At 55.4% G+C, this 56,994-nt stretch carries 55 protein-coding genes and 1 pseudogene (1 of these 56 only partly in view); 25 read left to right on the top strand and 31 right to left on the bottom strand.

Annotation, left to right across the window (positions count from 1 at the left end; genetic code table 11):
* Both nrdD and nrdG read left to right on the top strand, forming a co-directional pair.
* On the top strand, positions 1–346 hold the 3' end of the coding sequence (nrdD, locus tag GV764_RS05500; protein ID WP_161659254.1) for an anaerobic ribonucleoside-triphosphate reductase. 1,793 nt of this gene lie to the left of the window's left edge; 346 of the gene's 2,139 nt are visible here — the last part of the coding sequence; its start codon lies off the left edge, out of view; the stop codon is at positions 344–346.
* A gap of 160 nt (positions 347–506) precedes the next feature.
* Positions 507–971 carry an anaerobic ribonucleoside-triphosphate reductase-activating protein gene (gene nrdG, locus GV764_RS05495; protein ID WP_161659253.1) on the top strand — a complete coding sequence of 155 codons (465 nt, stop codon included), beginning with the start codon at positions 507–509 and terminating at the stop codon, positions 969–971.
* A gap of 33 nt (positions 972–1,004) precedes the next feature.
* On the opposite strand, the gene GV764_RS05490 is transcribed toward nrdG, so the two are convergent.
* From GV764_RS05490 to pmbA, 11 genes are all read right to left on the bottom strand, one after another.
* Positions 1,005–2,915 carry a BglG family transcription antiterminator gene (locus GV764_RS05490; RefSeq protein ID WP_161659252.1) on the bottom strand — a complete coding sequence of 637 codons (1,911 nt, stop codon included), beginning with the start codon at positions 2,913–2,915 and terminating at the stop codon, positions 1,005–1,007.
* A gap of 16 nt (positions 2,916–2,931) precedes the next feature.
* On the bottom strand, positions 2,932–3,672 hold the full coding sequence (gene dagF, locus GV764_RS05485; protein ID WP_161659251.1) for a 2-dehydro-3-deoxy-phosphogluconate aldolase: 741 nt from the start codon (positions 3,670–3,672) through the stop codon (positions 2,932–2,934).
* Positions 3,669–4,787, bottom strand: a complete 1,119-nt coding sequence (locus tag GV764_RS05480; protein WP_161659250.1) for a DgaE family pyridoxal phosphate-dependent ammonia lyase — start codon at positions 4,785–4,787, stop codon at positions 3,669–3,671. Before GV764_RS05480 ends, dagF begins: the two co-directional genes overlap by 4 nt.
* Positions 4,771–5,904 (bottom strand): amidohydrolase/deacetylase family metallohydrolase, encoded by a 1,134-nt coding sequence (locus GV764_RS05475; RefSeq protein ID WP_161659249.1) that lies wholly within the window; start codon positions 5,902–5,904, stop codon positions 4,771–4,773. Before GV764_RS05475 ends, GV764_RS05480 begins: the two co-directional genes overlap by 17 nt.
* 43 nt (positions 5,905–5,947) lie before the next feature.
* Positions 5,948–6,592, bottom strand: a complete 645-nt coding sequence (locus tag GV764_RS05470; RefSeq protein ID WP_125293016.1) for a DUF4310 family protein — start codon at positions 6,590–6,592, stop codon at positions 5,948–5,950.
* Positions 6,593–6,603: 11 nt separating this feature from the next.
* Positions 6,604–7,380, bottom strand: coding sequence for a DUF4311 domain-containing protein (locus GV764_RS05465; protein ID WP_161659248.1), 777 nt, complete (start codon positions 7,378–7,380; stop codon positions 6,604–6,606).
* Between the two features lie 23 nt (positions 7,381–7,403).
* A complete protein-coding gene (locus GV764_RS05460; protein ID WP_161659247.1) occupies positions 7,404–7,703 on the bottom strand; it encodes a DUF4312 family protein in 300 nt (99 codons plus the stop codon).
* Positions 7,704–7,705: 2 nt separating this feature from the next.
* Complete coding sequence (locus tag GV764_RS05455) at positions 7,706–8,068, bottom strand: SFCGS family glycine-rich protein (RefSeq protein WP_003830384.1); 363 nt, start codon at positions 8,066–8,068, stop codon at positions 7,706–7,708.
* A 10-nt stretch (positions 8,069–8,078) separates the two neighbouring features.
* Positions 8,079–8,417, bottom strand: a complete 339-nt coding sequence (locus GV764_RS22070; RefSeq protein WP_161659246.1) for a glycine dehydrogenase — start codon at positions 8,415–8,417, stop codon at positions 8,079–8,081.
* Between the two features lie 308 nt (positions 8,418–8,725).
* Entirely contained in the window at positions 8,726–9,112 is a 387-nt protein-coding gene (gene cybC, locus GV764_RS05445) for a cytochrome b562 (protein ID WP_161659245.1), read from the bottom strand.
* Between the two features lie 55 nt (positions 9,113–9,167).
* Positions 9,168–10,520: a metalloprotease PmbA gene (gene pmbA / locus GV764_RS05440; RefSeq protein ID WP_161659244.1), complete on the bottom strand. Its 1,353-nt coding sequence runs from the start codon at positions 10,518–10,520 to the stop codon at positions 9,168–9,170.
* A 106-nt stretch (positions 10,521–10,626) separates the two neighbouring features.
* On the opposite strand from pmbA, the gene yjgA reads away from it, so the two are divergent.
* Complete coding sequence (gene yjgA / locus GV764_RS05435) at positions 10,627–11,178, top strand: ribosome biogenesis factor YjgA (protein WP_161659243.1); 552 nt, start codon at positions 10,627–10,629, stop codon at positions 11,176–11,178.
* 53 nt (positions 11,179–11,231) lie between these two features.
* Here the strand turns inward: yjgA and sspB are convergent, their stop codons facing one another.
* The 5 genes from sspB to zapE form a co-directional block, all read right to left on the bottom strand.
* Positions 11,232–11,723, bottom strand: a complete 492-nt coding sequence (gene sspB, locus GV764_RS05430) for a ClpXP protease specificity-enhancing factor (RefSeq protein ID WP_161659242.1) — start codon at positions 11,721–11,723, stop codon at positions 11,232–11,234.
* Between the two features lie 5 nt (positions 11,724–11,728).
* Complete coding sequence (gene sspA, locus GV764_RS05425; RefSeq protein WP_125293005.1) at positions 11,729–12,370, bottom strand: stringent starvation protein SspA; 642 nt, start codon at positions 12,368–12,370, stop codon at positions 11,729–11,731.
* Positions 12,371–12,684: 314 nt separating this feature from the next.
* A complete protein-coding gene (gene rpsI, locus GV764_RS05420) occupies positions 12,685–13,077 on the bottom strand; it encodes a 30S ribosomal protein S9 (RefSeq protein ID WP_002437466.1) in 393 nt (130 codons plus the stop codon).
* A 15-nt stretch (positions 13,078–13,092) separates the two neighbouring features.
* A complete protein-coding gene (rplM, locus tag GV764_RS05415) occupies positions 13,093–13,521 on the bottom strand; it encodes a 50S ribosomal protein L13 (protein WP_043956368.1) in 429 nt (142 codons plus the stop codon).
* 243 nt (positions 13,522–13,764) lie between these two features.
* On the bottom strand, positions 13,765–14,889 hold the full coding sequence (gene zapE / locus GV764_RS05410) for a cell division protein ZapE (protein WP_161659241.1): 1,125 nt from the start codon (positions 14,887–14,889) through the stop codon (positions 13,765–13,767).
* Between the two features lie 195 nt (positions 14,890–15,084).
* Here zapE and zapG point away from each other — a divergent pair, with 195 nt between their 5' ends.
* The 3 genes from zapG to degS all read left to right on the top strand — a co-directional run bounded on the left by zapG (position 15,085) and on the right by degS (position 18,185).
* Positions 15,085–15,483: a Z-ring associated protein ZapG gene (zapG, locus tag GV764_RS05405; protein WP_161659240.1), complete on the top strand. Its 399-nt coding sequence runs from the start codon at positions 15,085–15,087 to the stop codon at positions 15,481–15,483.
* Between the two features lie 177 nt (positions 15,484–15,660).
* Positions 15,661–17,028 (top strand): serine endoprotease DegQ, encoded by a 1,368-nt coding sequence (gene degQ, locus GV764_RS05400; protein WP_161659239.1) that lies wholly within the window; start codon positions 15,661–15,663, stop codon positions 17,026–17,028.
* Positions 17,029–17,120: 92 nt separating this feature from the next.
* On the top strand, positions 17,121–18,185 hold the full coding sequence (gene degS / locus GV764_RS05395; protein ID WP_161659238.1) for an outer membrane-stress sensor serine endopeptidase DegS: 1,065 nt from the start codon (positions 17,121–17,123) through the stop codon (positions 18,183–18,185).
* A 60-nt stretch (positions 18,186–18,245) separates the two neighbouring features.
* Here degS and mdh read toward each other — a convergent pair whose 3' ends face one another.
* The gene (mdh, locus tag GV764_RS05390; RefSeq protein ID WP_125293001.1) at positions 18,246–19,184 is read right to left on the bottom strand and encodes a malate dehydrogenase; all 939 of its coding nucleotides are present in this window, start codon (positions 19,182–19,184) and stop codon (positions 18,246–18,248) included.
* 422 nt (positions 19,185–19,606) lie between these two features.
* Between mdh and argR the strand changes: the two genes are divergently transcribed.
* The 3 genes from argR to yhcN (GV764_RS05375) all read left to right on the top strand — a co-directional run bounded on the left by argR (position 19,607) and on the right by yhcN (GV764_RS05375) (position 21,048).
* The gene (gene argR, locus GV764_RS05385; RefSeq protein WP_125293000.1) at positions 19,607–20,077 is read left to right on the top strand and encodes a transcriptional regulator ArgR; all 471 of its coding nucleotides are present in this window, start codon (positions 19,607–19,609) and stop codon (positions 20,075–20,077) included.
* Between the two features lie 346 nt (positions 20,078–20,423).
* Positions 20,424–20,687, top strand: a complete 264-nt coding sequence (gene yhcN / locus GV764_RS05380) for a peroxide/acid stress response protein YhcN (protein WP_161659237.1) — start codon at positions 20,424–20,426, stop codon at positions 20,685–20,687.
* 94 nt (positions 20,688–20,781) lie between these two features.
* A complete protein-coding gene (gene yhcN / locus GV764_RS05375) occupies positions 20,782–21,048 on the top strand; it encodes a peroxide/acid stress response protein YhcN (protein WP_161659236.1) in 267 nt (88 codons plus the stop codon).
* Positions 21,049–21,102: 54 nt separating this feature from the next.
* On the opposite strand, the gene GV764_RS05370 is transcribed toward yhcN (GV764_RS05375), so the two are convergent.
* The 5 genes from GV764_RS05370 to aaeX all read right to left on the bottom strand — a co-directional run bounded on the left by GV764_RS05370 (position 21,103) and on the right by aaeX (position 26,082).
* Entirely contained in the window at positions 21,103–21,381 is a 279-nt protein-coding gene (locus GV764_RS05370) for a barstar family protein (protein WP_125292997.1), read from the bottom strand.
* Positions 21,382–21,410: 29 nt separating this feature from the next.
* Positions 21,411–22,865 carry an NAD-dependent succinate-semialdehyde dehydrogenase gene (locus GV764_RS05365; RefSeq protein WP_161659235.1) on the bottom strand — a complete coding sequence of 485 codons (1,455 nt, stop codon included), beginning with the start codon at positions 22,863–22,865 and terminating at the stop codon, positions 21,411–21,413.
* Positions 22,866–22,966: 101 nt separating this feature from the next.
* Positions 22,967–24,934, bottom strand: coding sequence for a p-hydroxybenzoic acid efflux pump subunit AaeB (gene aaeB / locus GV764_RS05360; protein WP_161659234.1), 1,968 nt, complete (start codon positions 24,932–24,934; stop codon positions 22,967–22,969).
* Positions 24,935–24,938: 4 nt separating this feature from the next.
* Positions 24,939–25,871: a p-hydroxybenzoic acid efflux pump subunit AaeA gene (aaeA, locus tag GV764_RS05355; protein ID WP_161659233.1), complete on the bottom strand. Its 933-nt coding sequence runs from the start codon at positions 25,869–25,871 to the stop codon at positions 24,939–24,941.
* A gap of 7 nt (positions 25,872–25,878) precedes the next feature.
* Positions 25,879–26,082, bottom strand: coding sequence for a p-hydroxybenzoic acid efflux pump operon protein AaeX (aaeX, locus tag GV764_RS05350; RefSeq protein ID WP_161659232.1), 204 nt, complete (start codon positions 26,080–26,082; stop codon positions 25,879–25,881).
* Between the two features lie 171 nt (positions 26,083–26,253).
* Here aaeX and aaeR point away from each other — a divergent pair, with 171 nt between their 5' ends.
* Positions 26,254–27,186 (top strand): HTH-type transcriptional activator AaeR, encoded by a 933-nt coding sequence (gene aaeR / locus GV764_RS05345; protein ID WP_161659231.1) that lies wholly within the window; start codon positions 26,254–26,256, stop codon positions 27,184–27,186.
* A gap of 38 nt (positions 27,187–27,224) precedes the next feature.
* Here aaeR and tldD read toward each other — a convergent pair whose 3' ends face one another.
* The 8 genes and pseudogenes from tldD to csrD form a co-directional block, all read right to left on the bottom strand.
* Entirely contained in the window at positions 27,225–28,670 is a 1,446-nt protein-coding gene (gene tldD, locus GV764_RS05340) for a metalloprotease TldD (protein WP_161659230.1), read from the bottom strand.
* 64 nt (positions 28,671–28,734) lie between these two features.
* The gene (yhdP, locus tag GV764_RS05335) at positions 28,735–32,532 is read right to left on the bottom strand and encodes an AsmA2 domain-containing protein YhdP (protein ID WP_161659229.1); all 3,798 of its coding nucleotides are present in this window, start codon (positions 32,530–32,532) and stop codon (positions 28,735–28,737) included.
* Positions 32,533–32,583: 51 nt separating this feature from the next.
* Entirely contained in the window at positions 32,584–34,053 is a 1,470-nt protein-coding gene (rng, locus tag GV764_RS05330) for a ribonuclease G (RefSeq protein ID WP_161659228.1), read from the bottom strand.
* Positions 34,043–34,637 (bottom strand): annotated as a pseudogene (locus GV764_RS05325) (Maf family protein). The gene rng and the pseudogene GV764_RS05325 overlap by 11 nt, the downstream one beginning before the upstream one ends.
* A gap of 8 nt (positions 34,638–34,645) precedes the next feature.
* The gene (gene mreD, locus GV764_RS05320) at positions 34,646–35,134 is read right to left on the bottom strand and encodes a rod shape-determining protein MreD (protein ID WP_161659226.1); all 489 of its coding nucleotides are present in this window, start codon (positions 35,132–35,134) and stop codon (positions 34,646–34,648) included.
* Positions 35,134–36,138 carry a rod shape-determining protein MreC gene (gene mreC / locus GV764_RS05315; protein ID WP_125292987.1) on the bottom strand — a complete coding sequence of 335 codons (1,005 nt, stop codon included), beginning with the start codon at positions 36,136–36,138 and terminating at the stop codon, positions 35,134–35,136. The genes mreD and mreC overlap by 1 nt, the downstream gene beginning before the upstream one ends.
* 69 nt (positions 36,139–36,207) lie before the next feature.
* Positions 36,208–37,251: a rod shape-determining protein MreB gene (mreB, locus tag GV764_RS05310; protein WP_000913396.1), complete on the bottom strand. Its 1,044-nt coding sequence runs from the start codon at positions 37,249–37,251 to the stop codon at positions 36,208–36,210.
* Positions 37,252–37,559: 308 nt separating this feature from the next.
* A complete protein-coding gene (gene csrD / locus GV764_RS05305) occupies positions 37,560–39,500 on the bottom strand; it encodes an RNase E specificity factor CsrD (protein WP_161659225.1) in 1,941 nt (646 codons plus the stop codon).
* Positions 39,501–39,722: 222 nt separating this feature from the next.
* Here csrD and acuI point away from each other — a divergent pair, with 222 nt between their 5' ends.
* The 11 genes from acuI (at position 39,723) to fis (ending at position 49,530) form a co-directional block, all read left to right on the top strand.
* A complete protein-coding gene (gene acuI / locus GV764_RS05300; protein WP_125292985.1) occupies positions 39,723–40,697 on the top strand; it encodes an acrylyl-CoA reductase (NADPH) in 975 nt (324 codons plus the stop codon).
* Positions 40,698–40,800: 103 nt separating this feature from the next.
* Entirely contained in the window at positions 40,801–41,805 is a 1,005-nt protein-coding gene (gene msrP, locus GV764_RS05295; protein ID WP_161659224.1) for a protein-methionine-sulfoxide reductase catalytic subunit MsrP, read from the top strand.
* The gene (gene msrQ, locus GV764_RS05290; protein WP_161659223.1) at positions 41,806–42,405 is read left to right on the top strand and encodes a protein-methionine-sulfoxide reductase heme-binding subunit MsrQ; all 600 of its coding nucleotides are present in this window, start codon (positions 41,806–41,808) and stop codon (positions 42,403–42,405) included.
* A 234-nt stretch (positions 42,406–42,639) separates the two neighbouring features.
* On the top strand, positions 42,640–43,092 hold the full coding sequence (gene aroQ, locus GV764_RS05285) for a type II 3-dehydroquinate dehydratase (protein ID WP_125292982.1): 453 nt from the start codon (positions 42,640–42,642) through the stop codon (positions 43,090–43,092).
* Between the two features lie 21 nt (positions 43,093–43,113).
* Positions 43,114–43,590 (top strand): acetyl-CoA carboxylase biotin carboxyl carrier protein, encoded by a 477-nt coding sequence (accB, locus tag GV764_RS05280; protein ID WP_125292981.1) that lies wholly within the window; start codon positions 43,114–43,116, stop codon positions 43,588–43,590.
* 10 nt (positions 43,591–43,600) lie between these two features.
* Positions 43,601–44,950 (top strand): acetyl-CoA carboxylase biotin carboxylase subunit, encoded by a 1,350-nt coding sequence (accC, locus tag GV764_RS05275; protein WP_125292980.1) that lies wholly within the window; start codon positions 43,601–43,603, stop codon positions 44,948–44,950.
* A gap of 100 nt (positions 44,951–45,050) precedes the next feature.
* Entirely contained in the window at positions 45,051–45,293 is a 243-nt protein-coding gene (locus tag GV764_RS05270) for a YhdT family protein (protein ID WP_161659222.1), read from the top strand.
* On the top strand, positions 45,283–46,737 hold the full coding sequence (gene panF, locus GV764_RS05265) for a sodium/pantothenate symporter (protein WP_161659221.1): 1,455 nt from the start codon (positions 45,283–45,285) through the stop codon (positions 46,735–46,737). The genes GV764_RS05270 and panF overlap by 11 nt, the downstream gene beginning before the upstream one ends.
* 11 nt (positions 46,738–46,748) lie before the next feature.
* Complete coding sequence (prmA, locus tag GV764_RS05260; protein ID WP_161659220.1) at positions 46,749–47,630, top strand: 50S ribosomal protein L11 methyltransferase; 882 nt, start codon at positions 46,749–46,751, stop codon at positions 47,628–47,630.
* Between the two features lie 492 nt (positions 47,631–48,122).
* Positions 48,123–49,130: a tRNA dihydrouridine synthase DusB gene (dusB, locus tag GV764_RS05255; protein ID WP_161659219.1), complete on the top strand. Its 1,008-nt coding sequence runs from the start codon at positions 48,123–48,125 to the stop codon at positions 49,128–49,130.
* 103 nt (positions 49,131–49,233) lie between these two features.
* Positions 49,234–49,530 carry a DNA-binding transcriptional regulator Fis gene (gene fis / locus GV764_RS05250; protein WP_000462905.1) on the top strand — a complete coding sequence of 99 codons (297 nt, stop codon included), beginning with the start codon at positions 49,234–49,236 and terminating at the stop codon, positions 49,528–49,530.
* 69 nt (positions 49,531–49,599) lie between these two features.
* On the opposite strand, the gene GV764_RS05245 is transcribed toward fis, so the two are convergent.
* Positions 49,600–50,232: a TetR family transcriptional regulator gene (locus GV764_RS05245; protein WP_201743079.1), complete on the bottom strand. Its 633-nt coding sequence runs from the start codon at positions 50,230–50,232 to the stop codon at positions 49,600–49,602.
* 430 nt (positions 50,233–50,662) lie between these two features.
* On the opposite strand from GV764_RS05245, the gene GV764_RS05240 reads away from it, so the two are divergent.
* From GV764_RS05240 to GV764_RS05225, 4 genes are all read left to right on the top strand, one after another.
* Positions 50,663–51,835 carry an efflux RND transporter periplasmic adaptor subunit gene (locus GV764_RS05240; RefSeq protein WP_161659217.1) on the top strand — a complete coding sequence of 391 codons (1,173 nt, stop codon included), beginning with the start codon at positions 50,663–50,665 and terminating at the stop codon, positions 51,833–51,835.
* Complete coding sequence (locus tag GV764_RS05235; protein WP_161659216.1) at positions 51,828–54,935, top strand: efflux RND transporter permease subunit; 3,108 nt, start codon at positions 51,828–51,830, stop codon at positions 54,933–54,935. The genes GV764_RS05240 and GV764_RS05235 overlap by 8 nt, the downstream gene beginning before the upstream one ends.
* Before the next feature lie 283 nt (positions 54,936–55,218).
* Positions 55,219–55,440 carry a putative periplasmic lipoprotein gene (locus tag GV764_RS05230; protein ID WP_161659215.1) on the top strand — a complete coding sequence of 74 codons (222 nt, stop codon included), beginning with the start codon at positions 55,219–55,221 and terminating at the stop codon, positions 55,438–55,440.
* 485 nt (positions 55,441–55,925) lie between these two features.
* The gene (locus GV764_RS05225; protein ID WP_125292954.1) at positions 55,926–56,951 is read left to right on the top strand and encodes an amino acid ABC transporter substrate-binding protein; all 1,026 of its coding nucleotides are present in this window, start codon (positions 55,926–55,928) and stop codon (positions 56,949–56,951) included.
* Positions 56,952–56,994: the final 43 nt, after the last annotated feature.

Genomic DNA, 56,994 nt, shown 5'->3' with positions numbered 1-56,994 from the left:
TCCGTTAGCCAGCGGCGGGTTCATCTGCTACGGCGAATACCCGAATATTCAACACAACCTGAAAGCGCTGGAAGACGTCTGGGATTACAGCTATCAGCACGTGCCGTATTACGGCACCAACACCCCGATCGACGAGTGCTACGAGTGCGGCTACACCGGCGAGTTCGAATGCACCAGCAAAGGATTTACCTGCCCGAAATGCGGCAACCACGATGCAGCCCGCGTGTCGGTGACCCGTCGCGTTTGCGGCTACCTGGGCAGCCCGGATGCACGTCCGTTTAACGCCGGCAAGCAGGAAGAAGTGAAGCGTCGCGTGAAGCATTTAGGGAATGGCCAAATCGGGTAATGTCATCAGTATTATCGCCCGGCAGCGCAACGCTTTTCGCAAAGCAATTGGCGCCAGGACAAGGCGGCAAGCGAGCGATTCCCAGGGAGCTTACATAAGTAAGTGACCCGGGTGAGCGAGCGCGGCCAACGCAGTAATGTCGTCAAGTGAGAAGCGAAAAATGAGGTTTCATCATTATTATCCCGTCGACATCGTCAACGGACCCGGTACGCGCTGCACCCTGTTTGTCTCAGGGTGCGTCCATGAATGCCCCGGCTGCTACAACAAAAGCACCTGGCGGTTGAATTCAGGCCAGCCGTTCACCCGGGAAATGGAAGATCGGATCATCCGCGATCTCAACGACACGCGGATCCCCCGCCAGGGGATCTCGCTGTCCGGCGGCGATCCGCTGCATCCGCAAAACGTGCCGGATATTCTGGCTCTGGTGCAGCGCATCCGCGCCGCGTGTCCGGGCAAAGATATCTGGGTGTGGACCGGTTATAGACTGGATGAACTCAACGCCGACCAGATGCAGGTGGTCGATCTGATCAACGTGCTGGTGGACGGCAAATTTGTCCAGGATCTGAAAGACCCGGCGCTGATCTGGCGCGGCAGTAGCAATCAGGTAGTCCATCACCTGCGTTAAGGTGTGACAGCGGGCGGCAGGCGCTTCCCGCTGCTAAAAACGGCTGACGCACTCCATCGCCACCGCCTTAAATTCCGCAAAGTTCCGGCATCCGCACAGCCGCGTCATGGCGCGCTCCCGCAGGAAAGTGACAAAAATATCGTAGATCGCCATCGCTTCTTCGTACTCGCTTTTGCTGATGGCGAGTAAAAAAATCACGTGTGCCGTTTCGTCGCCCCAGGCGATCCCCTGGGGAGCCAGCACGGTATAGACCACGGTTTTTTTCGCTAACAGCCCCAGGGCGTGGGGCAGCGCGATACTGTCGCCCAGCAGGGTGCTGACGATGGCCTCACGTTCCACCACCGAATCGAGAAACTCACCGTCGACAAAGCCTTCCTCCTGCAACTGGTCGCACAGGGTTTTAAACAGCGTCTGCTGGTCCATCGCGCCCTCGATAATCCGGAAATGGGCGGCGTCGAAATATTTGTTCAGCATCCACGGACGGGTGCGATCCACCAGCACCAGTTTGCCGATTTGCTCCAGCTGATAATCGGTAGGAAATGGCGCTATCTGCACCACCGGTTTGTCTTTTTCACTGATACGCGCAGTGGCGATCACGAAGTCTTCACTGATGCTCTCCCGCTGCTCATAGTCGCGCAGCGTCAGGGTGCGGGTGATGTCGATCTGCGGATATTTGCGCGCCATCACCGCTTCGATCATCCGCACCATGGCGTTACCGGCATCGCACACCAGCAGCACGCGCGGCTGGCGCTGGTAATCAATGTTGTAGCTGCGCTCCAGCCCGACGCCGACGTGCAGCACCAGAAAGCCGATTTCGTTTTCGCTGATGGTGTACGGGGTGTATTTCATCCAACCCGACACCGCCGCCAGCGTCATATCCCACGCCATCGGATAGTGCTGCTTGATGTTATCCAGCAGCGGATTGGGGATCATGATTTGATAGCGCACCCGGGTGATCATGGTTTTGACGTGGGTGAGCATGTCGGCATGCAATTGCTGGTCATTCAGCAGGTTGTAGTTGTACTGGGTGTTAATAAAATTAAGGATGTAATTGACCAGCGCCTCTTCATCATCGGCGTTGATGGTGCTGGGCGCGATCTCCTGCACCTGGCGCGCGGCGATATGCACCTTCAACCAGTTCTCTTCAAAAGCCGACAGCGGTTTTTCCGCCAGCCGTTGCAGCACGCCTGCCAGCTCGCGCGCCGCATGGCATACCGGTTCCGCCACCTCTTCGCCCACGAATTCCGACAGCGGATAGCCTTCGCTGATGCGCCGCACCGCCACCGCGCAGTACAGGCGTAAAAACAGCTCGCCTTCATCGGTTAGACGGATATGAAAGCGGCTGAATATTTCCTGTAGGATCGACTGTAACCGTTCCGGCATCCCCGCGTTTAACGCCTCTTCGGTGACCAGCGGGTGAGCCGGATCCTGCTGGGCCAGGGTCCACAGCAGATCGGTGAGACAGGCGCGGATCGCCATTTCGCTGCCAAACAACTTCATGCCGTGACGGGGCCGCGTCTCCAGCGTGAGTTGGTAGCGCCGCAGCCACTCGCGCACTTCCGCCATGTCGTTTTGCAGCGTGGCGCGGCTGACGAACCATTCGTCAGCCAGATCTTCCAGCTTAATGGAGAACGCCGAGGTCAGGAAACGCACCATCAGGTAATGCACCCGCTCCTGGCTGGTACGCGGAATGCGCAGCGCGGTCGGCTGCTGGGTTTGCAGGATCTGATAGCTCGCTGAATCATCGATTCTCAGCTGATAGCCGTTACCCCGGCTCAGCACGAACTGCGCGCCATGCTGAGTCAGTAACGCATTCAGCGCAGTGATATCGGCGCGGACGGTACGCGTGGAAACCGACAACCGCTGCGCCAGTTCATCCTGCGGCAGCGTTTCGTTTTGCAACATATCAAACAGTTGCGCTAAACGTTGGTTGGGGAATCGCACGTCACTCTCCTCGCTGTTAGCCTACGCACGCCCGGGTGATGGCCAGCAGCTGGCGCACGTCGTCCGGGCGAGTGTTTCCGCTCACCTTATCAATAATCGAACTATAGATGTGAGGAATGATTCTTGAGACGCCCGCATCCAGAGCAATCTGCAAAATCTCGCCGAAGTTTTCTAAATCGATGCCGCCGGTGGGCTCCAGCCAGAAGTCGTTACGGGCGCAGGCTTCCGCCACCGCCTGGTACTCATCGCGGCACGCCAGGCCGCCCATCGGGAAATATTTAATCGAGCTGCCGCCCATGTCTTTCAACAGGGCAATGGCGGTGTCGATGGGCACGATGCCGTCCGCCGCTTGACTGCTGCGCGGGCCGGTGGAGATTTTCACCCGGCCCGGCGTACCGGTTGGCGATACCAGGCCGTTGACCACCGTGTCGTTCTGCCCCAGCAGCGCGCGGCTGGCGGCCACGCCGGTAAACACCTGGTTGACGTGCTGCGGCTGCACCTGGCGGGAGATTTCGCTGACCATCGCCGACTGGTTGGGATCGCCCGCACCCAGCCCAACCGACAGCGCGTTGTCGATAAGCGTCGCGTATTCACGCATATCCGCCACCGCGCTGGCGACGTCCGGGTAATTTTTGGAGAGCACGCCTACCAGCACATGGCCTTCCGCCGCGTCATAGATTTCGCGGGCGTTGTCCTTAGAGCCTGCCAGCACGTTCAGGCAGACGCGATCGCGATAAAAGTTGGGGGTCAGTTTCATGCGGTTTTCTCCTGGCTAATCACTTCGCTAATGCGGCGCGCCACAATCTCCAGCTGCGCGCGGTCCACACTGCGCACGTCGGCTTCGATAATCCCTTCGTTAGCTTTGTAGCCGCGAAAGTAAATCGCGTACTCGCCCTGCTTCAGGGCTTCCACCAGCTCGCCGGTAGCCACGCCGGTTACGGCTTCATCAAACTGGATTTCGGTACGGGCAATATCACGCCCGGCGCTGTCCCACACCACGCGGGCGCTCACGCCGTTAAGGGTATTCAGCGCATCGATAAACGGCGTCATTTTTTCCACCATCTCCGTCCCGCTCTCTTTCTGCGCGTGCAGGTAAAGCTCGATGGCGCAGGTCAGGCCAAGAATGCCCTCTTTGCCAACTTTCATCGCCCGGCCAATGCCCGCCGTCTGGCGCTTCACCCACTCAACGTACTGGGTTTTGCCGATCACTAACCCGCTGGTCGGCCCTTCAATGGCTTTCGCGCCGCTGTAGATCACCAGGTCCGCGCCCGCGCGGTAGTAGCATTGCAGATCTTCTTCCGCCGCCGCGTCGACGATCAGCGGCAGATTATGTTTGCGGGCCACGACCGCCGCCTGCTCCACGTTGAGCATGCTTTTTTGCACGCAGTGGTGGGATTTGATGTAGAGAATGGCGGCGGTGCGCGGGGTGATCGCCGCTGCCAGCTGCGCGGCGGAGCATTCATTGGCATAGCCCGCTTCCACAAGTTTGCCGCCGCCCAGCGCCACCATGGTGCCGACCGGCGCGCCGAAGTTGACGTTATGGCCCTTCGGCAGCACGATTTCGTTCTTCTCGATGGGCGTGACGTGCAGGTTTTCCAGCAGCCAGTCACTGTCCTGAACCAGCACCGCCGCCACCGACTGGGCGATCCCCGCCGAGGCGCAGGAGACCACGGTCGCGCCTTCCACCTCCAGCAGTTTCGCGATGTATTCGCCGGTCTTGTTCACCAGATCTTTCATTTCGAAGTACTGGTTCATTCCCGCCATCGCCACCTCCACCACTTCCGGGCGCGGCGTGGACACGCCCAGCGCGGTCATGCGGCCTGAGGTGTTAATCACCTGTTTTAGCTGATATTTTTCAAAAATCGAAGGCATATTCCGCGCTCCCTTGTTCGGTCATATAGCCCTTGCCCGCCCGTACGGCGGCAAGCGGCACCAGCAGTTTCTCAGCCTGTAAGCTGTCGTTTTCTGCATCCATCAGCAGCGTCGGCTGGCGCTTTAGCGTAAAGAGGGTGAGATCGGCATCCAGACCCGGCTGGAGCCGCCCTTTGGTTTTCAGATTCAGGCCATCGGCGGCGTTGGCCGTTACGCAGGCGATGACCTGCGGCAGCGACATCCCGATGGCGAGAAATTTCGACATCACGTTTGCCAGCGAATACACCGGCCCGTTGATGCGGTTGCGGCAATAGATATCCGAGCTGATGGTGTGCGGCAGAATGCCCAGGCTGATGGCGCGTTTCGCCACCGCAAAGCTGAGGCTGGCGGTGCCGTGGCCGACGTCGAGCCGCACGCCGCGCTGGATTGCCTGGGTCACGGACGCGCGCAGCTCACCGCCCGGGGTCAAAATACGGTTCGGTTTGCCGTTATAGCAGTGGGTAATAATGTCGCCCGCCGTCAGGCGCTCGGCGATCTCATCCAGATCCGGCGGGTTGTTGCCGATATGTACCATCAGCGGCAAATCGCCGTTTTCCTGCTGCATCGCTTTGGCGCGTTCCAGCGGGGTAATGCCGTTCTCGCCCACCACGCTGCTGCTCATGCGCGCTTTCAGGCCGACGATGAAATCAGGATGGCGTTTGACCGCCCGCTTCACCGCCTCGCTATCGATGTTTGCCATGTTCGCCAGTTCGTTCTGGGCAATCAGGCCGACGCGGGAGATGTTCAGCAGGGCGTAAACCTCGGTGGCGGTGTCGCGTGTCAGGGTATAAAAATCGTCGATATCATCCGCGCCGGTGCTGCCGGCATCAATCACGGTGGTGACGCCGGTGGCGATGCCGATGCTGTCCGGCTGGTCGTGATAAATCGGCGATTTCGGATAACAGTGAACGTGCGAATCAATCCAGCCGGCGCTGACGTAACATTCGCCCTGGAGATCAACGGTTTTCACCGCCGGGTCGTTTATCTCACCCAGGGCGGCGATTTTGCCGTCCTTCACGGCGATATCACAGACCGTATCGTCGACCAGACGGGCACGGCGCAGGAGTAAATCAAACATGTCTCTCTCCTGTGAACGCGGGCGCTTGCACGCCCGCTAACGTTTAACTGATAGCAATCGGGAAGATCGAACCCAGAATCATCGCGCCGAGGATCGCGCCGCCGGTGATCGGTTTCTGCCAGATGTAAAACAGCAGCGCGCCCACCAGCGAACCGATGCCGATAGGGATCGACGCCGTCATCGCGCTGAGGATGATAAGGGGACCGAGGAAGCGGCCCGAGGCGTTACCGGCGCCCATCATCACGTCCGCCCCGTAGGTGGAATCGCTCTGGTTGATGGTGAACTTACGCGCCAGGATGATGACGTAGCCAATCGCCAGGCCAATCGCCAGACCGGTTGCCAGGGAGGCGATAAAGTTCTCTACCGGGAAGACAATGCCCGCGCCCAGCAGCAGTGCCGGAACGCCGAGTCCCACGCCGGTCTGGATCGCCCCGCCGATATCGAGGATCCCGACCAGAGAACCTTCGATGATGCGGGCAAACAGGAAGCTCGCGCCAAACGCCGCTACCGCGCCATACGAACCGGTATCGATACCCGCTTTCAGCATCGCCACGAACGCCACTTCGTTGAACGCGCCAATGCCATACAGGTAGTACATGTGCGTCCCGGCAAACACGCCGGAGGAGAGCAGGCCAACGAAGATCGGGAACGACCAGTCGGCAAACCAAAAACCTTTATTCTGTTCCATTGTGGCCTCCGTTATTTGCCGCTCAGCGAGTTGTGGATCAGTTCGAGCCAGTTAGGCACGGTCATATGGAAGGATTCGATCATCTTCATGTCGAAGCCACGGAAGAATCCGCTCAGCACGAACAGCAGCACGATGGCGACCATCATCACTCTGGTGACGTGGTTCCAGCCGCTCTCTTCCACGCCTTTACCGATCAGGATGCCTAACACCAGGCCCGGAACAGCGTTGCCCATGATCAGCTGCGCCGCGCCGCCGAATACGGTAGCCCAGAAACCGGACTTTTTACCGGCGTCGATGGCCGCCAGCCAGAAGATCACCGGCATCACGGTGTTGACCAGCAGGTTAGCCGCAGGCACCAGCACCTTCACGGCGGTAACCTGCAACGCTTCCGGAACGGAAGAGGCGGTGAGGTTGAGGAACGTCACCACGATCATGCCGATGACGCCGCAGGCGATGGCCATTTTCTTCGGATCGTGCAGGGTTTCGCCGACGTTGCGGTTTTTAACCATCAGCGCCGCCGCGCCCCAGTTAGGAATGATGCGGTGATCGACGTCCTGAGTGAACGAGCCCGCCGCCACCGACGAGGCCCAGGCGTTGAAGAAGAAGCCCAGACCGAAGGAGAAGTGAGAAGCCGGATCCCCTTCACAGGAGTTCAGTTCCCCCAAAGTACGAAACGCGCCCATCCCTTGTGTGGTCGGCGCATGAAACATGCGTGCAGCCCCAGCGCCCACGCCGACGCCAACCAGGCCGCCGATAATGAGCGATTTTATTAATATTATCAGGAACATTAGTCTGCCCTTTTTAGTCAGAATCAGCGTTGCGCGACGAAATCCACCTTGTCGAGATTGATGGCTGTCACGTTGACGGTCACATTCAGCTCCACGCTGTATGTGCGTCGTTCCCGGCGCAAAAAGAAGAACAGAAAGGCTTCTTTACGCACCGTTTCACGCGCTTGAACAACCTGCACATCCTGTGGCTCAATACGCAGTAAGATATGCGGCGAGGCTTTCATCACCGCTGCCTGAACGTGGTTCAGGGCGTCGGCAAAGGCGCGCGCCCTGGCATCGCCTTTGCCGGAGACGCTCACCGTGGTGGTGAATTGTTCTTTCATACTCAGGCGCCGTGTTTCTTCTGCCACGCCTGCACCAGACGCTCGCCCAGCTCTTCTTTATCCATAAAGCCGAACCCCAGCACGTTGCAGCCTTCGTTGATGGCGGTCACGCCTTCATCCACCGAGCGCATGCCGTATTTGGCTTTGTAGCCGTATTTGGTCTGCGCGGTGATGGCACCCGCGCCGCCGCTGCCGCAAAACGAAATGCCAAAGGTGGCGTTTTCCGCTTTCATCACGTCGCCCAGTTTCATGTCCGCCGCCACGCCCGGCACGACTACCGCGCGACCACCGGCTTTTTCTACGCCTGCCGCCACTTTCTGGCCTTTACCCAGACGATCGCCAATCACGACTGTAATCTGTTCCATTTTTTGCTCCTTAAAGGTTGTCTTTCGCGACTTCGAAATGCACCGACAGCAGCCAGGCTTCTTCATCGGGAAGATTGCCGAACGCGGCGACGACCTCACGGGCCAGCGCCATCGACTCGGCAGAAATTTCGTCAAATAAACTGGCATCCACTTCCGGCAACGGCTCGCCGGTCACCGACCGGTGCGCCATGGCGCGAACGTGCGATGTCAGCATCTGTTCCTGGACCGCATTGGGAATGATCTGGTGATGTCGGAGTAAGGCATACACCTGCGCCAGCATGCGCTCGGCCAAATCGCCGATCTGCGTCGCCTGCGCTCCCCCGTCGTTGATTACTGCTCCGTTATTCACTCGCGTTACCCCGTTAATGGCTCTGGGGTAAAAGTAACGACAGGGGTTAAGAGTTTGTAGCGAGTTGTTTTCCACTTCGAAGTGGAAAGGCGGGGGGTGAGAGTGATCTGTTCCACAGAAAAGGCGGGTTCGCCGAATTATCGCTGGAAATCTGTGATGGGTATCGCGGGAAAACGACAAAAACCGCCCCGGAAACCAACAATCAGGCTGGAAACAGAAAGCAAGAATTGTGACAGGGATTGGATTTACTTATGGCAAAACGTGCAGGGAAAGCGGGAGCCAGCCGTCTCCCGCCAGCGAGAAAGCGATTAACGGTACTTCTTGTGATAGGCGTTGCGGGTGGTTTTAAACTCTTCGGCTGCCGCCTGCGCCTCTTTGATTTTCCCTTCATTCGCCAGCTTCAGCGCGCCGTCGATTTGCCCGACCAGCGTCTGTAACCCATGGCGGAAATCTTTCATTTCCGGGCTGTCCGGCGCTTTGTCTTCCAGCTTCGGCGGCGTGCCCTTCTGCGCATCCAGCGCGGCGGTACGCATCGCGGTCAATGCGGTTTTCATCTCACCGGCATTATCCGTTTTTTGCACGATTTTGAGATTGTCGTTGAGGATGTCCATATCATCTTCAAGATCCTTCGCCAGACCGGCGGCACTGAATAACACAGACGATACGGCTAACATTGCAATCAGTTGCTTACGCATTAGGTCACCTTTTTTAGTTATAAAAAAGGCGCGATGCCTCGCGCCCATTTTGATATCACTGACCGGCGATTTTCATCTCCGGCAGTAACACCGAACCACACTGAATATTGCTGCGCGTTTCGATATCGTCGCCAAGGGTGACGATGTTGCGCCACATGTCTTTGAGATTTCCGGCGATGGTGATTTCACTCACCGGGTACTGGATCACGCCATTTTCCACCCAGAAGCCGGCAGCGCCGCGGGAGTAATCTCCGGTAATGCCGCTGACGCCCTGGCCCATCAGTTCAGTAACCACCAGGCCGGTACCCATCTCTTTCAGCAGATCCTCAAAGCCCAGGCCGCGCCCGTTGATGCGCCAGTTATGGATGCCGCCCGCATGGCCGGTGCTGGTTAAGCCCAGTTTGCGCGCGGAGTAATTGGTCAGCAGCCACTGCTGGAGCACGCCGTCTTTAATGATATCGCGACGCTCGGTGCGTACGCCTTCGCTGTCGAACGGCGTGGAGGCCAGCCCTTTCAGCAGATGCGGATGCTCTTCAATCGTCAGCCAGTCCGGCAAAATTTGTTTGCCCAGCGAATCCAGTAGGAAGGTGGATTTACGGTACACCGCCCCGCCTGCAATCGCGCCGACCAGGTGACCAAACAGGCCGGTGGCCACTTCACGGGCGAAAATCACCGGTGCCTTCATGGTGGAGAGCTTGCGCGGCGCCAGACGTGATAAAGCGCGCCGGGCGCACTCTTCGCCCACCCATTCCGGTGAGCGTAAGTCTTCCATAGCGCGGCCAATGGTATAGGCGTAATCGCGCTCCATATCGCCGTCCTGCCCGGCAATCACACAGCTGGAGAGCGAGTGGCGGGTTGAACAGTAGCTTTGCAGCATGCCATGGCTGTTGCCGAACACTTTGATGCCGTAGTGGCTGTTAAAGCTGCCGCCTTCGGTATTGGTGATGCGTTTATCGGCTTTCAGCGCCACTTCTTCGGCGCGCGCCGCCAGTTCGATGGCGCGATCGGCGTCAACTTCCGCCGGGTGGAACAGATCCAGATCCGGGGCGTCGAATGCCAGCAATTCTTTATCCGCCACGCCCGCGCACGGGTCCGGCGAGGTGTAGCGGGCGATATCCAGCGCCGCCTGCACGGTGCGGGCAATGGCATCGGGGCTTAAATCGGTGGACGAGGCGCTGCCTTTACGGTTCTGGTGATAAACCGTAATGCCCAGCGCACCATCGCTGTTGAATTCTACGTTTTCCACTTCACCGTAGCGGGTACTGACGCTGATGCCGGTGGTTTTACTGACCGCCACTTCCGCACCGTCGGCTTTACCGGCAGCGAGCTCCAGCGCCTGAGAGACAGCCTGTTCCAGCGTTTTGCGCTGCGCTTCAACTTGTGTGATTACTTTCATCGCGAGTGCCATAATGTAAGGTGATAATTCGAAACGTCTTAAGTGAGTCTAACAGAGAACCATTTCGCAGTGCGCGCCATTACTGATAGTATTAGCCTCTTTTTTTAAGGAGCCTGAAATGACAAAGCAGCCCGAAGACTGGCTCGACGACGTGCCCGATAATGAAAACGAAGACGACGATGATGAAATTATCTGGGTCAGTAAAAGCGAGATTAAACGCGACGCCGAAGAGTTAAAGCGCCTCGGCCTTGAAATGGTTGAGCTGGGTAAAAACGCGCTGGATAAAATCCCGCTGGATGAGGAACTGCGTGCCGCGATCGAGCTGGCGCAGAAAATCAAAAAAGAGGGTCGCCGCCGCCAGCTTCAGCTTATCGGTAAAATGTTGCGTAACCGCGATGTCGAACCTATTCGTCAGGCGCTTGATAAGCTCAAAAACCGCCATAACCAGCAGGTTGCGCTGTTCCATAAGCTGGAGATACTGCGCGATCGTCTGATTGAAGAAGGCGATGACGCGGTGCCGGAAGTGCTGAAGCTGTGGCCGCAGGCCGATCGCCAGCAGCTGCGCTCGCTGATCCGCAACGCGAAGAAAGAAAAAGAAGGCAATAAGCCGCCGAAATCCGCGCGCCTGATTTTCCAGTACCTGCGCGAGCTGGCTGAAGAGCAGCCGTAAACGCAGCGTTGTATTCAGACATAAAAAAGCCAGGGTTTATGCCCTGGCTTTTTTTACTTCACAACGCGTAGCGACGGACGGCCACCGCGCGGCGGCGGATCGTCATCCGGCGAATCGTCTTCATGATCGGGTTTGTCGCCGTCGATAACTGACATCACGGTTTCATTTTCCGCCATGCCTGAATCATCATCGTTTAAGCTGGACGCTTCTTCATCATAAGCGGATTCCGGCTCAAACATGGTGCCTGCGCCGTTTTCACGTGCATAAATCGCCAGCACCGCCGCCAGCGGGACATACACCTGGCGCGGCACACCGCCGAAACGTGCGTTAAAACGCACTTCGTCGTTGGACAGCTCCAGATTGCCCACCGCGCGCGGCGCGATGTTCAGCACGATTTGACCGTCACGCGCGTATTCCATCGGCACGTTAACGCCCGGCAACGTCACATCCACGACCAGGTGCGGCGTGAGCTGGTTATCCAGCAGCCATTCATAGAAGGCTCGCAGCAGATACGGACGACGTGGAGAAAGTTGCGACATATCCATTCGGTTTAGCCCCGGGTTTGCAGACGCATTTCGCGCTCGGCTTCCGTCAGGGAAGCGAGGAAGGAGTCGCGCTCGAATACGCGGGTCATGTAGCCCTTCAGCTCTTTAGAGCCTGCGCCCGCCAGTTCGATGCCCAGCTGCGGCAAACGCCACAACAGCGGCGCCAGGTAGCAGTCCACCAGGCTGAATTCATCGCTCAGGAAGTAGGGTTTTTGACCAAATACCGGGGCGATCGCCAGCAGCTCTTCACGCAGCTGTTTACGCGCGTTGTCAGCTTCCTGCGCGGAACCGTTGACAACAACCTCCATCAGGCTGTACCAGTCTTTTTCGATACGATGCATGTAGAGACGGCTTTCACCGCGCGCCACCGGGTAGACCGGCATCAGCGGAGGATGAGGGAAACGCTCATCAAGGTATTCCATGATGATGCGGGATTCCCACAACGTCAGTTCACGGTCTACCAGGGTCGGAACGCTTTGATTCGGGTTGAGGTCGATCAGATCCTGCGGAACGTTATCGGCGTCCACATGTTCGATTTCAAAACTGACACCCTTCTCTGCCAGGACGATACGAACCTGATGGCTATAGATATCAGTAGGACCAGAAAACAGCGTCATTACCGAACGTTTGTTGGCAGCGACAGCCATGAAAACCTCCAGGTATATTCAGAAAAATACTGCTGCCAGCCGCAACGGCGGCCAGCCTTTATGGGTTACCCTTCCCTGCCGAACTGACATCGCAGCCCGTGCTCAGACCAAAATGTGAACAGTTACCAGCATTTGGGCAGAAAATTGGATGATAGTTTACCAGATTTTGAGGGCTTTGTGGTGAGGGGATGCGGGATTTGCCTTAAAAGTAATGCCACACCAGTGATTTAGGTTTTTTCCAGGTAAACATCCATAAAAAAACCCGGTACAGGACCGGGTTTTTTCGCCATTCGATTCTGCAGAGCAGAAAGGAATTAACGTTTGGAGTACTGCGGACGACGACGTGCTTTACGCAGACCGACTTTCTTACGTTCAACCTGACGAGCGTCACGAGTAACGAAGCCAGCTTTACGCAGTTCAGAACGCAGAGACTCATCGTACTCCATCAGAGCGCGGGTGATACCGTGACGGATCGCACCAGCCTGACCAGAGATACCACCACCTTTAACAGTGATGTACAGATCCAGTTTCTCAACCATGTCGACCAGTTCCAGCGGCTGACGAACTACCATGCGGGCAGTTTCACGGCCAAAGTACTGTTCCAGAGAACGTTGGTTGATAACGATTTTGCCGTTACCCGGTTTGATGAAAACACGAGCAGCGGAACTTTTGCGGCGACCAGTGCCGTAGTATTGATTTTCAGCCATTGCCTATAATCCCGATTAGATGTCCAGAACTTGCGGTTGCTGTGCCGCGTGGTTGTGCTCGTTACCCGCGTAAACTTTCAGTTTACGGTACATAGCACGACCCAGCGGGCCTTTTGGCAGCATGCCTTTAACCGCGATTTCAATCACACGCTCAGGACGGCGGGCAATCATCTCTTCAAAGGTCGCTTCTTTGATACCACCGATGTGGCCGGTGTGATGGTAGTACACTTTGTCAGAACGCTTGTTGCCGGTTACAGCAACTTTTTCTGCGTTCAGAACGATGATGTAGTCACCAGTATCAACGTGCGGAGTGTATTCCGCTTTATGCTTACCGCGCAGGCGACGAGCCAGTTCAGTAGCCAGACGGCCCAGAGTTTTACCGGTCGCGTCAACAACATACCAGTCGCGTTTTACGGTTTCTGGTTTAGCTGTAAAAGTTTTCATTAAAAGCTTACCCAAATAAATAAGTTACACGTTGGTGAACACCCAAACGTTTAGTCAGTTGAGGTTCACACGACATTGTCCAGCAAACCTACCCCTTCGAATAGCCTATGCCGGCGCAGAGAAAGTTTTGGGAAAAAAACCTTCTTGTAACGTGGGGTCGCAGGATTATAGAGAAGTCGCCCTTAAAGATCGACCACTTTTTGTGAACGAAAGCAGGATTTCCACCTCGCTCGCCCGGCATGGTTACGGCATATGCTCGCGTTTGAGGTATTCCTCGCTCTGCATTTCCTGAAGCCGCGACAGGCAGCGCTGGAACTCGAATTTCAGCCGCTCGCCGCGATAGATGTCAAACATCGGCGCGGCGGCGGAAACCACCAGCTTAACGTGGCGTTCGTAAAACTCATCCACCAGCGCGATAAACCGCCGGGCTTCGCTTTCCATACGCGGCGTCATCACCGCCACGTCATGCAGTATCACGGTGTGGAACTGGCGCGACAGCTCGATGTAATCGTGCTGGCTGCGCGCCTCGACGCACAGCGTCTCGAAGCTCACGGCCAGGGTTTGGTTTTCGACGCCCACTGTCGCGAGCGGACGATGATTGATTTCCAGCGTCGGGGCGCTGGCCCGCGTGCTGCCTGCCAGCGCCCGCCACAGGGTGTCCATCTGCTGGCGCGTCTCGTCATTAAGCGGCGTGAGCCACAGGTGCGCCTGGGTCAGGGTGCGCAGGCGGTAATCAATCCCCGCGTCAACGTTCATCACATCGCAATACTGTTTGATGGCCTCTATCGCCGGTAAAAAACGGGCGCGCTGTAAACCGTTGCGATACAGCTCGTCCGGCGGGATGTTAGAGGTCGCCACCAAAGTAATGCCCCGGCTGAACAGCGCTTTCATTAAGCCGCCCAGCAGCATGGCGTCGGTGATATCAGAGACAAAAAATTCGTCAAAGCACAGCACATCGGTTTTGGCTTTAAACCGATCGGCGATGATTTCCAGCGGGTCGGTTTGCCCCTGCAACTGCCCCAGCTCTTCATGCACATGCAGCATAAAGCGGTGAAAGTGGAGACGCTGCTTACGCTCCCCCGGCAGGCTTTGGTAGAACATATCCATCAGCCAGGTTTTGCCGCGCCCGACGCCGCCCCACATATATAAGCCGCGTACCGGCGCTGGCGGCGCGCTCGGGCGTTTGCCCAGCAGTTTGCTGAACGCGGCTTTCAGCCCCTGCTCCTGCGACGGTTCGGCACGCTTCGCCGTCAGTGCCTGCCAGATAGCATCGAGACGGCTGACCGCCTCGCGCTGGACGTCATCAGGTTGATGGGATTTATCCTGAAGTGCCTGAAGATAACGCGATGTGGGGGAAAGGTTTTGCATGATGTTGTTGTTATTCCTTGAAAATCGGTTTGCCGTAGATCACGGCTGGCGAAAAAAAGGCCGTACTACACTACGCGATGCGCCTCCAGGATTCCACTTCTGCACCGTTAGCGGTTATAGTGGCATTATTGGGCGAAGGTGAGGCAGACCTCGCTATGCTTACCCTACGGAAACACAATACAACGGGAGATGTTCATGACCTGGGAATACGCGCTAATTGGGTTAGTGGTGGGTATCATCATCGGTGCCGTCGCAATGCGCTTTGGTAATCGTAAATTACGTCAGCAACAGGCCCTCCAGTACGAGCTGGAAAAAAACAAGGCGGAGCTGGAAGAGTACCGCGAAGAACTGGTAAGCCATTTCGCCCGCAGCGCCGAACTGCTGGATAACATGGCCCACGACTATCGCCAGCTGTATCAGCACATGGCGAAAAGCTCCAGCAGCCTGCTGCCGGAAATGTCGGCGGAGTCTAACCCGTTCCGCAACCGTCTGGCAGAGTCCGAAGCCGGTAACGATCAGGCGCCAGTGCAGATGCCGCGCGATTATTCTGAAGGCGCATCCGGTCTACTGCGCAACGGTGCGAAACGCGATTAATCGCTACACAGCATTTTTTCTTCAGGGCGCGATATTCGCGCCCTGTTTTTTTGTGCCTGACGTATAGTAAAGGATATCAATCGAAACAATGTCTCCATTGTTACCCGTTCGGGAATTCAATAACATCGACACGTTTTGGGTGACATTTCTTATTCCAGGTTGCGAGAGCGAGCATTCATGAAAAAACAAACCCTGTTGTTGAGTGCGTTAGCGTTAAGTGTCGGGTTATCTCTCTCGACACCGAGTCAGGTGGCAGCGGCTATTCCGTCCCAGGTGCCGGGTCAGGCGGCGATCCCGAGCCTTGCGCCGATGCTGGAAAAAGTGCTGCCTGCGGTGGTCAGCGTGCAGGTTGAGGGCACCGCCACGCAGAGCCAAAAAGTGCCGGAAGAACTGAAGAAATTCTTCGGCGAAGAGATGCCCGACCAGCCTGCGCAGCCGTTTGAAGGCCTGGGCTCCGGCGTCATTATCGACGCGGCCAAAGGCTATGTGCTGACCAATAATCACGTCATTAATCAGGCGCAAAAAATCAGCGTTCAGCTCAATGATGGCCGCGAATTCGATGCCAAACTGATCGGCGGCGACGATCAGAGCGATATCGCGCTGCTGCAACTTCAGAACGCCACTAACCTGACGCAAATTAACGTTGCGGATTCCGATGCCCTGCGTGTCGGCGACTTCGCCGTGGCGGTCGGCAATCCGTTTGGTCTGGGGCAAACCGCCACCTCCGGGATTATCTCCGCACTGGGCCGCAGCGGTCTCAATCTGGAAGGGCTGGAAAACTTTATTCAGACCGACGCCTCGATTAACCGCGGCAATTCCGGCGGCGCGCTGCTGAACCTTAACGGCGAGCTGATCGGTATTAACACCGCGATCCTCGCGCCGGGCGGCGGCAGCGTCGGCATCGGCTTCGCCATTCCGAGCAATATGGCGCAAACCCTGGCGACCCAGCTGATACAGTCCGGCGAAATCAAACGCGGCCTGTTAGGCATTAAAGGCACCGAAATGAGCGCGGATCTGGCAAAAGCCTTTAATCTCAACGTCCAGCGCGGCGCATTCGTCAGCGAAGTGTTGCCGAATTCCGGTTCGGCAAAGGCCGGGATCAAATCTGGCGATGTGATCGTCAGCCTTAACGGCAAAACCCTGAGTAGCTTTGCCGAACTGCGTTCGCGCATTGCCACCACCGCGCCGGGCACCAAAGTTAAATTAGGATTACTGCGCGACGGGAAGCCGCTGGATGTGGAAGTGACGCTGGATAAAAGCACCTCGTCATCCGCCAGCGCGGATATGATTATCCCGGCCCTTCAGGGCGCGACGCTGAGCGACGGACAGCTGAAAGACGGCACCAAAGGCGTCACCATCGAGAACGTCGAGAAAGGCAGCGCGGCGGCGCAGGCGGGTTTGCATAAAGATGATGTGATTATTGGCGTTAACAGCGATCGCGTCAGCACCATCGCTGAGATGCGCAAACTGATGGAATCCAAACCGTCCGTTATCGCGTTGCATATCGTGCGCGGCAACGACAGTATCTATCTGCTGTTACGATAAGGGTTTTCCTCACGGACATCACACCGGCGCGTGTGATGTCCGCTAATCTCATGGTATGCTGCCCCGGTCTCCCTGCTAACTAACGTTTACCCATGTTTCTGAAGCTTTTACGGCCCGTCTTTCTTGGACTGATTGTCGCTGCGCTTTTGCTGGCGTTGATGCCGTCATTACGCAAAAACGACGCCGAATTGACGCCTGCGTATAACAGCGCAGATGACACCCCGCTGAGCTATAACTCGGCGGTGCGCCGCGCCGCGCCTGCGGTGGTGAATGTCTATAATCGCGGCGTCAGCAACGGTGGGCGTAATCAGCTTGAAATCCGCACCCTGGGTTCCGGGGTGATCATGGATCAGCGCGGCTATATCCTCACCAATAAACACGTGATTAACGATGCCGACCAGATCATCGTCGCGTTGCAGGATGGACGGGTATTTGAAGCGCTGCTGGTCGGCTCTGACAGCCTGACCGATCTGGCGGTGTTAAAAATCAACGCCACCTCGCTGCCGATTATTCCCATCAACGGCAAACGCATGCCGCATATCGGCGACGTGGTGATGGCGATTGGCAACCCCTACAACCTCGGCCAGACTATTACCCAGGGGATTATCAGCGCCACCGGGCGTATTGGCCTTAATCCGTCTGGTCGACAAAGTTTTTTGCAAACCGATGCGTCGATTAACCACGGCAACTCCGGTGGTGCGCTGGTCAACTCGCTCGGTGAGTTAATGGGCATCAATACGCTGTCGTTTGATAAAAGCAACGACGGCGAAACGCCGGAAGGGATCGGCTTCGCTATCCCTACTCAACTGGCGACTAAAATTATGGACAAACTGATCCGCGATGGCCGCGTTATTCGTGGCTATATCGGTATTGGCGGGAGGGAAATCTCGCCGATGCACGCCCCAGCGGCAGGCATCGATCAGATCCAGGGAATCATCGTTAATGAGGTGACCCCGGACGGCCCGGCAGCGCATGCCGGTATTCAGGTCAACGACGTGATCGTCTCGGTAAACAACAAACCCGCCCTTTCGGCGCTGGAAACCATGGACCAGGTGGCGGAAATTCGCCCTGGCTCGGTGATCCCGGTGGTGGTGATGCGTGATGATAAAAAACTCACGCTCCAGGTCACCATTCAGGAATACCCGGCAACCAACTGACAGGCGAAAAAAAACCGGAACTGATGTTCCGGTTTTGCTTTCTGAACCCGCGACGATGACTTATTTGTTAACGAATTCTTCGCCCAGGGTGATGTCTTTTTTCAGGGTATCGAGCATACCTTCCAGCGCCTGCTGTTCAAACGCGCTCAGGGTGCCGATGCTCTGGCGCTCTTCAATACCGTTTTTACCCAGCAGCAGCGGCTGAGAGAAGAAGCGCGCATGTTCGCCGTCGCCTTCAACATAGGCGCATTCCACCACGCCTTGTTCGCCCTGCATCGCGCGAACCAACGACAGGCCGAAACGTGCCGCCGCCTGGCCCATCGACAGCGTCGCCGATCCGCCACCCGCTTTGGCTTCAACCACTTCGGTGCCAGCATTCTGAATGCGTTTGGTCAGGTCAGCCACTTCCTGCTCGGAGAAGCTCACGCCCGGGATCTGGGACAGCAGCGGCAGAATGGTCACGCCAGAGTGGCCGCCAATGACCGGAACTTCAACGTCGGTCGGCTGTTTGCCTTTCAGTTCCGCCACAAAAGTGTTGGAGCGGATGATATCCAGCGTGGTTACGCCGAACAGTTTGTTCTTATCGTAAACGCCGGCTTTTTTCAGCACTTCTGCCGCAATGGCGACAGTGGTGTTAACCGGGTTAGTGATGATACCGATGCACGCTTTCGGACAGGTGGTCGCAATCTGCTGCACCAGGTTTTTCACGATGCCCGCGTTGACGTTAAACAGGTCAGAGCGATCCATACCCGGTTTACGCGCCACGCCTGCGGAAATCAGCACCACGTCCGCGCCTTCCAGCGCCGGCGTCGCGTCTTCGCCGGAGAAGCCTTTGATCTTCACCGCGGTCGGGATATGGCTTAAATCAACAGCGACGCCCGGGGTAACCGGCGCGATGTCGTAGAGGGAGAGTTCTGAACCTGAAGGCAGTTGGGTCTTGAGTAGAAGGGCAAGCGCCTGGCCAATACCACCGGCCGCGCCGAGGACTGCAACTTTCATCCTAAACTCCTTATTATGATTTGCAATTAAAGTGCCGTTACTCCTTGGATGGCGACCATGATGTTCCAGGGCGGAAGTCATTACAATCTTTTCACCTTCAGATTGAGAAGTCATACCGGCTCTTACTCGCACAGCCTTCACGCACGTCAGGAAAATAGCTGGATCGCTACCGGAGCAACATATCAACAGGCGGTTACATTACACCCTCTTTAATCATCAAAACAACATCAATTTTATAACATTTGATTTACTTAATGGCATATTTTCGAGTCGTGACGCAGGCATGTTCACCAATAACAAAATTTGATAAAATCCGCCGCTTTCATAACATTATTTCAGCCACATTTTCGGCCTGGCATTTGCATAAAAATTCAGATAAATGCATAATAATGTTGTTTCTTTCGCCAGATTGTAGGTGACCTATGCGCGGCTCGGCAAAACAAGAAGAATTAGTCAAAGCTTTCAAAGCGTTATTAAAGGAAGAGAAATTCAGCTCTCAGGGAGAGATTGTCCAGGCGTTGCAGGACGAAGGTTACGAGAACATTAACCAGTCCAAAGTTTCCCGCATGCTGACCAAATTCGGCGCGGTGCGTACCCGTAACGCTAAGATGGAGATGGTGTATTGCCTCCCGGCAGAACTGGGCGTCCCTACCACCTCCAGTCCGCTTAAAAATTTAGTGCTGGATATTGATTACAACAATGCGGTGGTCGTCATCCACACCAGCCCGGGCGCAGCGCAGCTGATCGCGCGCCTGCTCGATTCGTTGGGTAAAGCGGAAGGGATCCTGGGCACTATCGCCGGGGATGACACTATCTTTACTACCCCAGCGAAGGATTTCTCGGTGAAAGAACTGTACGAAGCCATTCTGGTACTGTTCGAACAAGAACTTTAAGCTCACACCTACCGCCGCGCCTGCGGCGGTTATCGCTTTTATTACCTCCCTGAAACACCCTCCCGCTGTCAAAAGTTACAACCTCATTACATCTCAATTAAAAAGCACAAATCATCAAATTCATTTATCTGTCTGATTTTACTGGCTTTGCATTTTTTAAAAGCACTAAAGGTGAATTTTTTATAACCACAGAGCATAAAAAGTCCGTTTCTGGAAACAAAGTTTCATTGTAAATAATTAGCGTGGTATTAATTTTTTCCGTGATTAGTGTATACTTAATTTTGTGATGAGGGTCACGAAATTAGACCCCAAAGATAAAGATAAGAAATACGACGAGGTAACGATCATGAAAATTAAATCAACCGTAGCAACGTTAAGCCTGCTTTCAATGCTCTCCTTTGGCGCTTTTGCCGCAACGTCTATCGATGCGCAACAGGCCCAGGGTCGTCAGTCACTCGGCACCGTCTCTGTCTCTTCCGTGACCAGCTCACCGATGGACATGAATGACATGCTCGACCAGAAAGCGCAGGAAAAAGGTGCCTCCGCCTACCGCGTTATCGAAGCGCATTCTGGCGACGAATGGCACGCCACTGCTGAGCTGTACAAATAAGCATTAGCCCTTTCACCTGCATACATTCATTCATGCTGTGGTCCGTACAGTGAGTTCGCCTGCTGACCACAGTAAAGCAAACGAGGAAACGACGATGAAAACAACATTTACCCTTGCCGCAGTAACTCTGGCTTCCCTGATGACTTTCGGTGCTAACGCTGCGGTACAGCAAGTTAGCGCACAGGATGCCCAAAACCTGCAATCCATGGGCACCATCTCTGTTGCCCAGCACGGCAGCTCGCCGATGGATATGCGTGAAGCGCTGGCTGAGAAAGCCGATCAGAAAGGCGCGTCGGCGTACCGCGTGATTGAAGCGCGTACCGGCGACACCTGGCACGCTACCGCAGAACTGTATAAGTAAGACCTCGTCGTCGTGTCCGACGACTTGCCCCAGTTCGCCTGGGGCTTTTTTCGGTCACGATGAATGGCGAATATTGAAGCGGAGTTGGCCTTCCAGCTCCTCTTCCGCTTCATCAAACAGCAAAATCAACGCCCCAAATCGCCGACGGTTTTCTTCCGATAAGTGAACGAACTCGATCTCCAGCGGCAACGGCAAATACCCCTCCGTCACCACCTCCCATAAACTGTCGAGATTATTCACCTGCTGCTTCGTCAGCCCAAACATCCGGGTAAAATCGCGATAAAAATCCGCCTGATCGGTGATTTCATCAAAGTCAAAAGTGTAAATTTGCATTGGTCGTCACCCATCAATGTGGTCACCGGTTACAGTCCGCCGATATGCAGAGTTTTCACTTCCAGATACTCCTCCAGCCCCAGCACCGATCCTTCGCGCCCCAGCCCCGACTCTTTCACGCCGCCGAACGGCCCAAGTTCGGTAGAAACCGCGCAGTCGTTTACGCCGATCATCCCGCTTTCCAGCTGCGAGGAGACGCGGAATGCCCGCTGGAGATTTTGAGTATAGAAGTAGGCGGCCAGGCCATACGGCGTGTTGTTGGCGCGCCTGATGGCCTCTTCTTCGCTGCTGAAGCGGAAGCAGGCAGCCAGCGGCCCGAAAGTCTCTTCCTGGGCGAGCTTCATGTCGTCTGTGGCGTCAATCAGCACCGTTGGTTGCCAGAAATTGCCGCCGAGTTCGTGTGCTTTACCGCCCGCCAGCACTTTCGCGCCTTTGGCGATGGCATCTTCCACGTGCTCGCGTACTTTATCCACACCCGCTTTCTCAATCAGCGGTCCGACAATCACGCCCTCGTCGAGGCCATTGCCGACTTTTAACTGCTTCACCGCCTCAGCCAGTTGATTGACGAAGCGGTCATAGACGCCATCCTGAATAAAAAAGCGGTTAACGCTGACGCACACCTGCCCGGCGTTGCGGAATTTATTGGCGATCGCGCCTTTCACCGCTGCATCGATATCCGCGTCGTCGAACACGATATACGGCGCATTGCCCCCTAACTCCATGGAGACTTTTTTCATGGTTTCCGCCGCGTTGCGCACCAGGGTTTTACCCACCGCCGTTGACCCGGTGAACGAAATTTTGCGTACTTCATGGCTCTCCATAATCGCATCGCTGATTTCCGGCGTCTTACCGGCTACGGCGTTAAGCACGCCATCCGGAATGCCCGCCTTTTTCGCCAGCGCCAGTAGAGCAAACGCGCACAGCGGGGTGTTATTGGCGGGTTTAATCACCCCGGTACAGCCCGCAGCCAGCGCCGGACCGAGTTTGCGGGTCAGCATCGCCATCGGGAAATTCCACGGAGTGATGGCCGCCACCACGCCCACCGGTTCGCGGGTCGCCAGGATGCGCGAGCCCGGCTTGGCTGGAGGAATAATTTCGCCGTTAGCGCGTTTCGCCTCTTCGGCGAACCACTGGATAAAACTGGCCGCATAGTCCACTTCGCCTTCCGCTTCTTTCAGCGGCTTACCCTGTTCCAGCGTCATTAACCGCGCCAGCCAGCTTTTGTTTTCGTTGATCAGTTCAAACCAGCGGTACAGCAAGGTGGAACGCTCTTTCGCCGTCTTTTCCCGCCAGGCCGGAAATGCCTTGCTGGCTGCTGCGATAGCGGCCTGCGTCTCTTTCTTACCCGCTTTTGCCACTTTGGCAATGACTTCACCCGTTGCCGGATTCAGTACGTCAAAGGTTTCGTCGGCCTGATGCCATTCGCCATTAACCAGATAGCCCGTCTGAAAGAATTCACTGTCCTGGAGTGCTTGTGTTGTCATCGTTTCCTCCTGATGGATGGTGCTTTTTTGGAACCTCGGCTAAGTATAGCTACAAAAAAACCGACGCCCGGGCGTCGGTTTCTCAGGCTGTGCGGCAGCCGTCAATGATCTGTCAGGGCATGCTGGTATTTTCGCAGCATCGCGATCAACCGCTTCACCGACTCGGTGACCGACAGCGGCGCCTCCCAGGCCTGCAACTTTTGCTGATAGATATCGAGCTCATCCAGCAACTGCAAAAACGTCTGACGGTGCTTATCATCGCTGGAGGCCGATACCACCCGGTCGGCGGTGCGGCGCAACTGGCGGTGAAACGCCGACAGATCGTCATTCACCGGGATCGGCGCATCGCGCAGCCGCTGGTGGGCGATGATAAAGTTCAGCGCCAGGCGAAACCTGGCAATATCGCCAGGAAATTTGCTGAGCAGCAAAAACAGCTGTTGATACAACGCCGGAAGATGATTCTCTTTGCGCCGCGCCTTATTGGTGGTCATTGCTGACACCGCCGCCAGCATAAACCGGTTGAGCAAGGTACGTCCGGTTTGCGCCTGAGAGTTATCGCGGATCAGCAGGATCACCATCATCGCCAGGAAGCAACCCACAATCTGGCCGAGGGCGCTGTCGAGAAAGCGGCTGAACTCAAAGGTCATCGGGTTATCCAGCACGATAATGTTGATGGTACTGGCCAGCGCGCCCAGCGAACCCAGCCGCCGCTTTTGCACTTCTATGCCGATAAAGAACCCGAGCAGCGCCAGGCTGATGCACAGCAGCAGCATGCTTTGCTGGGTCGCAGGTAGCACGATCAGGAAGTAAAACGCCCCGAGCGGCAGCGCCGCCAGCGTGCCCAGCAGGAAATCCAGCGACACCATCCGCGGGTTAGGCAAGCGCATCGCCAGCGCCGTCACCACGGCGATCATCACCATCGCGCCGCTGCCGGACGTCCAGCCGGTCCACAGCCAGAACAGCGTGCCGAGCATGCACGATACCGTGGTGCGCCAGAAGTTGATCATCGCGTGATGACGCTCTGCCGAGGCCGCTTTCACCACCACTTCGCCTTCGAGGATTTCTCCCTCCACGGCGCTGATGCGCGTGTTGCCGTTCACGCCGCGCTTCAGCAGCAGAAAGCGCGTCGCCGCGCCCACCCAGCTATAGATAGTGACCGGCGTGTCGCGCTCGCCGGTCCAGGCCAGCGCGCGACGAATAAACTTCAGGCGCTTATGGACATCCGCCACCGTTTCGACCGGCTCGCTGAAAAACGCGTGGTATTCCGGCGGCACCGCTTCCGGGCGGGTGTTCTGGATCAGCCAGGTTTCGCAGGCCTGGGTAATTAAGGTCAGGGAAAGCGTATTAATGGCCTTTAAACGTTGGTTGGCGCGCGCCCAGCGCGACGATTCCATATTCAGGTTGCTGCGCATCCCCTCCAGCGCCGTGGTGCGGCGCACCAGGTTGCCCCAGGCTTTATCCACTGCCTCGCTGTCGCCGTGGGCGATACACAGTTGCATCAGGCGATAGTGATCCACCAGCAGCGCATCCAGTTCGCGGTCGATTTCCTGCTTGATGGAGCGCGGGGAGAACAGCAGGTCGGCGGCAATGGCGCAGCAGATGCCGATTACAATCTCGCTACAGCGCTCTACCGCGAACTGCGGCGTCAGCAGCGGCTCGGCCTGAACGGTGATGACGATAATTAACGCGGTATAGCCCGCCAGCCCCCATGCATAGGAGTTCTCGACCTTAACCAGCGAGGAGATCCAGGTGCAAAAACCGGCCCAAATACAGCACACCATCAGCATCACGACCGGCGCGCGGATCATCGCAATGATAATAATCAGCGCGGCGATACTGCCAATAAAGGTCCCGACGATACGCAGCATCCCGCGATAGCGGATCGCCCCCGACCACGGCTCGCCGCCTGCGGCAAACGCCGGGCCTGCCGCCACAATCGCGGCGGTCAACACCGCCCAGCGCGGGGTTTCCAGCTGAAAATGGAAACCGATAAACAGTGCCAGCACGATGGCCGTCGCCAGTTTCAGCGCAAAACGAACGTGCTGCGGCGCGATAGAAAAAATACCCATGGGCTTAACCGAATTCGCGCAGGCGGTGCATCAGGCGATTAAACGGCGATGCGTTACGGTTATCCCGGTCGGTTTCGCCGGTGATCACCACGGTTGCGGTAGTCCCTGCCGGGAACAGATTGCCGATCTGCTCATCCAGGCGAATACGTACCGGCACGCGCTGGGCCAGACGCACCCATTCGAGGTTGGAATCCACCGACGCCATGCCTTTGCCGTCGTTGCTGCTGCTGGCGTTGGTGACGCCCGCCGCGACGCTATCCACGGTGCCGTGCAGCACGCGATTGCTGCCAAGCGGCGTGATTTCTGCGCGAAAGCCAGGGCGCACGCCTTCCAGCTTGGTCTCTTCCATATAGGCCAGCACATAGAATGAATGCTGCCTGACCAGCGCCACGGCGGTCGAACCGCGGGTGATAAACTCCCCGGCGTATACGTTGAGGTTGGTCACCCAGCCGTCAGCAGGCGCGCGGATCACGGTACGTTCTAAATCCAGCTTCGCCAGATCGCGGGTCGCTTGCGCGCGCGCCATCTGATGCAGCACGGTTTGCAGCACGTTGTTGGACTGGTCAATCTCTTCGCGCGACATTGCCTGGATGCCCAGTTTATTACGGCGTCCGGCTTCGCGGCGTTTTTCGGCGGCAAGCGCCTGGTAGTAAGCCACGTCCGCTTCGGCTTCTTCCAGCGCTTTTTGGTAGCGCGGCTGGTCGATGGTGAACAGCACCTGATCTTTTTTAACCAACTGGTTATCGTGAACCATTACCTGAGTAATCAGCCCGGCGACGTCAGGCGCGATAGCGACCACATCGGCGCTGAAACGCGCATCGCGCGTCCACGGCGATTCGGTGTAGTAAACCCAGGCACGAAAGATGGCGACGAAGGCCAGCGCAACCAGCACCAGCGTGATCGCCGTTCGGGATATTTTTCTTGTAAGTGCTTTCACATCAACCTCAGACAAATAAGCGCGATATCAGATAAAACAGACAGCAATACAGCGCGGTATTAAACAATGCCGGATGCCAGACAAAATCATAGATCCCTGTCGGGGTCAGCAAACGGCGCACCAGCCAGAAAATCGCCAGTGACAAAAGCAGCTCGAAGAATATCGGCGGAAAAGAGAGGCCGAAAACCACGATAACCGGAAATAAAGTCATACGAACCTTGATTAGCGTGCAGGCGAATAAGTGATGGATAACCGGGTGCACAAAGTCAGGAAGGACTGTGGACGCGTGCGGGTTAGTTACCTCGTTAATAATATATTAACGTAATTTATAATAAGTCATCTATCATATGTGATCTAAATCACTTTTCACTCAGAGTGAACAATGGAACGCCTGAAACGAATGTCAATTTTCGCGCGGGTTGTTGAGCAAGGCTCTTTTACCCGCGCCGCTAAACAGTTGGACATGAGCGTCTCGTCCATCAGCCAGACCGTGTCGAAGCTGGAGGATGAATTGCAGGTCAAACTGTTAAACCGCAGTACGCGCAGCATCGGGCTGACCGAGGCGGGAAAAATCTATTACCAGGGCTGCCGTAAAATGCTCCATGAAGTGCAATCGGTGCATGAGCAGCTCTACGCCTTTAACAACACGCCGATTGGCACCCTGCGCATTGGGTGTTCTTCAACTATGGCACAAAATGTCCTGGCGGGAATGACGGCGCAAATGTTACGTGAATATCCGGGGCTGACCGTTAATCTGGTGACGGGCATCCCGGCGCCGGATCTGATCGCCGACGGGCTGGACGTGGTGATCCGCGTCGGCGCGCTTCAGGATTCGAGCCTGTTTTCGAGACGGCTTGGCGCCATGCCGATGGTGGTGTGCGCGGCTAAATCCTATCTCGCCCGCTACGGCACGCCGGAGAAACCCTCGGATCTGGGCAATCATTCATGGCTGGAATACAGCGTGCGCCCGGACAACGAGTTTGAGCTGATCGCGCCGGAGGGCATCTCCACGCGCCTGATCCCGCAGGGACGTTTTGTTACCAACGATCCGATGACCTTGTCGCGCTGGCTGATTGAAGGTGCCGGTATCGCCTATGTGCCGTTGATGTGGGTGATCGACGAGATAAACCGGGGCAATCTGGAAATCCTGTTCCCGCGCTACCAGTCCGATCCGCGCCCGGTTTACGCGCTGTATACCGAACGGGATAAACTGCCGCTGAAGGTGCAGGTGTGCATTAATTATCTGACGGATTATTTCGCCGGGGTGGCGACGCTGTATCAGGAGAGGCGCTTCGGGAGTAAAGAGACGCGTTAATCAAACCCTCTCCGTTAAGAGAGGGTGTGCAGAAGAGATTACGCCGTACCGCCCACGGTCAGGCTATCGAGCTTCAGGGTTGGCTGGCCGACGCCAACCGGCAGGCTCTGGCCCTCTTTACCGCAGACGCCGACGCCGTTATCCAGTTTCAGATCGTTGCCGACCATGGAAATCTGCTGCATGGCTTCGATGCCGGAGCCGATCAGGGTCGCGCCTTTCACCGGCGTGGTCACTTTGCCTTTCTCGATCAGGTACGCTTCAGAGGTAGAGAACACGAACTTGCCAGAAGTGATATCCACCTGGCCACCGCCAAAGTTAGGCGCATAAATCCCGTACTCCACCGACTCAATAATTTCCTGCGGCGTGGATTTGCCCGCCAGCATATAGGTGTTGGTCATGCGCGGCATCGGCAGATGGGCATAGGATTCCCGACGACCGTTGCCGGTCGGCGCTACGCCCATCAGGCGCGCGTTGAGTTTATCCTGCATATAGCCTTTGAGAATGCCGTTTTCGATCAGCACGTTGTACTGGCCCGGCACGCCTTCGTCATCAATGGCCACCGAACCACGGCGCGAAGCCATAGTACCGTCGTCCACCACGGTGCAGAGTTCCGACGCCACCCGCTGACCCATCTGGCCGCTGAAGACGGAAGTGCCGCGACGGTTAAAGTCGCCTTCCAGACCATGACCCACCGCTTCGTGCAGCAGTACGCCCGGCCAGCCTGCGCCTAACACCACCGGTAGCGTGCCCGCTGGCGCGGCAACCGCGGAAAGATTGACCAGCGCCATGCGTACCGCTTCTTTCGCCCAGGCATCGGCACGCACGTCGCCGTCTGATTGTTCGAGGAACCACTCATAGCCAAAACGGCCGCCGCCGCCGGCGGAACCGCGCTCGCGCTTGCCGTCCTGTTCAACCTGCACGCTGACCGACAGACGTACCAGCGGGCGCACATCCGCCGCCAGCGTGCCGTCGGTCGCGGCCACTAAAATCAGTTCATAGACGCCGGTCAGGCTGGCATTCACTTCCTGCACGCGGGCGTCTGCCGCACGGGCCACGCTGTCGACGCGTTTCAGAATATCGAGCTTCTCTTCACGAGTCAGGCTTTGCAGCGGATCCAGCGAGGTATACAGCGCTTTATTCGCTACTGCGCCCAGGGTCTGCACCCGGCCATCGCCTTGCTCGCGCACAATACTGCGCGCCGCATGAGCGCTTTGTTCCAAAGCCAGCAGGCTGACCTGGTCCGCATAGGCAAACCCGGTTTTCTCGCCGCTCACGGCGCGTACACCCACGCCCTGGTCGATATTGTAAGAGCCATCTTTGATGATGCGGTCTTCCAGCACCCAGGATTCGTGATAGCTCGACTGGAAATACAGATCCCCGTAATCCACCCGGCGTTCGGCCAGTTGACCGAGGATGGAAAACAGATCTTGATGGTTCAGGCCATTCGCAGACAATAACTGCTCAGTTACCAGGTTCAGACTCATCGGTACGCTACTCTTCTGGGGATTCATAATATCGAGCTTGCGGCAATTCATTGATGCCGTCAAATCATTGCGCCTTCCCGGCGCGGGGTTCGCGCAGCACTTCGTTAATCTGCGGCTTATCAAGCGGGCCGGAGATATGGTAACGCAGCACGGAGATTTTACTCCACAGCGGGCCAAGCACCTTACTGGCGGCAAATACCGCTGCGCCAACAATCGGGTTGACCACGAAGGCCGTGGCGACGCCTACGGTGGCGGAAATTTCCGGCGCGATAATGGCTTCCATATCCAGACGGCGGCGCGCCAGGTCAACCGAGCCTTTCATGGCGATGTCCGCTTCCAGGCCATCCACCAGCGTATCGTCGGTGTGTAATACGCCCTCTTTAATCCACGCGGTACTGCGAATGGAGTCAAAGTAGAACCCGTCGCCAAAGGTATCGCTGAAGTCGAGACGCAACTTACGCAGCAGGGCGTCAAAGCTCATCAGGCGCAGCAGTTGCCCGGCATGGCCGGTGTCGACATCTGCGATTTGTCCTTTGCCGAGACGGGCATGCAAAATGCCATTGAGCGTTGCTTCATCCGGTTTCCAGGGCATATCCCGCCAGTGGAGATCGTAATCCAGATCGAAAGACGAGCCCTGAATCGGCGTGGAGACGCCAAAGAAATTGGTCGCGGCGTCGATCTTCTTGCCTTTCAGAGTGCCTTTTAGCGAGGTGCGCGGCTCGGTGATGCGGTTTACCCATTCGCCCTCAGCGGTGAGCTTTGCGAAGCCGGTGTCGACCACGCCGTGTGATAATGTCAGCGTATCGCCCGAAATAGCAACGTCGCCGTCGATGCGACCATATTTCTGGCCCCACAGCCAGCACTCCGCGCAGCGCAGCTGCACATCAGGCCAGCCGCTGAAATCAATGCGCTGGTCAGGTATCGGGCTGGCAGGCGCTTTGGCGTCGGTGACTGCGCTCCACACCGGATTGAAATAGAGGTATTTGATTTCAGCCAGCCACGGGCCTGTTTTATTCATTGCCAGCGAACCGTTGATTTCCCGGCCCTGCACCGAGACGTCATTCCCCCGGAACCCGCTGCGGGAAATAATGCTGACGTTATTCCACTGCTGTCCGCCCAGCGTCAGCGCCGGGGTGCGTAGGGTGACATGATCCGGGAACTGCGTGGCGTTGCTGACGTCATCCGCCGCCCCTTTCTGGAACAGCCCCAGCCACTCCGCGCCGTCCAGTGCCGGGAGATTAAGTTCAACGCCCGCCTGATCCGGCAATGGCGGTAAGGTTTTGCTGTCAGAAACCCAGATGCCGCGATCGAGAGTGAGTTTATTGCCCAGCAGCCAGCGGCTGTTAAAACGATGCCCGTCGCCCGCATTGCCCGTGAGGTTGAATCCACGCAGATCGCCTTTAACGTTTACCGTCAGAGGCAAAGGCTCTCCGGCGTCCTTACTTGCAGGAGAAGGTAAGCGACTGCTCACTTCTTTTAAATCGCTCTTCACCGCGACGTCATACTGCGCGCTGCCTTTATAGGGCAGCGTGATGCCGACTTTGCCCTGCCAGGGCATGCGGCCAGCCAGCGCGTCGTTGATCGGTTTCGGCAACAGTCCGGTACGCGTCGGCTGCCAGTTGGCATCCAGATTGATACCAACCTGATAGGCTTTATCGCCCTGCCTGGTGTTGAAATCCAGATTTAGCGGCTGATTGAACCAGGTGGCGCGCATCGGTTCGCTTTGCAGATCGCCATTCACGAAACTGAATTTTCCGCTCAGGTTATGTACGGTACTGTCGAGGGGCTTGATAAACAGCGTGTTATCGTCCAGTACCACATCGCCTTTCGCCGTCACCTGCTCGCCGGTAAACGGAATATCGAGATGTAAGCGAGCATTCACATCGCCATCGAGCTGGAGTTCATCCAGCGCAGCGCCCAGTGAATCATCCAGCGGCGTCTCGTTAAAATAGGGTCCAACCGCCTTGCCCGGCCCGGAAATGTCGGCATCGATCAGCAGTTTTTCTTTGGCGTAATCGGGGATGTTGGCGGTAATGTTGCGCCCTTTTACGCCGCCCAGCATGGCTTCCGGTGATTTCATCCACAGACCGTCATTGATAAAGTCGAGTTCGACATCAATGCCCTTCAGCGCAGGCCAGTCGGGCTGGAAGGCATAGGTGGCGTTACGTACCGGCACCAGCACTTCAAACTGGCCTTCGTTTTTATAATACGGGAACAGCTTCGGATTGCCGCCGTAGACCAGTGTGGCGTTGTCAGCCTGACCGCCCTGGATCGCGCCGCTCAGGTAATCCACCAGATGCTTGCCCATCAGGTTTTCCGGGAAGTAGCGCCACGCCTGGGATGCGTCGTCGGTGCTAATGCCCGCGAGGATCGCCAGCCACGGCTCGTCGCCGACCGGTTGCTGGTAGCGGAAGTCGCCCCGCGCGTGGACCGCCGTGGCTTTAACATCAATATCTTTACCATCCAGCGTCAGCCCTTCGGCATCTTTGCGCCATTCCAGCGTCGCCCGGCCATCGGCAATTTCCAGCGGCGCGCGGAATACCCCTTCATACGGCATCTTCGCCTGTTTCATGCTGGCGGTAACGCGACCATTTTCCACACTACCGGAAAGGGTGCCGGAGAAATTCTCCGCGCCCGGCATCAGCTTCCACTGATTCCAGGAGAGGTTGTCCCACTCGCCCTGGAAACGGGTTTTCTCGGTGGCCTGCAACGGGATATCCAGCGCCAGGGTGTTGAGATGCCCCCTGGGACGCAGGGTATTCCATACCTCGCCAAAAGAAGGAGAGAGTTTGGTCGTTATCGGGATCAGACCATTCAGTCCCTGGAGTTCAAGGTTATTGGCCCGGATGCGCAGCTCGTCGCTGGACTTGCGGTCCACGCCGCCGACTTGCTGGCCTGGCAGCCATGCAAGGGTTAATGCGCCAGCGGGCCAGGGCGTATCGTCAATGGAAATATTGGTGCGCGGAATATCCAACTGCCAGCCCTCACCCTCTTTACGCAGGTGAGCGGTCAGGTTATCCACCTGCAAATGATGCGGCTGGCTGTCGCCCTGCCAGGACGCGCCGCCGCGCTTCAGCCAGACGTCCCCGTCGGCGATATCGCCTTTGCGAATGTTCATCCAGGCGGCAAGGCTGAACTGCGCAGTGGAAAGCGAGACGTTATCGGTCATCCACCGGCCCAGCCAGGGTTTAACATCCACATCGTCGGCCTGGAGCCAGATGGTGCCGGTGCTCAGCAGGCCTTCATCATCACGCAGGTCCATACGCAGTTGCATAGTGCCATGCTGGCCGGTCAGGCTGGAGAGGCTGATTAACCCTTCCGCACGGTGACGATCCCGGCCATTAAGCCAGGTCAGCCTGGGGACGGCCAGTTCGGCGCGCTGGCCGGACAGGGTGATAAAGCTGATATTGCTGTCGCGCAGATCAAACTGATCGAACTGGCGCAGAAACAGATCGCTGATTTTGTTGGCCGGGATCGGCTCTCCGCTTTCACTCGGGGTAAAAGGGGTATTGGTGCGGATATTCAGCTGATAAAACGTCAGATCGCGAAACTGCCAGCGCGCATGAAGCAGGCTCTGCCATACGTCCAGCGCCAGAGTGACGCGTTTCACCGTGAGTTCGCCGCCCTCTTTCAGGCCCGCTTTAATATCGCGAACTTCCAGGGTCGGACCAAAATTTTGCCAGGAGGCCTGAAGATAGCTGGCGTCCACCGGCGCGCCAGTGGCGGCGCTGATTTTCTCAAGCAGCGCGGGACGCCAGGTATTGAGATGCGGCAGAGCCAGACGCAACCCGCTCACCAGCAGGGCGACAATCACGACCAGCGTTGCGCCTGTGAGTAACAGTATGCCCGGCAGTCGCCTCACATTCCTCTCCTTGTCATCCGCCACCGCGGAGCGTAGGTTACCTGCACCGGGTTACATCATAACCACGTCAAACTGCTCCTGGTTATAGAGCGGCTCAATTTGCACTTTGACCTGCTTGCCGACGAAAATCTCTACCTCGGCCAGCGCGTGGGACTCTTCGCTTTTTAGCGCTTCCGCCACTGCTGGCGCAGCGTACACCAGGAAGCGATCCGACTCGTATGCATGATGCACGCGCACGATTTCGCGCATGATTTCATAGCACACCGTTTCAACGGTTTTCACCGTGCCGCGACCGTGGCAGGTCGGGCATTCGTTACACAATACGTGCTCGACGCTTTCACGGGTACGCTTGCGGGTCATCTCCACCAGCCCCAGTTGGGAGAAGCCGTTGATGCTGGTTTTCACCCGATCTTTGCTCAGCGCCTGCTCCAGAGAGTGCAGCACCCGGCGGCGGTGATCTTCATTATTCATATCGATGAAATCAATAATGATAATGCCGCCCAGATTACGCAACCGCAGCTGGCGGGCAATCGCCTGCGTCGCTTCGATGTTGGTATTAAAGATAGTATCGTCGAGATTGCGGTGGCCGACAAAAGCGCCGGTATTGATATCCACCGTGGTCATGGCTTCGGTCTGATCGATGATCAGATAGCCGCCGGACTTCAGCTCAACTTTGCGCTCCAGCGCGCGCTGGATTTCATTCTCGACGTCGTAGAGATCGAAAATTGGCTGGCGGCCCGTGTAGTGCTCCAGCTTGCTGGTCATCTCCGGGATGTATTCCGCCGTGAACTCCAGCAGCATGTCATAGGTCAGACGGGAATCGACGCGGATTTTATCCAGCGAGGTATCGGCGAAATCACGCAGCACGCGCTGGGCCAGCGCCAGTTCGCCATACAGCTGATAGCGCGTTTGATGGCGTTTTTTACGCTCCATCACCTTGGTCCAGACGCGTTTCAGGTACGCCGCGTCAGAAGCCAAATCCTCGGTACACACGCCTTCCGCCGCGGTGCGAATAATAAACCCGCCCTGCTCGTCGCAATAATCCGCCACCACCTTTTTCAGGCGGTCGCGCTCGGATTCACTTTCGATTCGCTGGGAGACGCCCACGTGAGACGCGCCAGGCATAAACACCAGATAGCGGGACGGCAGGGTAATATCGGTGGTCAGGCGCGCGCCTTTGGTGCCGAGCGGATCTTTCACCACCTGCACCATTAAATCCTGCCCCTGACGGACCAGTTCAGAGATATCGCGGACGGTGAAGTTTTTCTGCTCTTCGCCCGCTACGCATTCGGTATGCGGCATGATGTCCGAAGCGTGCAGAAACGCGGCCTTTTCCAGACCAATATCGACAAATGCCGCCTGCATACCCGGCAGAACACGGCTGACGCGACCTTTGTAGATATTCCCAACGATCCCGCGGCGCGCTTCCCGTTCGATGTGAATTTCCTGGAGGATCCCGCCATCGATATACGCCACCCGGGTTTCCGAAGGGGTCACGTTTACTAACAGTTCAGCCGTCATGTTCTTTTCTATCCTTCACGCAGTGAGTTAAAGTTACTCAGCAACTCATACGTTTCCACCAGCGGTAAGCCGACTACGGCGTGATAGCTGCCATTAATCTTCCTGACGAAACAGCCACCCAGCCCCTGAATACCGTATGCACCTGCTTTATCCATAGGTTCACCGCTGGCGACATAACCGGCGATATCCTGTTGCGACAGCACTCTGAAAGTCACTTCCGTGACGACCAGGCAGTCCATGAGGTGTTGGCGATCGGCGATGGCCACCGCCGTCATCACCTGATGCGTTTGACCAGAGAGCCGGTGCAACATCGTGCAGGCCTCGTCCGGCGACTGCGGTTTTTCCAGCACCTCGCCGTTGAGGATCACAATCGTATCCGCACCCAGCACCGGCAGATCGCGCGGCGCCTGCGCCACGCCCGCCTGAGCTTTATCGCGCGCCAGACGTACCACGTAATGCTGCGCGCTTTCCTGCGGCTGGCGGCGTTCTTCCACGTTTGTAACGATACGTTCGAATTCGACGCCCAACTGGGTTAACAGTTCCTGACGACGCGGCGAGCCTGATGCGAGATAAATCGCTGACATAATCCCTCTTATTGCACTGCAAACTGCTGGCGAATTTTACGCATCAACAGGAAAAGCCATGGCCAGAGTATGCCGTTCACTACACTACTCCAGAACACTTCCGGCTTGAAAGAGACGTTGATCACTAAAAATTCAGCCCAGAAAACAATAATATCCGAAGCCAGTGAAAGTAAGATCACCACCAGTGCCTGTTGCCAGAGCGCCAGATTCCTGAAGAGCTGATATTTAAGCGCCACCAGATAGGCAATGATACACAGCGACAGGGCGCGAACGCCCAACGTAGAGCCACTAATGAGATCCAGTATGGCACCCATCACGAAACCTGTACCGACATTTACGCGATGCGGCAGCGCCAGGATCCAGTAAAGCAGGATCAATAATACCCAATCTGGCCGGAAGGCCAGCAGATCATCCGGCCAGGGCATTATCTGCAATAACAAGGCGATAAGGAAAGAGAGCCAAATAACCCAACGTCCCTGACTTCGATAACTCGCCACTATTGCCCTCCCGCAGCGCCAGGCGCAGCAGGCGCGGGCTGGGTAATGCCGGTCGCGGGTGCAGGCACGGGCGCTGGCGGTCCCATCGCATCCGGCGACGGCAGCACTTGCGGCATCATCTGCATCAGACGCTCATTCGCCACGCGATGCACGTCTTCCGGCGTCATCGGGTTAGCGCCGTTGCGATCGGCTCCCCACAGCAGCAGCAAATAGCGTAAGCGCTGAAGACCCGCAGTCGGACGCGCCTGAATCACGGTATAAGCCCGCTGGGTATCCAGCTTCACGGAAGAGACCACCGCAACCGGATAGCCTTCAGGGAAACGGCCACCCAGGCCGGAAGTAACCAGCACATCGCCAACGCGAATGTCGGTATTTGCCGGGAGATGTTCAAGCTGCAAATCGTCGGTACAACCGTTGCCTGCGGCAATCACACGGATATCGTTACGCAATACCTGAATCGGCAGCGCATGGGTTGCATCACAGATCAGCAGTACGCGGCTGGTGAGTTTCGCCACCGCCACCACCTGGCCCACGACGCCTTTGTCGCTGATTACCGGCTGGCCTTCATACACGCCATTGACGCTGCCTTTGTCAATAACCACCTGATCGCTATAGGGATCGTTCACGGTGGAAATCACCTGGGTGACCATTTTCTGCTCGTCCTGACGCAGCGGCGACCCCAGCAGTTCGCGCAGACGCGCATTTTCCTGGCGGTACTGGCCCAGCAACAGAATTTCGCTGTTCTTTAACAATAATTCCTGACGCAGCGCCCGATTTTCTAACTCAAGCTGATCGCGGGACGCCAGGGTTTGAGACACGTTGTCCAGTAATTGACGTGGACCGTTTGATACAAAGTAGAAGGGACTGACGGCGGTATCCATGTACGTTCGGATCTGGCTAAACGTACCGAGGCGGCTGTCGGCGATAATGACACCAAGCGCCACCAGAACCGCCAGGATCAGGCGAAACTGTAGCGACGGGCCACGGCTAAAAATTGGCTTCATAGGCTATGCGTATTCCTCGGCTGCAAGAAAAGGGCAGACCTTGCGGGCTGCCCCTTTTCCTGCGGCTGATTACTCTTCGCTGAACAAGTCGCCGCCGTGCATATCGATCATTTCCAGTGCCTTGCCGCCGCCGCGGGCTACGCAGGTCAATGGATCTTCCGCGACCACTACCGGAATGCCAGTTTCTTCCATCAGTAGACGGTCAAGGTTACGCAACAGTGCACCACCGCCGGTGAGCACCATACCACGCTCGGAGATATCAGACGCCAGCTCCGGCGGGCACTGTTCAAGCGCAACCATCACGGCACTGACGATACCGGTCAACGGCTCTTGCAGCGCTTCGAGAATTTCGTTGGAGTTGAGCGTAAAGCCGCGCGGCACACCTTCTGCCAGGTTACGACCGCGCACTTCGATTTCACGCACTTCATCGCCCGGATAGGCGGAACCGATTTCATGCTTGATACGCTCTGCGGTGGCTTCGCCGATCAGCGAGCCATAGTTACGACGCACATAATTGATGATGGCTTCGTCAAAACGGTCGCCGCCGATACGCACGGAGGAAGAATACACTACGCCGTTCAGGGAAATGACCGCGACTTCGGTGGTACCGCCACCGATATCCACCACCATAGAACCGGTTGCTTCGGAAACCGGCAACCCGGCACCGATAGCGGCCGCCATCGGTTCTTCAATCAGGAACACTTCACGTGCGCCAGCGCCCTGTGCGGATTCGCGAATAGCGCGACGTTCAACCTGGGTAGCGCCAACCGGCACACACACCAGCACGCGCGGGCTTGGGCGCATAAAGCTGTTGCTATGCACTTGCTTAATGAAGTGTTGCAGCATTTTTTCCGTGACAAAGAAGTCGGCGATTACGCCGTCTTTCATCGGGCGAATCGCCGCGATGTTGCCAGGCGTACGGCCCAGCATTTGTTTCGCATCATGACCGACGGCGGCAACGCTTTTCGGCGAGCCTGCGCGGTCCTGACGAATGGCCACAACGGAAGGCTCATTCAGTACGATGCCTTGTCCTTTTACATAAATGAGGGTATTCGCGGTACCCAGGTCAATGGACAGGTCATTGGAAAACATGCCACGAAATTTTTTCAACATACTAAGGGATAATCCTGAAAGCTGGGGCGGAAAACAAAATCCGCTTACTTTACCAACCACACGACGCAGCGACAAGGCGCAAAAAATGTTCTGCGACGGTGAAAAAGAGTGCCGTTTGCTTCCTCTTTCGTCAGCGCATTACCCACTCCTCGTCATCCTGCTAAACGCATCATTTCCGAAGGGGTATTCATAACGCAAAGAGATTATAAACGGCTGCATATTCGCTGCGTGATTCTGGCCGGCAGGCGTACTCGCCCCCTTAAGATGCAGCGCGCGTTATTCTACGTGAAATCTGGCTAAACGGCAGGTCAAACCGAGAATCTTTGAGAATATTTTTTCACGCTGGTATCCAGGGGCTGCGAGGCCGAGAAGAAATCGCCCTGACCGCCCGTCACGCCGCGTTCTACCAGGGTCTGCCATTCGCTTCGGCTACGAATGCCTGCCGCAAATAACTGGGCCTGCGTACCGCTGCAAGCCTCCACCAGACTCTGCACAAACAGTTGATTTTCTGTACGCTTTTCAATGTTACGCACCAGCCCCGGATGGAGCTTCACCACTTCGACATTGAGATCGTCAATATACGAGGTGCTGACCACCGTTAATCCGGCCTGTACGACGGCGATACGCGCGCCCAGCGCCTGGATTAACCGCACAACCGGTTGTAAACGGTTGATGTGTTGACAAACATCCGCCTCTGCAAGTTCAAAAAGAATGCGTTTTCTTTGCGATTTTTCACATTGCATCAGCGTATCGCGCAGCCAACGCTGAAACGGCGGGCGGATCAGCGACTCTACGGACACGGAAACCGCCAGAGTTTCTTCCGGCCAGAAACGTAAAAATGGGATGACGCGGGTAATGATCTGTCGATCGTACTGCTCGGCAAGGCCAAACTGGATCACCATCGGCATAAACTCCGCCGCCAGTACCTCCTCTTCACCATCAAAGATACGGCACATTAATTCCCGGTGATGTACCCAGCCTTCACGCGTGACGGCGGGTTTTTGATAGAATCGCGGGCCGCCGCGCTGCAAGACATTTTCGATCAGCGTACGCCAGCGCACGTTGCCGCGCCCTTTTTCGGGTAAGGATTCGTCATACACCGACCAACCATTACCGCCCTGCAATACGGCATTGCGCGTCGCCACCTGGGCGCTCTCAATGACATTTTCAATAGACTGACCGCCCCGGAAAGCGCACACACCGATATGCAGCATATCCGCACTGTCCAGCATGCGCGTCGGGGGCAACGCATCCACGGCATTCAGGAGTTGGCTGGCTATACCTTCCGCCTCTTTTAGCGTGCGGTGAGGCAGCAGTACGGCAAAATCGCTGCGAAAGTAGCGCGCCAGCAACGCGCCCGGGTAGCGCATAATAAAAGTAGAAAACATATTAATCAGATTGAACAGATAATCTTCTACCGCCGTTTTGCCCCAGGTTTCGCGTAGCGTGTCGAAATCCGGCAGGCGCATCATCATCACTACGCCATGCGCCCCCGCGCTTTCCTGATCTTCCAGCAGCGTCGCAAGCTGATTATCAAAAAACAGCCGGTTGCTCAGCCCGGTTTTCGCATCCTGGGCAGCGAAAGCGCGAATCAATGTGTCCATACGATTACGTTGTTCGCTGGCATGCTGAATATCCGACAGCAAAATATCCATGGCACTGCTGGCGCGCGTCGGCCATTCGTGCACCGAACCCCGTACCCGGTTGCCGCGTTCGCCGTTGAGGATCCGGCTGGCTCGCGTCTCCAGCAGCTCCAGCCCGGAAAGCTGACGTTTAATCCACCGCCCGCCCAGAAAAATCATCGCCACCATAAAGATGATGGCGATACTCAACGGCGCGGTCGTCAGCACGGAGCGAAAATAATTGACGACCGGATCGCTCCAGGTGACGCGCACCGTCAGGCCGGGATTTTTCAGTAAATTAAACGATTCGCTGCGCCAGCGCTCTGCGCCGCCCAGTTGGCGGTAAGTATGCGGCGCTTTCACCTCAACCAGCGTATGCCCGTCCTTAATAAACTGGATTTGCGAGATATCGACCGGGGTCATCATGCCGATAAGGCGGGGAGCCAGTGCTTCCGGCGTGTTGATAAGCAGCTCACTGTCGATCACCGTCACCACCGCAGAGATGCGCTTCTCGAGCTTATAATGAACGGAGTTGTAGAAACTGGCGGCGCAGCCAAAGAGCGTAACCAGAATCGCCAGACTGGTCAGCAAGGTAACAAAGGCAGAGAATTTCGTCGTTAATCGCATCCTTGAGTTAACTCCGTTTTGGGGGTGGTACCAGCAACCTTTGAGGGTTGTCCTCGCGACAGTAAAGTGAGTGCTAACTAATTAGCCAGAGCCGCGCATAGTAGCAAACGACGTCAGGTTTAACAGGATTTATTGCGTTAAATCGGCATTGCGTTTCAATAAGCGAGTATAGTCTTCAACAATTATTTTCCAATGCTAACGACCCGGTAAGGAGTAGTAGACATGCAAGCTTTGATTCTCGATCAGCAAGATGGAAAAACGATTTCCGCTGTAAAAACGATTGATGAAAACCAACTCCCTGAAGGAAACGTCACCGTCGATATTGACTGGTCCAGCCTGAATTATAAAGATGCGCTCGCCATTACCGGAAAAGGTAAAATTATCCGTAACTTCCCCATGGTGCCTGGCATCGATTTCGCAGGGCGGGTGCGCCACAGCGAAGATCCGCGCTTTCATGCAGGCCAGGCCGTGCTGTTGACCGGCTGGGGCGTGGGTGAAAACCATTGGGGCGGTCTGTCGCAGATGGCGCGGGTCAACGGCGACTGGCTGGTCGCGATGCCGGAAGGGCTGGACGGTCGCAAAGCGATGATTATCGGTACGGCCGGTTTTACGGCAATGCTGTGCGTGATGGCGCTGGAAGATGCCGGTATTACGCCGCAAAGCGGTGAAGTGGTGGTGACCGGTGCCAGCGGCGGCGTGGGCAGTACTGCGGTGGCGCTGCTGCACAAGCTGGGTTACCAGGTTGCCGCCGTGTCCGGTCGCGAAAGCACCCATGACTATCTGCGTAAACTGGGTGCTAACCGTATCCTGGGTCGCGACGAGTTCGCCGAAACCCGTCCGCTGGAAAAACAGCTTTGGGCGGGCGCGGTGGATACCGTTGGCGATAAAGTGCTGGCCAAAGTGCTGGCGCAAATGAATTACGGCGGTTGTGTTGCGGCATGCGGTCTGGCGGGTGGCTTCGCCTTACCGACCACCGTGATGCCGTTTATCCTGCGCAATGTCCGCCTCCAGGGCGTCGATTCGGTCATGACGCCTGCCGCGCGCCGCGCTGAAGCCTGGCAACGACTGGTTCGCGATCTGCCTGCTTCTTTCTATGAGCAAGCCACCAGCGAAATCCCGCTGGCGGAAGCGCCGCGTCTGGCTAATGACATAATGAATAATGCGATCCAGGGCCGTACTCTGGTCAAAATTCGCTAAGTTGCCGCAGGGGCCGTCGTGCCCCTGCTTCACTTTTTTTTTGACAAATTCGCCGTAATTTCATTTCTTCGTCATGCTTAATGACTACGTCAAGGAGCATGTCATGAAAAAGCAACCCCGGCTGACTGAAGCCGACGTCACCCCCGAATCGGTATTTATGATGAAGCGCCGCCAGGTCCTGCAGGCGTTAGGCCTTGGCGCTGCCGCGTTATCCCTACCCCACGCTGCGCAAGCGGATTTACTCTCCTGGTTTAAGGGCAACGATCGCCCGCCCGCGCCTGCCGGAAAACCGCTTGAATTCAGCAAGCCTCCGCAGTGGCAAAGTACGCTGGAGCTCACCCCGGAAGATAAGGTCACCGGCTATAACAACTTCTATGAATTTGGCCTCGATAAAGCCGACCCGGCCGCCAATGCCGGCAGTCTGCCCGTCAATCCCTGGCAATTAACAATCGATGGCGAAGTCGCCAAACCGCTGACCCTGGATTATGACGATTTACACCATCGCTTCCCGCTGGAAGAGCGTATTTACCGGATGCGCTGCGTGGAGGCCTGGTCAATGGTGGTACCGTGGATTGGTTTCCCGCTTGCCCGGCTGCTGGCGCAGGTTGAACCCACCAGCCGGGCGCGTTATGTGGCGTTTAAAACCCTGTATGCGCCAGAAGTCATGCCGGGCCAGAAAGACCGTTTTATCGGCGGCGGGCTGGAATACCCGTATGTTGAGGGATTGCGCATTGATGAGGCGATGCATCCGCTGACGATGCTTACCGTCGGGGTTTACGGGAAAGCGCTGCCGCCGCAAAACGGCGCCCCCGTAAGATTAACCGTGCCCTGGAAGTATGGCTTTAAGGGAATCAAATCCATCGTGAGCATCACCCTGACCGAGCAGCGACCGCCGACCACCTGGAATCTTGCCGCCTCGAATGAGTACGGTTTTTATGCCAACGTCAATCCTCATGTGGATCATCCCCGGTGGTCGCAGGCCAGCGAACGCTTTATCGGCTCGGGCGGCATTCTGGATGTGAAACGCCAGCCGACGCTGCTTTTTAATGGCTACGCCGGGCAGGTGGCGTCGCTGTATCGCGGGCTCGACTTACGGGAGAATTTTTGAGTGCGTCTGAATGCAAAACAGATTGTCTGGTTGAAAGTGATACTTCATCTGGCGGCGTTTTTGCCGCTGGCGTGGCTGTTCTGGGCGGCAAATCAGGGCTATTTCAGCGCCGATCCGGCAAAAGATATTCAACATTTTACCGGTAGGATGGCTCTGAAATTATTGCTCGCTACCTTGTTGGTCTCCCCGCTGGCGCGTTACGCTAAACAGCCATTGTTGATCCGTACCCGGCGGCTGTTAGGCCTGTGGTGTTTCGCCTGGGCGAGCCTGCATCTGACCAGCTATGCCTTGCTGGAACTGGGTATGAATAATGTGGCGCTGTTGGGTAAGGAACTGGTGAGCCGTCCCTATCTGACGTTAGGCATTATAAGCTGGCTGATTCTGTTAGCGCTCGCCCTGACGTCGCCGCAAGCGATGCAGCGTAAGCTGGGGCGTAACTGGCAAAAACTGCATAACTTCGTGTATCTGGTCGCGATCCTCGCGCCGATTCATTATATGTGGTCAGTGAAGACGCTTTCCCCACAGCCGCTGATCTATGCGGCGCTGGCGGCCGTGCTTTTAGCGCTACGTTACAAGAAGTTCCGCCAATGGTGGCGATAAGGCGAGGTTCTGTGCAGTTGTGCTCAATTCTTCTTACTTCCGCTGCGGTCTCGCAGATATCGGTTGATAATCTTCCCTGATAAGACCAGTATTTAGCTGCCAATTGCTACGAAATCGTTATAATGTGCGACTTTGGTTTTTCACCTGGCTGTTTTCAAGCCACCAGGTGATGACAATCAGGCAATCCCGGTATATTTTGTAATATCACCGAAATTGGCAGGAGATACAGGCACGATGACGGACAGATTCAACATACTGCTTTTGAACGGCCCAAATCTGAACATGCTCGGCACGCGTGAGCCTGAGAAGTACGGCAGCCAAACGCTGGCAGAAATTGTGACCGATTTGAAAGCCCAGGCAGCCTCGTTGAACGTCTCGCTGGATGACCTGCAATCCAATGCGGAGTATGTGTTGATTGACCGCATTCATCAGGCAAAGGATAAGGTGGATTACATCCTGATAAATCCGGCTGCGTTCACCCACACCAGTGTTGCCATTCGTGATGCGCTGTTGGCGGTGAGCATTCCGTTTATCGAGATCCACCTGAGCAACGTCCATGCCCGTGAGCCTTTCCGGCATCACTCATATCTCTCGGATATCGCTGCCGGCGTCATCTGCGGATTCGGCGCTGACGGCTATTCCTATGCATTACAGACGGCGGTAAAACGCCTGTCACATTCAAACTAAACAAGAGTACGGAACCCACTCATGGATATTCGTAAGATTAAAAAACTGATCGAGCTGGTTGAAGAATCAGGCATTGCTGAACTGGAAATTTCTGAGGGCGAAGAGTCGGTACGTATCAGCCGCGCCCCGGTGAATACCGGTTTCCCAATGATGCAGCAAGCGTATGCCGCACCGATGATGCAACAGCCGCAACCTGCGCTGTCTAACGCTATCGCACCAGCCGCCGCGCCGGCAATGGAAGCGCCAGCCGTCGCTGAAATCAGTGGTCACATCGTACGTTCCCCAATGGTTGGTACCTTCTACCGTACCCCAAGCCCGGATGCGAAAGCGTTTGTGGAAGTGGGCCAGAAAGTGAATGTAGGCGACACGCTGTGCATCGTTGAAGCAATGAAAATGATGAACCAGATCGAAGCCGACAAATCAGGCGTAGTGAAAGCTATCCTGGTCGAAAACGGTCAACCGGTAGAATTTGACGAGCCGCTGGTCGTCATCGAGTAACGAGGCGAACATGCTGGATAAAATTGTTATCGCCAACCGCGGCGAGATCGCATTGCGTATTCTTCGTGCCTGTAAAGAACTGGGCATCAAGACCGTCGCTGTGCACTCAAGCGCGGATCGCGATTTAAAACACGTATTGCTGGCGGATGAGACAGTTTGTATCGGTCCGGCTCCGTCGGTAAAAAGCTATCTGAATATCCCGGCTATCATCAGCGCCGCTGAAATCACTGGCGCGGTGGCGATTCACCCGGGTTATGGTTTCCTCTCCGAGAACGCCAACTTTGCCGAGCAGGTTGAACGCTCCGGCTTTATCTTCATCGGCCCGAAAGCCGACACCATCCGCCTGATGGGCGACAAAGTGTCTGCCATCACCGCCATGAAGAAAGCGGGCGTACCGACGGTACCGGGCTCTGACGGCCCGCTGACCGAGGATATGGATGCGAACCGCGCCCATGCGAAACGCATCGGTTATCCGGTGATCATTAAAGCCTCTGGCGGCGGCGGCGGACGCGGTATGCGCGTGGTGCGCGGCGATGCCGAGCTGGCGCAATCTATCTCCATGACCAAAGCGGAAGCGAAAGCCGCTTTCAATAACGACATGGTTTACATGGAGAAATACCTGGAAAATCCACGCCACATCGAAATTCAGGTATTGGCGGATGGCCAGGGCAACGCGATCTATCTGGCGGAACGCGACTGCTCCATGCAGCGTCGTCACCAGAAAGTGGTTGAAGAAGCGCCGGCACCGGGCATCACCCCGGAACTGCGCCGCTTCATCGGCGAGCGTTGCGCGAAAGCCTGTGTGGATATCGGCTATCGCGGCGCAGGTACCTTTGAGTTCCTGTTCGAAAACGGCGAGTTCTATTTCATTGAAATGAACACCCGTATTCAGGTTGAACATCCGGTTACTGAAATGATCACCGGCGTTGACCTGATTAAAGAGCAGTTGCGCATTGCTGCCGGCCAGCCGCTGTCGATCAAGCAAGAAGAAGTTCAGGTTAAAGGCCATGCGGTGGAATGCCGTATCAACGCCGAAGACCCGAACACCTTCCTGCCGAGCCCGGGTAAAATCACCCGTTTCCACGCGCCAGGCGGTTTTGGCGTGCGTTGGGAATCTCATATCTATGCCGGTTACACCGTACCGCCATACTATGACTCCATGATCGGCAAGCTGATCTGCTACGGCGAAACCCGTGATGTGGCGATTGCCCGCATGAAGAACGCCCTGCAGGAACTGATCATCGACGGCATCAAAACCAACGTTGATCTGCAGACGCGCATCATGAACGATGAACATTTCCAGCAAGGTGGCACTAACATCCACTATCTGGAGAAAAAACTCGGCCTCGCCGAGAAGTAATCGCTCCTCAGTAAAAAAGGCCGGTCTTCCGGCCTTTTTTTATGCCCGCCTGCGCCCCTTAGGTTACAATCCCGGCTTTTACAATTAACCTGGGATGACAATGGACAAACGCTTTGTTCAGGCACACAGAGAAGCCCGCTGGGCGCTGTGGCTGACCCTTCTCTATCTCGCCGCCTGGTTAGTGGCTGCTTACTTACCTGATTCCACCCTCGGGTTTACCGGGCTTCCTCACTGGTTTGAAATGGCTTGCCTGCTGGTGCCGCTGATTTTTATCGTGCTGTGCTGGCTGATGATAAAAGTAATTTACCGGGATATTTCGCTGGAGGACGACAATGCAGCATGAAGTGATCCTGCCGCTGGTGGCGTATTTGCTGGTGGTGATGGGACTGTCGATTTATGCCATTCGCCGTCGCGCTACCGGCAGCTTTTTAAATGAGTATTTCCTCGGCAGCCGTTCTATGGGCGGTGTTGTGCTGGCGATGACGCTTACCGCGACCTATATCAGCGCCAGTTCCTTTATCGGTGGGCCTGGCGCAGCCTACAAATACGGCCTGGGGTGGGTGTTGCTGGCAATGATCCAGCTCCCGGCGATTTGGCTGTCGCTGGGTATTCTGGGCAAAAAATTTGCCATCCTGGCGCGCCGCTACAACGCCGTTACGCTGAACGATATGCTGTTTGCCCGCTACCAGAGCCGCTTACTGGTGTGGCTGGCGAGCCTGAGCCTGCTGGTGGCGTTTATTGGCGCGATGACGGTGCAGTTTATCGGTGGCGCCCGGCTGCTCGAAACAGCCGCAGGTATTCCCTACGAAACCGGGCTGCTGATTTTCGGTGTCAGTATCGCACTGTATACGGCGTTTGGCGGCTTTCGCGCCAGCGTACTGAACGACACCCTGCAGGGTCTGGTGATGCTGATTGGCACCATCCTGTTGCTGATTGGCGTGGTGCATGCCGCTGGCGGGCTGCCAAGCGCGGTAGAAAAACTTCAGCAGATCGACCCGAAACTGATTGCACCAGAAGGCGCGGGCGACATCCTTTCTCCTGCCTTTATGACCTCGTTCTGGGTACTGGTCTGCTTCGGCGTGATCGGCCTGCCCCATACCGCAGTACGTTGCATTTCTTATAAAGACAGCAAAGCCGTTCATCGAGGCATGATTATTGGCACCATTGTGGTGGCAGTCCTGATGTTCGGTATGCACCTTGCCGGGGCGTTGGGTCGTGCCGTATTGCCGGATCTGAAGGTCCCGGACCTGGTCATCCCGACGCTAATGGTGACCGTGCTGCCGCCAGTTGCGGCAGGCATCTTTTTGGCCGCACCGATGGCGGCGATTATGTCGACCATCAATGCCCAACTGTTGCAGTCATCCGCTACGATCGTTAAAGATCTCTGGCTCAATATCCGCCCCGATCAGATCCATAATGAAAAGGGACTCAAGCGCATGTCTTCGGCAATTACTCTCATACTGAGCGTGTTGCTGCTGCTGGCGGCATGGCGTCCGCCTGAAATGATCATCTGGCTGAATCTGCTGGCGTTTGGCGGGCTGGAGGCGGTTTTCCTGTGGCCGCTGGTGCTGGGGCTGTACTGGGAAAAAGCCAACGCCGCAGGCGCGTTGAGCGCGATGATTTGCGGCGGCGTACTGTATGCCGTGCTCGCGACATTCAATGTGCACTACTTTGGGTTCCACCCCATCGTTCCGTCGTTATTAATAAGTTTGTTGGCTTTCCTGTTGGGCAACCTGTTTGGTCGCCCGGTAGCCGAAGCCGCTGTTGTTTCATCCGCTAATAAATAAAGAGTGACGCTATGCCATGGATTCAACTGAAAATTAACACTACTGGTACGCATGCGGAGGCGCTCGGCGACGCGCTGGTGGAAAGCGGTGCGGTGTCCGTCACCTTTCAGGATACCCACGACACGCCGGTGTTCGAGCCGCTGCCGGGCGAAACGCGCCTGTGGGGTGATACCGATATTATCGGCCTGTTTGACGCCGAAACCGATATGAAAGAGGTGGTGGCTATCCTGGAAAACCAGCCGCTGTTAGGCGCAGGGTTCCAACACAAAATCGAGCAGTTAGAGGATAAAGACTGGGAGCGCGAATGGATGGATAACTTCCACCCGATGCGTTTTGGTGAGCGCCTGTGGATTTGCCCAAGCTGGCGTGAGGTGCCCGATGAAAACGCCGTTAACGTCATGCTCGATCCGGGCCTGGCGTTCGGTACCGGGACGCACCCAACGACTTCGCTGTGTCTGCAGTGGCTCGACGGTCTGGATCTCACCGGGAAGACGGTAATCGACTTCGGCTGTGGCTCCGGCATTCTCGCCATTGCCGCGCTCAAGCTGGGCGCAGCGAAAGCAATCGGTATTGATATCGATCCGCAAGCTATTCAGGCCAGCCGCGACAATGCTCAGCGCAACGGCGTTTCTGACCGTCTGGAACTCTACCTGCCGCAAAACCAGCCAGAACAAATGCAGGCCGACGTTGTGGTCGCCAACATCCTGGCGGGCCCGCTGCGCGAGCTGGCACCGCTTATCAGCGTATTGCCGGTGAAGGGCGGTCTGTTAGGGCTTTCCGGCGTGCTGGCAACCCAGGCAGAAAGCGTCTGCGAAGCCTATCAGGAGTTGTTCAGCCTTGACCCGGTGGTGGAAAAAGAGGAATGGTGCCGGATCACCGGCGTTAAAAACTGAGCATTGAGAACATGGTTCACACCATGTTCTCATTCCCTCGCCCATCCCGTTAACCCCCTTCTGACGGTGTCAGGAACGCAGCTCCAGCCATTTAAGGGGTGATGCAGCCTGATAACACCTTTCAGGTGCAAGTCGCTGCACTGACGGCTGGCGAGGGAATAATCAGCGCGGCTGTTGAATGACGCCGCACAAAAAGTGAGAGCAAGTTCGCAAAACTTGCTCTCATTGCCTGAAAAATAAGCGAATACAGACGGATTGTTTCCCGAAAATTCCAGCTCTGGCATAAGAAGTCATAAGAAATTATTGTTGAACACTAAATAATCTTATTGGATTAAGCCTATGAAATAGCTGAATAATTCATCCTGCCCCTCTGTTGCTCTGGCGATTCCTTGATCTACACCCTCTGATTGTTCAAAGTTTGGCCTTTCATCTCGCGTCAAAAATGCGTAATATACGCCGCCTTGCAGGCACAGTATGGTCATTTCTTAACTCATGCGCATCGGACACCACCAACTCAGAAATCGCCTGATTGCAGCGCCCATGGCGGGGATTACCGACCGGCCATTCAGGACGCTGTGTTATGAGATGGGGGCCGGGCTGACCGTTTCCGAGATGATGTCGTCTAACCCACAGGTATGGGAAAGCGACAAATCGCGGCTCCGGATGGTTCATGTCGATGAGCCGGGTATTCGCACCGTGCAGATTGCAGGAAGTGTACCTGACGAGATGGCCCAGGCCGCGCGTATTAACGTGGAAAATGGCGCCCAGATTATTGATATCAATATGGGGTGCCCGGCGAAAAAGGTGAATCGTAAGCTGGCGGGCTCAGCCCTGCTGCAATACCCCGAGCAGGTGAAGTCCATCCTGAACGCGGTAGTCAACGCAGTGGACGTGCCTGTGACGCTGAAGATTCGTACCGGCTGGGATCCGGAACACCGCAACTGTGTAGAGATTGCCCAACTGGCGGAAGATTGCGGGATTCAAGCGCTGACGATTCATGGCCGTACCCGGGCATGTTTATTTCAGGGAAACGCGGAATACAGCAGTATTCGGACAGTTAAGCAGAAAGTTTCCATTCCGATTATCGCGAATGGCGACATTACCGACCCGCTTAAAGCCAGGGCCGTGCTCGACTATACAGGGGCAGATGCCCTGATGATAGGACGCGCAGCCCAGGGAAGACCCTGGATCTTCCGGGAAATCCAGCATTATCTGGACACTGGGGAGTTGCTGCCCCCTCTGCCTCTGGCAGAGGTTAAGCGCTTGCTTTGTGCGCATATTCGCGAACTACATAGCTTCTATGGCGAAGCGAAAGGGTACCGAATTGCGCGTAAACACGTTTCCTGGTACTTACAGGAACATGCTCCAGATGACCAGTTTCGGCGCACATTCAACGCCATAGAGGACGCCAGCGAGCAGCTGGAGGCGTTGGAGGCATACTTCGAAAATTTTGCGTATACACAACATCAACCATCATGCGTCGAGGCGGCAACTGAGTGAATCCGCGGAGCTTACAGCCGTAAGCGACAAGGTGAACGAAGGCAGCGAGCGAAGGCAGATTGAGCGATGAAGTGTAAAACAGAAATAAAGAGCTAACAGAACTATGTTCGAACAACGCGTAAATTCTGACGTACTAACCGTTTCTACCGTCAACTCTCAGGATCAGGTAACCCAAAAGCCCCTGCGTGACTCGGTTAAACAGGCACTGAAGAACTATTTTGCTCAATTGAACGGTCAGGATGTGAATGACCTGTATGAGCTGGTACTGGCTGAAGTTGAACAGCCCCTGTTGGACATGGTGATGCAGTACACCCGCGGTAACCAAACCCGCGCTGCGCTGATGATGGGTATCAACCGCGGTACTCTGCGTAAGAAACTCAAAAAATACGGTATGAACTAATTTCGATTAGCTTACTACTATGTAAAAAGGCGCTAACCGGCATGGGAAAGCGCCTTTTTTATGGTGGTCTTATAGCGCAGCGAACAGCGGTGGTTGAAACGATGCCGCCCTGAAGTTATCCGTCGTCAGCAGCTTTAACATATTATCGACTAAATCCTCTACCAACGCGAAAAGATTAAATGCGTCAGGTTGGCTCAGCCAATTACTGATTATTCCGTTAACACAACTTTGTAATAATATTATCGTTACATCAATGTTTATCGCGCCGCTTACCTGACCCGTATCGACACAACGTTTAAGCGCCTTTGCTAGGCTTTCTTTATCGAAACAGGCGCTGTTTTTGATTTCACGCTCTGAGATCATGTCAGCCGTAAATTCACATTTATGATACAAAATCTCCATTAATGCCCGGTTTTTAGGATCCACGGCAACAGCTTTTAATGTTGCAATCAATTTGCCTCTCAATTCGCTAAGCGGGTTGTCAGGCTCATCGTGCTCTAAATGTATTAAACCCCTTTCCTTTAACTCTTCCTGCTGTTTCCATATCTCATTAAATAATTCCGCCTTGCTGGAGAAATGCCAGTATATCGCTCCACGCGTGACGTGGGCTGCGTCAGCGATGTCTGTCAACGTGGTGTTAGAGACGCCGCGCCGGGCAAACTCAGTGATGGCGGTGTCTATCAGGAGCTGGCGAGTTTTCATCGCATCCAGTTTTGTTTTGCGCACGTTGTTCCTCCTCTATCGCTAGCAACCCGTCGAAAGAGGAAAATAATATTTTCAACCGCCCAGCCATGTCATTTTTAATTCCCACATTTCTACATTTGCAAACAATTTTGGGAATTTGAAAATACAATCATCATATTTATATTGAAATGGATTTCATTCTCAACACAAATGCATTCACGCGAGAATTAAATCATGATGGAATATAATTAACGGAGAAAAAAGGAAACATACCGACATATATTAATTCCTAATTTTGCTTTTTTGTGCTGAAACAAACAAACGCTATCGCCCTCTCACTTACATTGCCCAGGGATTATTTGTAGGATCGCCCATTACGTTTATTTGATTAACTCTGATGCCAGCTTGAGGAATGACACTCTGCCATCGGTTTATAAAAGGAATAGTGATGACAAAACATAATGGGGCTAAATGTTTATTCCTCTTTGTACTGATTTCAGGAATGTTCATTAGTGGATGCGATGATAAAAATAGCAAGCCATCGGGTAACCCACCGCCATCGGTTGTGGTGCATGTCGTTAAAACCGCGCCCTTCGCTGTAACCACTGAGCTGCCTGGCCGTACATCGGCTTTTCGTATCGCCGAAGTCCGACCGCAAGTTGGCGGAATTATCCTTAAGCGTAACTTTGAAGAGGGCAGCGATATTACCGCAGGTTCCTCGCTTTATCAGATCGATCCAGCCACCTATCAGGCTACGTTTGAAAGTGCAAAAGCTACGTTAGCCAGAGCGCAGGCGGCGGCAGAGATCGCCCGTCTGACAGTGAAACGCTACCAACCGCTGGTTGGCACGCAATACGTCAGTAAGCAGGAGTACGATCAGTCGGTGGCCAGCGCCAAACAAGCCGATGCTGATGTGCTCAGCGCTCAGGCTGCCGTTGAATCCGCGCGTATTAACCTGGCTTATACCAAAGTCACCTCTCCTATCAGCGGCAGGATTGGTAAATCCACTGTCACGGAAGGCGCGCTGGTAACCGACGGACAATCTACGGCGCTGGCAACGGTACAGCAGCTCGATCCCATTTATGTCGATCTCACACAGTCCAGTAACGATTTTCTACAGCTTAAGCAGGCTATTGAGCAAGGTAGCCTGACAAAAGAAGGCTCCAGCAGCGTCAACATCATTATGGACAATGGTCAGACCTATGCGCATGCCGGAAGGCTTGAATTTACTGACGTGACCGTGGATGAAAGCACGGGCTCCGTGACGTTAAGAGCCGTGTTCCCGAATCCCGATCATCAGCTGCTGCCGGGGATGTTTGTCAGAGCGCGGGTGGATGAAGGCACACAGCCTGACGCGATTCTGATACCACAGCAAGGCGTGACCCGGACGCCGCGCGGTGAGGCTTTAGTGATGGTGGTCGATGAGCAAAATAAAGTTGAGACCCGCCCGGTGGTCGCCTCGGAAGCGATTGGCGATCGATGGCTGGTAAAAGATGGGCTTAAACCCGGCGATAAAGTGATCGTCAGCGGCATACAGCATATTAAGGCGGGCGCAACGGTAAATCCGGTTACTGAAGAAGCCGCAGAAAAAACCCAGCAAGGCGCTCGCGAACATGGCTAATTTCTTTATTCAGCGACCTATTTTCGCCTGGGTTCTGGCAATTCTGTTAATGATTGCTGGCGGACTGGCCATTATTCAACTGCCGGTCGCCCAGTATCCCACCATCGCGCCGCCCGCTGTCGCCATCTCAGCTTCCTATCCCGGCGCGGACGCGCAAACCGTTCAGGATTCGGTCACCCAGGTGATTGAGCAGAACATGAACGGTATCGATAACCTGATGTATATGTCTTCGACCAGCGATGCGTCAGGGAGTGTGACGATCACCCTGACTTTCGAATCCGGCACTGACCCGGATATCGCGCAGGTTCAGGTACAAAATAAATTACAACTGGCGATGCCTTTGCTTCCTCAGGAAGTGCAACAACAGGGTATCGGCGTTGAGAAATCCAGTAGCAGCTACTTACTGGTTGCGGGCTTTATCTCTTCAGATAACAGCATGAACCAGGAGCAGCTGGGAGACTATGTCGCATCGACGGTTAAGGATCCTATCAGCCGCACGCCGGGCGTTGGCGACGTACAACTTTTCGGCGCGCAGTATGCAATGCGTATTTGGTTAGATAATCACGCCTTAAATAATTATCAACTCACGCCAGTTGATGTCGTGAATCAGTTAAAAATCCAGAACGCGCAAATTGCCGCCGGTCAACTTGGCGGCACGCCAGCAGTGGCCGGACAACAGCTAAACGCCTCTATCATTGCGCAAACCCGCCTGAAAAGCGTTAACGAGTTTGAGAACATCACCTTACGCGTGAATAAAGACGGTTCGTTGATCCGCCTTAAAGACGTGGCGAGAGTCGAACTTGGGGGGGAAAACTACAATACCATTGCGAAAATCAACGGGAAACCGGCTGCAGGGCTCGGAATTAAACTGGCGACAGGCGCAAACGCGCTGGATACGGCCAAAGCCATTAAAGACGAGCTGGCGAAAATGCAGCCCTTCTTTCCAAAAGGTTTACAAGTCACTTACCCCTATGACACCACGCCGTTTGTGCAAATCTCTATTAACGAGGTGGTTAAAACGCTGTTTGAAGCCATCGTGCTGGTATTTCTGGTGATGTACCTGTTCCTGCAGAATATTCGCGCCACGCTGATCCCAACGATCGCCGTCCCCGTGGTATTACTGGGTACCTTCGCCCTGTTGTCTGCATTCGGCTACTCCATTAATACCCTGACGATGTTCGCTATGGTGCTTGCCATAGGACTTTTGGTGGATGATGCCATCGTAGTGGTAGAAAACGTTGAACGCGTCATGCACGAGGATCATCTACCACCGAAAGAAGCCACCAGCAAATCCATGGGGCAAATTCAGGGGGCGCTGGTGGGTATCGCGATGGTGCTTTCCGCCGTGTTTATACCCATGGCTTTTTTTGGCGGTTCTACAGGGGCTATATACCGGCAATTTTCGATCACCATTGTTTCCGCTATGGCGTTATCCGTGTTGGTCGCATTGATTCTAACCCCTGCACTGTGCGCGACGCTGCTGAAACCGCCGTCAGGCGAGAAGCACGATAAAAACGCCGGGTTGTTTGGCAGGTTCAACCGCCTGTTCGATAAGAGCGTAGATCACTACAGCAACAGCGTAAGCCGGATTATTCATAGCACCACACGCTATCTGGTGGTTTACGTGATTATCGTGGCAGGAATGGTTGCGCTGTTTATGAAGCTCCCTACGTCATTCCTGCCTGAGGAAGATCAGGGCGTCTTTATGACGCTGGTGCAACTTCCTGCTGGTGCAACACAGCAGCGTACTCAAAAAGTGCTCGATGAAATCAACGATTACTATCTGACAAAAGAGAGTAAAAACGTTGAATCCGTCTTTACTGTTAACGGATTTAGCTTCAGCGGACAGGGGCAAAATGCGGGTATCGCATTCATCAGCCTGAAGCCATGGGAGGAGCGGTCCGGTGACGAGAATAAAGTGCAATCCATCATTATGCGTGCAACGATGGCATTCAGGAATATACGTGACGCGATGGTGTTCCCGTTTAACCTGCCTGCCATTATTGAGCTGGGTACCGGCACGGGCTTCGATTTTGAACTGATTGATCAGGCAAATCAGGGGCATGATGCATTAACCCAGGCGCGTAATCAGTTATTAGGTGCTGCGGCAGCGCGTTCCGATGTGCTGGTGCGCGTCAGGCCGAATGGCCTGGAAGATACGCCGCAATTTAAAATCGATGTCGATCAGGATAAAGCCCAGGCCCTCGGCGTCGCGCTTTCTGACATTAACCAAACGCTGTCCACGGCGCTGGGCGGCAATTACGTTAATGACTTTATCGACGAAGGCCGGGTGAAAAAAGTCTATCTCCAGTCGGATGCAAAATTCCGCATGCTGCCGTCCGATCTTAATACCCTGTTCGTTCGCAGCAGCAGCGGCGAAATGGTGCCGTTTTCGGCCTTTGCCTCCTCACACTGGATTAAAGGCTCTCCACGCCTTGAGCGCTATAACGGTTTACCTTCCATGGAAATTCAAGGGGAAGCCATGCCGGGTAAGAGTACCGGGGAGGCCATGGAGGTTATGGAGTCCCTGGCCTCTACATTGCCTGCTGGTTTTGGCTATCAATGGACCGGTATGTCCTATCAGGAACGATTATCCGGCAACCAGGCGCCTGCCTTGTATGCCATCTCCCTGATTGTCGTGTTCCTGTGCCTTGCCGCGTTGTACGAGAGCTGGTCCGTTCCTTTCTCCGTGATGCTGGTGGTGCCATTAGGCGTGGTGGGCGCGCTGCTTGCAGCGACAGTTAAAGGTCTGGATAACGACGTCTATTTCCAGGTGGGTCTGCTCACCACCATCGGTTTGTCGGCGAAAAACGCCATCCTGATCGTTGAGTTTGCAAAGGACCTGATGGATAAAGAGGATAAAAATCTTATCGAGGCGACGCTGGAAGCGGTAAGAATGCGTCTGCGCCCGATTCTGATGACTTCGCTGGCGTTTATTCTCGGCGTGTTACCGCTGGTGATCAGCAAAGGAGCCGGGAGCGGCTCGCAGAATGCCGTAGGTACTGGCGTCATGGGCGGTATGCTTGCCGCAACGCTTTTAGCGATTTTCTTTGTCCCGGTATTCTTTGTGGTTATACGCCAACGTTTTAATAAAAAATGATCCTGTAAACATGAAAGACAAGGGATGTCTTTCATGTTTCTCCGCCGGAATAAGCTGATTTATTAATAAGATAAATCATGCACTGGAAACGATTCGCTTATCGCTTCCAGTGCAAATTCCGCTCTCCATTATTTTTACAATTCACATGAATTGATAATAAACACCGCTCCTCTCTGTTTTTTACCAGTGGTAAAATGTACCTATCAAATCCAGAGCCAGAGGGATATGAATAATATTGCCTTTCGCGCAAATGACTGGATGATTATTCTAATGAGGTAATACCATGAAGAAGTTACTCGCTGTCGCATCCCTTTGTGCAGTGTTAGCCGGCTGCGCGCATGATTCTCCCTGCGTACCGGTGTATGACGATCAGGGTCGTCTGGTGCATACCAATACCTGTATGAAAGGCACCACGCAGGATAACTGGGAAACAGCTGGCGCTATTGCCGGTGGCGCAGCAGCGGTAGCGGGCTTAACGATGGGCATCATCGCGCTGAGCAAATAAATGCGGTCTGTTCCGAAACGGCGCGTCGATCGCGCCGTTTGCATTTAAACGGTGCAAATATTTTCCCTCTTGTTTTCCTGTTTTATTTAATCGCACCATGGCGACAATAAAATTTCTGAAATACCTCACACTTCTTTATTTATTTTTTCGACGCTGAATTTGCTCTCGTGATTAATCTCACATCTTTATTCATTCCTTACCCTGCCAATATTAACCTGAGAAATTAATTAGTTACTTTGCTGGCTTACTCATTAATTATTTTGCTCCAAAATGTGGCGCAGGTTGTAATTTCGCACCATTTCCGGGCATTGCGCTTTACGTTTCCTGTCTACACTTCGCTTACTGCATCGAAATAAACGCGTAACCCCTCCGATGCAAAACTGGCACTCCCTTTGCTTTAACGTTTATGGCTGTTGCCACAGACAGGTAATTAGCGTGCCTACGGGCCGCCAATATAACGATAATTTCGCCACACAGGATGCACTATGAAGAAGATGATTATTGCCACGCTTGCCGCGGCGGGCGCACTGATGGCTGTTGCAAATCAGGCACATGCAGGCGCGACATTTGACGCAGTAAAAAAGAAGGGTTTTGTTCAATGCGGTATTAGTGATGGCTTACCGGGATTTTCTTACGCGGATGCGGACGGTAAATTCAGCGGTATTGACGTTGATGTCTGCCGTGGCGTCGCTGCCGCTGTGTTTGGCGATGCGACAAAAGTAAAATATACCCCGTTAACGGCGAAAGAACGCTTTACTGCACTGCAATCTGGCGAAGTAGATTTGTTATCCCGCAATACCACCTGGACATCTTCTCGCGATACCGGTATGGGTATGGCCTTCACCGGCGTAACCTATTATGACGGCATCGGCTTCCTGACCCATAACAAAGCGGGCCTGAAAAGCGCCAAAGAGCTGGATGGCGCAACGGTTTGTATTCAGGCGGGTACCGATACCGAGCTAAACGTGGCGGATTACTTCAAAGCCAATAATATGAAATACACGCCGGTGACCTTTGACCGCTCCGACGAATCGGCAAAAGCGCTGGAATCTGGCCGTTGCGATACCCTCGCCTCCGATCAGTCTCAGCTTTATGCCCTGCGCATTAAACTCAGCAACCCGGATGAATTTATCGTTCTGCCGGAAGTGATTTCGAAAGAGCCTCTGGGCCCAGTGGTGCGCCGCGGCGACGATGAATGGTTCTCCGTGGTGCGCTGGACGCTGTTCGCTATGCTCAACGCAGAAGAGATGGGCGTCACGTCTAAAAACGTCGATGAGAAAGCCGCTAACCCTGCCACGCCAGACATGGGTCACCTGCTGGGCAAAGAGGGCGATTACGGCAAGGATCTGAAACTGGATAACAAATGGGCTTACAACATCGTTAAGCAGGTCGGTAACTATGCCGAAGTGTTTGAACGTAACGTGGGTTCTGAAAGCCCGCTGAAAATCAAACGCGGTCAGAACAACCTCTGGAACAACGGCGGTATTCAATACGCTCCGCCAGTTCGTTAATTACGTACGCTGTTGTAACGGGCGCTGTGGATCCACAGCGCCC

It is taken from the genome of Atlantibacter hermannii (genome assembly GCF_009907385.1).
GTDB lineage: Bacteria > Pseudomonadota > Gammaproteobacteria > Enterobacterales > Enterobacteriaceae > Atlantibacter > Atlantibacter hermannii_A.
Note: the sequence above shows the minus strand (reverse complement) of the source record. Positions and strands in the feature narration are given on the sequence as shown.

What these genes read in the sequence shown, in the direction of transcription:
- nrdG (WP_161659253.1), top strand. Translation starts at nt 507, where the DNA reads ATGAGGTTTCATCATTATTATCCCGTCGACATCGTCAACGGACCCGGT.
- dagF (WP_161659251.1), bottom strand. Translation starts at nt 3,672, where the DNA reads ATGAAACTGACCCCCAACTTTTATCGCGATCGCGTCTGCCTGAACGTG.
- GV764_RS05480 (WP_161659250.1), bottom strand. Translation starts at nt 4,787, where the DNA reads ATGCCTTCGATTTTTGAAAAATATCAGCTAAAACAGGTGATTAACACC.
- GV764_RS05475 (WP_161659249.1), bottom strand. Translation starts at nt 5,904, where the DNA reads ATGTTTGATTTACTCCTGCGCCGTGCCCGTCTGGTCGACGATACGGTC.
- GV764_RS05470 (WP_125293016.1), bottom strand. Translation starts at nt 6,592, where the DNA reads ATGGAACAGAATAAAGGTTTTTGGTTTGCCGACTGGTCGTTCCCGATC.
- GV764_RS05465 (WP_161659248.1), bottom strand. Translation starts at nt 7,380, where the DNA reads ATGTTCCTGATAATATTAATAAAATCGCTCATTATCGGCGGCCTGGTT.
- GV764_RS05460 (WP_161659247.1), bottom strand. Translation starts at nt 7,703, where the DNA reads ATGAAAGAACAATTCACCACCACGGTGAGCGTCTCCGGCAAAGGCGAT.
- GV764_RS05455 (WP_003830384.1), bottom strand. Translation starts at nt 8,068, where the DNA reads ATGGAACAGATTACAGTCGTGATTGGCGATCGTCTGGGTAAAGGCCAG.
- cybC (WP_161659245.1), bottom strand. Translation starts at nt 9,112, where the DNA reads ATGCGTAAGCAACTGATTGCAATGTTAGCCGTATCGTCTGTGTTATTC.
- pmbA (WP_161659244.1), bottom strand. Translation starts at nt 10,520, where the DNA reads ATGGCACTCGCGATGAAAGTAATCACACAAGTTGAAGCGCAGCGCAAA.
- yjgA (WP_161659243.1), top strand. Translation starts at nt 10,627, where the DNA reads ATGACAAAGCAGCCCGAAGACTGGCTCGACGACGTGCCCGATAATGAA.
- sspB (WP_161659242.1), bottom strand. Translation starts at nt 11,723, where the DNA reads ATGGATATGTCGCAACTTTCTCCACGTCGTCCGTATCTGCTGCGAGCC.
- sspA (WP_125293005.1), bottom strand. Translation starts at nt 12,370, where the DNA reads ATGGCTGTCGCTGCCAACAAACGTTCGGTAATGACGCTGTTTTCTGGT.
- rpsI (WP_002437466.1), bottom strand. Translation starts at nt 13,077, where the DNA reads ATGGCTGAAAATCAATACTACGGCACTGGTCGCCGCAAAAGTTCCGCT.
- rplM (WP_043956368.1), bottom strand. Translation starts at nt 13,521, where the DNA reads ATGAAAACTTTTACAGCTAAACCAGAAACCGTAAAACGCGACTGGTAT.
- zapE (WP_161659241.1), bottom strand. Translation starts at nt 14,889, where the DNA reads ATGCAAAACCTTTCCCCCACATCGCGTTATCTTCAGGCACTTCAGGAT.
- zapG (WP_161659240.1), top strand. Translation starts at nt 15,085, where the DNA reads ATGACCTGGGAATACGCGCTAATTGGGTTAGTGGTGGGTATCATCATC.
- degQ (WP_161659239.1), top strand. Translation starts at nt 15,661, where the DNA reads ATGAAAAAACAAACCCTGTTGTTGAGTGCGTTAGCGTTAAGTGTCGGG.
- degS (WP_161659238.1), top strand. Translation starts at nt 17,121, where the DNA reads ATGTTTCTGAAGCTTTTACGGCCCGTCTTTCTTGGACTGATTGTCGCT.
- mdh (WP_125293001.1), bottom strand. Translation starts at nt 19,184, where the DNA reads ATGAAAGTTGCAGTCCTCGGCGCGGCCGGTGGTATTGGCCAGGCGCTT.
- argR (WP_125293000.1), top strand. Translation starts at nt 19,607, where the DNA reads ATGCGCGGCTCGGCAAAACAAGAAGAATTAGTCAAAGCTTTCAAAGCG.
- yhcN (WP_161659237.1), top strand. Translation starts at nt 20,424, where the DNA reads ATGAAAATTAAATCAACCGTAGCAACGTTAAGCCTGCTTTCAATGCTC.
- yhcN (WP_161659236.1), top strand. Translation starts at nt 20,782, where the DNA reads ATGAAAACAACATTTACCCTTGCCGCAGTAACTCTGGCTTCCCTGATG.
- GV764_RS05370 (WP_125292997.1), bottom strand. Translation starts at nt 21,381, where the DNA reads ATGCAAATTTACACTTTTGACTTTGATGAAATCACCGATCAGGCGGAT.
- GV764_RS05365 (WP_161659235.1), bottom strand. Translation starts at nt 22,865, where the DNA reads ATGACAACACAAGCACTCCAGGACAGTGAATTCTTTCAGACGGGCTAT.
- aaeB (WP_161659234.1), bottom strand. Translation starts at nt 24,934, where the DNA reads ATGGGTATTTTTTCTATCGCGCCGCAGCACGTTCGTTTTGCGCTGAAA.
- aaeX (WP_161659232.1), bottom strand. Translation starts at nt 26,082, where the DNA reads ATGACTTTATTTCCGGTTATCGTGGTTTTCGGCCTCTCTTTTCCGCCG.
- aaeR (WP_161659231.1), top strand. Translation starts at nt 26,254, where the DNA reads ATGGAACGCCTGAAACGAATGTCAATTTTCGCGCGGGTTGTTGAGCAA.
- tldD (WP_161659230.1), bottom strand. Translation starts at nt 28,670, where the DNA reads ATGAGTCTGAACCTGGTAACTGAGCAGTTATTGTCTGCGAATGGCCTG.
- rng (WP_161659228.1), bottom strand. Translation starts at nt 34,053, where the DNA reads ATGACGGCTGAACTGTTAGTAAACGTGACCCCTTCGGAAACCCGGGTG.
- mreC (WP_125292987.1), bottom strand. Translation starts at nt 36,138, where the DNA reads ATGAAGCCAATTTTTAGCCGTGGCCCGTCGCTACAGTTTCGCCTGATC.
- mreB (WP_000913396.1), bottom strand. Translation starts at nt 37,251, where the DNA reads ATGTTGAAAAAATTTCGTGGCATGTTTTCCAATGACCTGTCCATTGAC.
- csrD (WP_161659225.1), bottom strand. Translation starts at nt 39,500, where the DNA reads ATGCGATTAACGACGAAATTCTCTGCCTTTGTTACCTTGCTGACCAGT.
- acuI (WP_125292985.1), top strand. Translation starts at nt 39,723, where the DNA reads ATGCAAGCTTTGATTCTCGATCAGCAAGATGGAAAAACGATTTCCGCT.
- msrP (WP_161659224.1), top strand. Translation starts at nt 40,801, where the DNA reads ATGAAAAAGCAACCCCGGCTGACTGAAGCCGACGTCACCCCCGAATCG.
- aroQ (WP_125292982.1), top strand. Translation starts at nt 42,640, where the DNA reads ATGACGGACAGATTCAACATACTGCTTTTGAACGGCCCAAATCTGAAC.
- accB (WP_125292981.1), top strand. Translation starts at nt 43,114, where the DNA reads ATGGATATTCGTAAGATTAAAAAACTGATCGAGCTGGTTGAAGAATCA.
- accC (WP_125292980.1), top strand. Translation starts at nt 43,601, where the DNA reads ATGCTGGATAAAATTGTTATCGCCAACCGCGGCGAGATCGCATTGCGT.
- GV764_RS05270 (WP_161659222.1), top strand. Translation starts at nt 45,051, where the DNA reads ATGGACAAACGCTTTGTTCAGGCACACAGAGAAGCCCGCTGGGCGCTG.
- panF (WP_161659221.1), top strand. Translation starts at nt 45,283, where the DNA reads ATGCAGCATGAAGTGATCCTGCCGCTGGTGGCGTATTTGCTGGTGGTG.
- prmA (WP_161659220.1), top strand. Translation starts at nt 46,749, where the DNA reads ATGCCATGGATTCAACTGAAAATTAACACTACTGGTACGCATGCGGAG.
- dusB (WP_161659219.1), top strand. Translation starts at nt 48,123, where the DNA reads ATGCGCATCGGACACCACCAACTCAGAAATCGCCTGATTGCAGCGCCC.
- fis (WP_000462905.1), top strand. Translation starts at nt 49,234, where the DNA reads ATGTTCGAACAACGCGTAAATTCTGACGTACTAACCGTTTCTACCGTC.
- GV764_RS05245 (WP_201743079.1), bottom strand. Translation starts at nt 50,232, where the DNA reads ATGAAAACTCGCCAGCTCCTGATAGACACCGCCATCACTGAGTTTGCC.
- GV764_RS05240 (WP_161659217.1), top strand. Translation starts at nt 50,663, where the DNA reads ATGACAAAACATAATGGGGCTAAATGTTTATTCCTCTTTGTACTGATT.
- GV764_RS05235 (WP_161659216.1), top strand. Translation starts at nt 51,828, where the DNA reads ATGGCTAATTTCTTTATTCAGCGACCTATTTTCGCCTGGGTTCTGGCA.
- GV764_RS05230 (WP_161659215.1), top strand. Translation starts at nt 55,219, where the DNA reads ATGAAGAAGTTACTCGCTGTCGCATCCCTTTGTGCAGTGTTAGCCGGC.
- GV764_RS05225 (WP_125292954.1), top strand. Translation starts at nt 55,926, where the DNA reads ATGAAGAAGATGATTATTGCCACGCTTGCCGCGGCGGGCGCACTGATG.